The organism is Pseudomonas profundi (genome assembly GCF_008638305.1).
Lineage (GTDB): Bacteria > Pseudomonadota > Gammaproteobacteria > Pseudomonadales > Pseudomonadaceae > Halopseudomonas > Halopseudomonas profundi.
Map to the genome: position 1 here is coordinate 1 of NZ_VTPZ01000006.1, position 57,333 is coordinate 57,333.

Here is a 57,333-nt window from a genome sequence, read left to right on the forward strand (position 1 = left end):
GACTTAAACGAAATGGCCTCCATAAAACCCGGTGTGATTCAGCATGCTCTTAGCGATCGTCTGGAAGACGGACTTCGTTGCCATCCCTGGCCGGGGCAATCGTCGGTAACATTATCCGGCCGATATAAGCATACGCGAACATCCAGTACGGAAATTATTCCATCATCAGTTGCCCAGGCCTTGTTTCAGAAGGCTGAACGACTTTTCGAGCGTGCTGAAGATTGGTTTGATGTTCGCCAGGAAATTTGGAAGATAGCAGAGGAAGGGAAGGGGCAACACCGCGCCACAATTAGTAAGAAACAACAGGAATTGCTTGTCAAAGCTGGGTTGGATCGCGAGTTTAAGCCAGGAGAAATTCTTGACCTTACCGAACTTTCGACCGCTTGTTTTTTCGTTATAGGAATGCTTTCAGGGATGAGGAGCCATGAAATTTCATCTATCGAGGTAGGCGCCTACTATGAGACGCAGGAGAGCGGAGAGGCTTTTGGCTGGGTACGAGGGGAGAGCCATAAAACGTTCGAAAGCTTAACGGAGTGGATGGTGCCGCCAATTGTTGGGCGTGCAGTTTCCATTCAGGAGCGAATTGCCGATCCTGTCCGCAAACTGATGGAAGCTGAGGAAAGAGAAATTGGAGACAAACTCGCGGACGCAGGCTTGTCTGAGAAAGAGCGTAGAACGCTCATGGTTAGGGCTTCACGAATTCATGCGGATAAAAGACGTATCTTCATCGGTAGAAGTTCCTCAAAAAAAGGAGCTTGTCCAATCGATACCTCTTGGCGAACTCGCCTTCTGGCATTCGCTAAAGAATTCTCGTGGCACCTTCATCCTCACCAGTTCAGGCGAACCTTTGCAGTCTTCGTTGCGCAAAATGCTATGGGAGACCTTCGGTACCTCAGGCACCACTACAAGCACTGGACACTTGATATGACCTTGCTGTACGCCCGTAACCAAAAACAGGACCAGGAGCTTTATGAAGAGATGCTCACGCAGGTCAAGGGGCGTAAGGTTTCAACAGTAGAACACTGGCTCGATGATTCGACACCGCTCTCGGGAGGTCGCGCAGCGCAGATTCAGGAGTACCGGCAGCAAAGAGAAGTAAAAATTCTCAAAGATCGTCGTGCGTTAGCTGCCGTATTGTCTGATCAGGTGAGTATTCGTAGTACCGGTCATAGCTGGTGTCTTTCGGACGGTTGGGGCAGCTGCGGCGGGCGAGGATTGTACGAGATGACGCGCTGCGGAGGTTGCAGTGAAGGGCTTGTGGACGGCTCCCAAAAGCTTGTATGGCAAAACCTTCATCGTCAGCAAGGCGAACTGCTAGGTCTCGACGATATTGGTCCTGGTGGGCGGTCGCGGGTTCTGAGGGACATTGAGCGAATAGAAAAGGTTCTGTCTGATCTCGGGTGTGAGTATGAGCCAGTGACCGAGGGTACGTCTGTATGAGTGCAAAAAACTCCACTCGCAAGGAGTTAGAGCTTGCGCTGCAGCGGATCCAGCTGGGCCATGCTCGTATTGTGGAAGATGGTCGTAAATTATCTATCGCAGCGGTAGCGGAGGAGGCTGAGGTTTCTCCTTCGTTGATTCATAACAGCCACCCGGAGTTTGCGAAGATAGTCAGAGAGTTAGTTGGCCGTCCTCGTCGGGTAGCGAAAGATGTCAACCAAGAGAAACTCGTTAAGGCAACGGAGCGGATAGAGGCGTTGACCGCTCGCGTCACGGCTCTAGAAGAGGATCTTAGAAAAATTGCCGTGGAGAATCTTTCGTTGAGCGAAGACAACAAGCGACTGCGTCAGCGTCTGGAAACGCTCGGACGACGACTGCCAGGTACTAAGCGATAGTTTGACTCTAGTGTCTAAGCCTAGTGAGTTTACGGTGAATGTAGAATCCATAACGGTATCGGCTTTGGAGAGGACGACTTATTGAACGGTAGCGTCGCCACGTTCGTCAAGGTCGAGATTTACAACGGTGGTGACATGAATGCTGTGAAGATAGTCAGGAAATTTACTAGGGCGATAGTAAAGGCGCCATCTCCGGCCAACTTGATCCAAGCTTTCGTTGTGAGAAAAAAGTGATCCGTTCGAAGCGCTCACTCAGGACGGGCCGCTTCCGGTTCAGAAGCGGTCAGTCGCCTGGCCTGTTTCCGACCGGTTGGGGCCTCTCACTGCCTTAGGCTAACCGACGGCGTGGCTACAAAAAGGGAAGAAACCGCATAGGCAGACTTCTCAAGTGTTTTTGCTCACGCGCCGCGGGCGCTTGGACAAGGCATCATAGCCCTAAAAAACCATAACAACCACGAAAAAGTCCTGGGTCAGGGGCAGAGCCGGCGATACAGACTCCTTGTTGCTGCAAACTAGTCGTCAGGTATCGGACTAGCGGTGGTGTACCACAGCCTACTTTCAGGCTGGCGTGCTTCGCTCCAAGTTGAGTGCCAGCAGCCGGCGCAGGATCTCTTGGTCGCTCATCTCAGATGAATAGTCCGTCCAGCCGTATGCCTCGGCCACGGCCTTGTCTAGTATCTTGTGGGCGTTATCGAGCCAGGCTGGGCGGATATTGTAAAGGTTGGTCAAAGTGCGCTTTTTCAGGTCGGCAGCGTGCTGTGGCTTCGCAATGATGCGATTCGGGAAGCCCTCCACCACTTCAGCTACGTGTTCCACCCACTCAGTAGGATTCAGCCAATTATCGCGCAAAGTAGTCAGGCGCTGAGCTGTGCTAGCGATATTCACCGCAATCGGCAGATGCTCGACTGTGACAGGCGGCAGTAGCAGGTTTCCTTCAACCACCGGCTGGCCTTTGGTATCGGCCGGCGTCAGGCCTGAAGGAAAGGGAAAGGTTTCAAAAGTGCTGCTGGGTGTGTAACGAGGGTCGTTACCTACGCCAAGGTAACTGCAAAGCCTTAAAGACCAAAGTTCATGGAAGCGTGAGTGTAGGATGCCGAAGGTTGTGTCGTCGGATCTGGCTATAGCAACAACCGCAGAGTCAGGGATGGTTGCTGACGAGAACCAAGCGAATATCCGGTGCTTCGAAACTCGGGGCGACAGGATGCAACGTGTAAGGTTCTTCAGGTTCCGCTTCATTGCGGGGCGAGGATCGCCATGACACCACCAATGAATACGATGCCAATCTCGGCGTAAATGCACCCGTGTCGGCTTTACGTGCTCAAGAACATGCTCAAATGGCTTCTCGTATGACGACGCGTCTTCCTCGGACATCTTATCGAAGTCAACGACCCAGGTATCTGAAAAGCGCCGAGTGATATCCATCCCATTTGCCCAGGGACGAACAACATCACTGTTCGGTCGGCCGTTTGGGTTTGGCTCGGATAGCCAGGCCCGAGCAGTGCTTCCAGGGATATCGAACGGGCCGTTCTTTTGTGTGCCAATGAATGACGTGCGTTCATTCTCTGAAAGACGAGCAGCCTTGGTCAGATCCAGTAGGTCGGCTGCGTCAGTGGTGGCGGTCAGATCTGCATTAATGCGCCCGACCTGTTGTCCGTTCAACCATGCTTCGCCATTGGGCGCTTCGACGGAAAAGGCCACCAGCGAAACGCGCACCGAAGCGCCGTCGTTGACCCAACCCTCGTCGCTCCAGGCGTTGAAAATGATCAAATTTTCTGTAATCGCATCCAGTACTTTGCGGTTGGCACCGCCGCGGATGCTGTTGGTGGAAACCAGTCCGGCTCGCCTGGCCTGGCCTGTGAGGATTTGCTCGCGGGCCCTGTGGAACCAGTAGCAGACTAAATCGGCACCACCTGGAACTTTACCGTCATATAGTTTGCGTAATGTCTTGGTGTAATCTTCTCCAAGCTCGCGAATCATCTTGCGGTCGCCAAGAAAAGGCGGATTCCCAACTATCACGTCAGCGACTGGCCATTGCGCTTCACCGCCGCCTTCGTCGATCAGTGCATCGCAGTTCAGAATACCATCGAGCGAGCGTAGGATAGGGTTGCGTGCGATCGGTTGACCGTTGCGCTGGCTCCACTGGATATCGCCGATCCACACGGTGACGCGAGCCAGTTCTGCAGCGTACTCGTTGATTTCCAGTCCGAAAATATTGGCCGGGCCGCTCTCGATGCCAATCTGTCGACCGAATCCAAAGAGCTCAGCATCAATCTGTGCGGCATGCTCCATATCCTTAAGTGCATGCATTGCTAGGTATAAAAAGTTCCCGGAGCCACAGGCAGGGTCGAGAACTCGGAAATTTCTTAACCGCTCCAGGTAGCTGAGAAAAGCACTCATTGCCGCTTTATGAGCATCTTTGACCGCTTTTGTGAGCTTTTTTCCCTGAGCCTGGAGCGTTTCTGTCCTACGCTGAACATCCTGCAACAGCGGCTTGATCTGCGCCCACTCAGCGGCCAGAGGTTCGACGATCAGAGGGCGAATCAGTTTTTGGATGGTTTCGACGTCGGTATAATGTGCGCCCAGCGGTGCACGTGCCTTAGGGTTCAGTCCGCGTTCGAAAAGGGTTCCGAATATGGTCGGGTCGATGGCACGCCAGTCGAGATTTTCCGCTGCGTCGCGCAGGGTAGCGAGGTCCTCGGAGTGCAGGGACGGTATGTCGATGACTTTGAACAGACCGCCGTTGAACCACGCGATATCGTCGTTTCCATAGGCTCCACCTTGTTGCATGGCGCTGAAAAGGGCGCCGATGCGTTTCCGTGCTCGCTCCGTATCGTCGCGGGCGCTTTTCAAAATGGAAGTAAAAATGCGTGTTTCGTCGCTAGGGCCTTCATGTAGCAGGCTCTCGTCCTCGGCATACATGCAGAAAATACACTGGATGAGAAAATGAGCAACCTGTTGGCTGTCCACACCGCGACTGCGCATATTTTCGGCGACCGCTGCAAACTGGCCGGCCGCTTCAGTAGTAATGGCTGCGTTGGACCTGAGTGGGCGCAGTTTGTGGATGGTTTCGCTGGAAAATAGCCAGCGTAGAGTTTGTAGGTTTTCCGGCTGGCCGATGTCATCTAATCGGATGATGCGTGGTGTGCTCGGATACCCAGTAAAACAGGGATGGATTTCGATTCGTTCACGGTTGCAGACCACCAGCACCGGCGGGTTTTCGAGCGCGCCTGCGTAGTTCTTCAGTTGCATGAGCGCCGGGCCGAGATTCTTGTCTGGTCCCTTGTTTTCCCAAGCAAAGCAGCCTCGCTTCCATACATCGGCAAAGCCTTTGCCGCCGTGCATCTTCTTCAGATCCTGCTCGTAACAATATTCACCATGCAGGCGAGGCGGCTCGACTCCCAGCATGGTGCAGAGGTCTTCGAAATGAGCTTGGGCACCACCCTTTTCGGTCAAAGGGTTGTCTTTCCAGGTGGAGATGAACTGATCGGGCGTCACGGGCGGTACCAGGTGGAATTGCCGAGGTCGAGCGGGGCCAGGCGATTGCGACACATCCCTATGACCCTGGCAGTACGTCTAGGTCGCAATGCCCGGTGATTATCGCCAGTTCTGCCGCACTGCGAAAGGCATATGACAAGTTGTTCTCGGCTCTTGATATCTCTAGATCCACCCATCAAAGAATTGCGGCGTCGGTCCACAAAGCGCTTTAGGCATAACCCTAGACGCATCAGAACGGGTCGACACACGTTCTAGCCGCTATCGATGCACTCTTTAGCGATGATCAGCGTTGTCCGTCAGCCGACAGGGAATGTTGAGCACCGACAACGGCTTGCAGCGTTTTTACATGCGCTGGGTCAGATGCGGATACTTTTTTCACATGTCGAATTCAAGCATCCTTGATTTTCTGGTGGAAGGTACAACTTCTCCAAAATCAACCGGTACTGCGAACGGGAACGGCGACCTTGGTCTCATCAATACTTGACCCTTGAATCCGTCACGCACATTCTATTTGCAGCAGCTTAAAGACTATGCACGTAGCCTAGAGGCGACCGTGCTGTCGGATACGGCAGGTTGACAAAGCACAAGGACGTGAGAAAGATGAATGATGAACTGCGGTTCCAGGTTGATACAAGAATCGCAACCTTGCTGAGTCAGGAATATACGTCGACTGAGAGAGCGCTTAAAGAATTGGTCGACAATGCTTGGGACGCGGACGCAGAGCAGGTCATAGTCACTCTACCGTCGCCCATGAGTGATGACCCCATCATCATTGAGGACGATGGAACTGGCATGATAGCTCAGGAGCTGAGTGGTCATTATCTAAAGATTGCCTCGGATCGTAGAATCAAACGCGGAGAGCGCACAGCTGGAAAGCAACGGCCCATTAAGGGGCGCAAAGGAGTGGGAAAATTCGCAGGCCTGATGGCAGCTTCCATCATGACGCTCGAAACCTATGCCCGCGGAAGCAAGGTTAGCTTTACCGTGAGTCTTGCCGACCTGAAACTGGTAACGGATATCGAGCATGTACCCATCTACCCGACAATAGAGACTTGTCCGTACAACCAGCACGGCACGATCATCACTTTATCGTCCTTGCATCAAGGCCTGTCGTATCCAGACGCAAACAGACTTCGCCAGATCCTGATTCAGGAGTACGGACGGCAGAAGGATTTCACCATCATCATTGATAGGAAACCATTGGCTATTGATGACCTGGACGGGACCTACTCCGAAGAAGCGGCCAACTTACCTGACGCGGGTGATATCGCACTTCGCTTCTCAATCAGCAAGGGCAAAACTGGTCTACGCGAGCCTGGCATAACTCTCATGGTAGATGGAAAATCTGTGGGTAAGCCCAGCTTTTTTGGTCTCGATCTGTGTGAGGATTTTCCACCTAAACTGCTGAGAAAAATGTACGGCGAAATCGAAGCCGACGGTCTAAGCGATTACGTCACCGCAGGTTGGGACTCCGTGGTGGAAAACAGCGAGGGATTCCGACAGGTCACGGAATATGTGCAACAAAGGCTGAGAACCGCATTCGTCGAGACTTATGGTATGGACATCCGTATGGCTCACGCTCGCCTCCATAAGGCAGTTCATGAGCGCTTAGCCGTGATGCCGGAGTTTAAGCGCGACTATGCAGATCGGGCCATAAAAAAAGTTCTCGAAAAGTACTATGACGAGCCGCCCAGCAAAGTCGAACCCATCGTTTTTGTTGTGCTGGAGGCGCTTGAGCGATCCGATTATCGCATCGTTGTAGAGCACCTTGCCGACGCCCAGCGGGGCGATGTAGCAACACTGGCCGAATCACTCAATGAGTTCGGTTTGACCGATATGGCGTTTCTGGTCGAGCAAGCTACTGCTCGCTCCACGTTCCTCGATCACATAGAACACTTAGCCGAAACCTCCGGCACGTTAGAAGCGACGATGCACAGAGCCATCGAGCACAACTTATGGATCTTGGGCTCTGAGTACTCGCTATTCAGCTCAAACCAGACACTGCAAAGGCAAGTTGAGGATTACCTTGCAAAGAAGTATCGAGGCAAGCTAGCCAGCAAACGTCCAGATCTGCTACTGAATGAAAACCTCAACGAAGAGTACCTGCTAATCGAATTCAAGAGACCCTCCCACTCGCTGAATCTCAAGGATTATCAACAGGCTACTGGTTATAGGCATGATTTTTCTAATTATGTCAGCAAGCCAATCAAAGTTTTGCTCGTAGGTGGTAGGCGCTCTGCAGACTATCCCTCGCAAAACTTGGAAGCCAATGTCGCCACTATGCTCTTTGTTGACATCATCTCCACAGCACGTAGGCAGGTACAATGGCAGCTGCGGAAACGTACGATCTGAAGAGGTTGAGCGTCGACGAAACCAGGCTCGGCTAGAACACTGAGAAATTAGGCTCTACCAAACCCTATAGGCTGGCGACTACGAAACAAATACAGCAGTGGCCGCCCGTGAGCACAAACATTTTGGGGCGAGCTCATAGGGTGCTCTAGGAACGTTATCTGTCCTAGCGAAGAATGGTGCTGATTCGGCTTAGATTTGTGTTAAGCTTTGAACGCTTTGGATACAGATCCAAAGGTGCATCACAAGCTGTCAAGCCATAAAGCTGCATCCCCGGTATAACCACTTAAGATGACCAGCAATGCGGCTACCAGCCCTCGGATACTTATCTTCATAGGTACTCCCAGTGTGACGCTGACATGATACGTCGATCCTAGCAATAGCGGCGAAGTCGGGGTGGTCCACACCGATTGGATGATGTGAGGAGCATTTGAGTTTATCCGGCCAGGCGGCTTCGGATTGCCGCCATCCTGTGCCTGGCCGGTTGGCTCGAACAAGGAAGTACATTGATGTCGGAAAATTGGTATAAGTCTCGCAGCTATCTGCACTTTGACCGCCCGATCAACCAAGCTGCTGCGCGAGAGATAGTCTCCAATTGTAAGACTGTTGCCCAGCATGCCTTTTACCCGTTCATTCGATACGTCGCGAAAACACAAAAAGTGTTTTTTGACAAAAGCGTTGGAAGGGTCGTTAGAAAAGACCCCAAGGAACGACCGATCTCCTACGCTGCGCACGTCGACAGCCATATCTATTCGTACTACTGCGAGCGGCTGAACCAAGCCTACGAGGCCCACCTTGCAAAGGCCACCTTTTCCTCTGCCGTTCTAGCGTTTCGGTCTCTTGGCAAAAGCAATATTGAATTCGCGCGGGATGCGTTCCTGGATATCACAGCACGAGAGTCCTGCTGTGTCATCGCTATCGATATCAAGGGCTTCTTTGACAACCTAGACCATGCGCACCTGAAAACTGCCTGGCAGACACTTTTAGGCTCCAGCCGCTTACCCGAAGATCACTACGCGGTGTATCGTTCCCTCACCAAATATTCGTTTGTTTACAGAGAGAAAGTTTATGACATTTTGGGGCTTTCAAAAAACAATCCCAAGCAAGGCCGTAAGCGAATCTGCGAGCCCCATGAATTTCGCGACATGGTCCGTGATGGCGGTCTGATCGAGACCAATAAGGTCAAAAAGGGTATCCCGCAAGGCTCACCCATCAGCGCTCTGCTATCCAATGTGTACATGATGGGTTTCGATGGGCAGATTCACGGCTATGCTCAATCCTGCGGCGGCGCCTACTACCGCTACTGCGACGACGTGCTGCTGATAGTTCCGTTGGCGAAAGAAATAGAGGCAAAAATTCTAATAGAACAGCGCGTCAATGCCATTGGACTGGAGATTCAAGAGGCAAAGACGGAGACATGCAAGTTCACTCGATCGGCCAAGGGGTTAAGCACCGATCGTCCACTTCAATACTTGGGCTTTGTTTTCGACGGGACCAATATCCACCTACGCTCATCGTCACTGGCTCGTTATCAGGATCGTGTAAATAAAGGTGTTCGGCTGGCGGGGAAACGCATGGACAAGGTTAACGCCAAGCGGACAGCCAGAGGGCAATCGCCCCGCCCGATGTTTCTTAAGAAATTATACAAGCGGTACTCGTACCTTGGCCGAAGAAATTTCATCTCGTACGGCTACCGGGCCGCGAAGACCATGAATTCCTCTTCAATCAAGAAGCAGCTCAAGCCCCACTGGGAAAGGCTTCGCGAGCGTATTTGTGAAGTCCAAGGCGAATGACGGACGGCCCGAAAGAGAGCCGCGAGAGCGAGCCATGGCGATGAACCGTGGCCGATAGTTCAACCGACCAGTGCAGCTATTTCGTTTAGCTTCTCATCCGGCGCGAATTGCCCGATGTCTTTTTTTATTCTGGTCCATGGCAGACACCTGCGCCGCTGCCCGAAAATGGTTCGCGGCGCTCGCTCATCCCACTGCAACAATCGAAACGTCACTTCTTCCGAACGGCCTCTCGTTTATGACACAGGTGATAGAGCGCGATTCAAGGGATACTATTTCAGATGAGAGCGAGGCTATGTGGACTCGTTTCGTGAGAGCGACATGTCGTTGGGCGCTGGTCCTCGGTTGATATCCCTTCGTGGTTTTACCCACATTTCGCCGCTCTCTCTCAATGATGCAAAGCGCTATTGAGAGAGAAAACAGCGGAATTTGTGTCATTTTCCGCCTTTGAACAACTATTGGGAGAGTCTTGCCGCTGCTTTGCTCGTATCGTGGTATTACCCACAAACCCGGTTTGGGCACGTGTTGAGCGCAAAAAAGACCCGCAGGAGGCTGCACCAGAGGAAGCTGGGTTCGTACAGCCAACTAGCTTTGATGAGCGTAGCTCGCCCAGGATTCAGCTGTAGTCGACGCTGGAGCTCAAAAAATTTCTTCCGAGCCCGCCATCGTCGCGTTCCTCGGTGCGAGCTGCTCGCCACACTTCGTCGGTAGTTGGATAATGTCTGAGGAGGCGATTCGCCTCATTGCGTATGCTTTCAGACACAGCTTCGTTGCATCGCAACGCTATTAAGAACTCGCGTGTTTGAAGAACCGAGCGAGTACGTTCGCTAGGCATCGTCGTCAGCTACACCAGGTTGGTCATTCATGATGGATGTCCCATTTCGAATGGAAACAGAGGCTCGCATGGTATTACATTCGAAGGTCACGATTCCCCTTTAGAGAGAGTAAGGCTCGTCTTCGAAGCGACCACTGCAGAAGTCTCCGACGCCATCTTTGATGGCGAACTCCGTCTCCAGTGCACGCTTGTGTTCGTAAGGGATGCCGGGTTCCGGATGGTCGCGGCGATTGGTGAAGGGAAACCGAGACAATGCTCATGGTTAGATCTCGTTTATTCGGGTGAGCCGGCGCAGCATACGTTTTAGATTATCGTAACGGTCTCATGCTTAGCTATAAGCGACACGGGACTAAAGGAGGGCGCGAGATGACGGTCACTGCACAAGGCCACTCCAGTCGAAACGCTGTATCGTATTACTTGGGTCCTCACCTTGCGCCACCGCTCTTGCTGTCACCGTCTCAGAGTTGCAGACTGCTAGTCGAAGCTCGAACTGAGGAAGCGGCCCATAAGACCTTCTCCGCGCGATTCTTCTTTTTTCCCGGCGAGTAAAACCTCTTCAGCAGTCGGATAATGCCGTAGTAAGCGATAAGCTTGATCACGTACGCTTTCGGGCAAAGATTTATTTTGATGCAAAGCGATTAGAAACTCTCTGGTTTGAATAATGGAGCGGGTTCGTTCGTCGGGCATCGTCATGTTTTGTCCTCATCGTGGTTGCCGTTCTCAACTATCAAACCCAAGCGGGCGTCTGCGCTAGGGTCGTAGTCATCCTCGAACATGACATGCGAGCGCCGTAGCTGCTTGACATAGCCTAATGTTCCAAAGAAACAGCTTTCGCATAGCCGCACCTCGTATTTTTCGCCGTCATGTTGAGAAGACGGACCCCAATCGGCCTGCAGCGTAGCGAATTCCAGGTGGTCGCCTGCGGTGGAGCCGCAACGGCACGCATCACACCCGCGTTTCGCGGTGGTCGCCCATTTCTGTTCTCGAATCGTTTTCATGTCGAGCAGTCTCGTTCAGTCGGGGGAGCCGGTACGCTAGTGCGACCGACCAGCCTAGATTGCCGCTTCCGTTCCAGAAGGATAGCTGTGAGAGTCCAGTGCTCAAAAGCGTTGTTTTTTAAATATTCAGCAGGCTTGGTACGCAGGGATCTAGCGAGCGTATGAAGCTCAATTCTAACATTTCTTCGATATAACAGTTAGCCGTCTACATAAGTCAGGATCCCTATCACGGCCCGGGCCAGGCGCATGGCCTGTCCTTTTCAGTGCCGCCGGGTATACCCCCACCGCCCTCCTTGAAGAATATCTTCAAGGAGATTGAACGCGACCTTGGGTTGATTCCACCCCGGCATGGTTGTCTGGAAAGCTGGGCCGGACAGGGCGTGCTTCTGCTTAATGCAGTACTGACTGTTGAACACAGCCTGGCCGGCTCGCACGCCAAGCGCGGCTGGGAACGTTTGACGACCCGCATAATCGAAGTGCTTAACGAACAGTGCGAGAATCTGGTATTCATGTTGTGGGGAGCGTATGCGCAGAAGAAGGGCGCGCAGATCGATGCATCCAGACATCTGGTATTGACCTCGGCTCATCCTTCACCCCTGTCTGCGCACCGTGGTTTCATAGGTAACGGTCATTTTTCCGCTGCCAACGGGTATCTGCAGGAACATGGCCGTCATCCCGTTGATTGGACTCTGCCCGACTGCGGGTCGACTCCCTGACAGGTCGTTTTCAGTAGACAGGTGGCCCATGTGCCGGCCCGCCAGAGAGGAGATTGTTATGGAGCACGTACCTCAACCCTACACCGCCTTGGTTCCTCGCACAGACAAGCTGGTCGTGCAGAAAGTCGGGCACACAGCGCTGGTGACCATCGATAACCCGCCTGCCCACACCTGGGATTCAGATACGCTGCACGGCCTCTATGAGCTTGTTGACCATCTCAATCACGATCCTGAAATTTATGCCGTGGTGCTTACCGGGCGGGGCAATCAGTTCTTCTCGGCGGGCGCCGATCTCAAATTGTTTGCCGAGGGTGACAAGGCCAGGGCGAGGATGCTGGCCCGGCTGTTTGGTCAGGCATTCGAAGCGCTACGGGATTTTTCAGGTGTGACCATCGCAGCCATCAATGGTTATGCGCTGGGTGGCGGTTTGGAGTGCGCGCTGGCCTGCGATATTCGTATCGCCGAACGCCAGGCCCAACTCGGCCTGCCGGAAGCCGGGGTCGGCCTGTTGCCCTGTGCGGGTGGTACTCAGGCATTGTCCTGGCTGGTAGGCGAGGGCTGGGCCAAGCGCATGATCCTCTGCGGTGAGCGAGTCGATGGCGTGAAAGCCGAACGGATAGGGCTGGTTGAGGAAGTGGTTGAGGAAGGGCAGGCGGTGACCACTGCGCTGCGGCTGGCGGCTCAGGTTGCGCGGCAAAGTCCGTTGGCGGTGCGACATTGCAAGCAGCTGATCCAGGGCGCACGCCATCGGCCAATGAACAGTATGCTCACAGAGGAGCGTGAGCGCTTTGTTGATCTGTTCGACGCTGAGGATACACTCGAGGGCATCAACGCCTTTCTCGACAAGCGCCCGCCGCAATGGACCAACCGCTAGGTATCGGGACTGGGCCAGCCCCGCTAAACATTGGCAGTCCTCGAACTGCCAATGCCAACCATATCAGGCCAGAAGCTGCATCGCGGCTTCCATCTCCGCGGACAGATCCTCGTCTTCGCCTTCGCTCTGCGTCAGTCCCAGCTTGGTAAAGGAGGGCAGGCTGTTCCAATCCATCTCGGTGAACGGATGGTCTGTCCCGCTCAGGCTTTGCAGCATTGCTACCTGGATGATGTCGGCGTAGTCGGTTGCTTCGGAATCACGCTGAAAATCCAGATGCTGCGAAGGGATGCGGCGCAGCGGCAGGGGAAAGTCCCAGGCGTCGAGAATACGATCGCCGAGCAGAGGATGCAGGCGCTCGATGACCAGATCCAGGCTCGCTGGGTCACGCAGCAGTTCATCATGCTCCTCGGCATAGCTGAGTATGGGCAGCACGCCGATCTGGTGCACCAGTCCGCCGAGTGTTGCCTGGTCGGGTTTGAGCCGCGTGTAATGACGACACAGCACGTGACTGATGCCTGCAACTTCCAGGCTGCGGGTCCAGACCAGCCGCATCTTCTGGTCGATGACATCCGAGGTGGCCTGGAACATTTGCGCCATGGCCAGACCGGTGGCCAGGTTGGCGGTATAGCTGATGCCCATTCGGTTGACGGCCATGGACAGGTCGGTTATTTCCTGTCGAGTGCGCAGCAGTGGACTATTGACCACCTTGATCAGACGCGCACTCAAGGCTGCGTCATTGCTGATTTCCTGCACCAGCGCTGGAATGGATACGTCTGGATCTTCTGCAGCTTCCCGGACGCGCAAGGCAACCTCGGGTAGGGTTGGCAGAACCAGCTGGTCCCTGTCGATAGCGTCCATCAGTTGGGTTTGCACCCGTTCAGCCAGATCTGTCATCACAAAATCCCTTGTCAATTTTCCCTTTCGGCTTCGCTGGCTATCAGTTCGGACTCATAGGGGAGATCCGCCATGGTAAGCAAGGGGCCGCCACTGTCTGCCACGCTCATCGTGGTCAATTGTGCCGCATCCTTCTGCAGGACGGCCAGCATTTCTACAATATGGTTGCTGCGCGCGGCGACGACTACCTCGCCAAGCAGTTTGCCGTTATCCCGGTCGACAATAGGTGTGCCTGGAGGAGGTGGTGCGTCGCCAGCCAGTAGCAGTCGATACATGCGGCGTTTGAGTTTGCCCAGATACTGCATGCGCGCGACGATTTCCTGTCCGGTATAACAGCCCTTGCGGAAGCTGACACCGCCCAGCTGTTGCAAATTGAGCATCTGCGGAATGAAGCTTTCGTAGGTGGATTGGGTTACCTCGCCGATCCCCGCGCGGATCTGGCGCACTTGCCATGCTTCAGTGGCTGCCGGTGTAGCGCTCTGGCACAGGCTGTCCAGGGTCGGCTGAGCTTCAGCGGCGGACAGCCAGATCTCGAAGGCGTCTTCGGCCAGCCGGACCACCAGGGTGCGGCCGGTGTGTGCTACCTCATTGCTGCGGCCGGGCACTGCAAGATTGGCGGTGCGCAGCGCCTCTTGCGCGTCGGGCCCCCATAGGCCAAGGCCAACCCAGTCGGCGGTGGCGTCGGTCAGCGCTGTCTTGAAAAACACCGCGTACTTGCTTAGCTCGCTGACCTGGCTGGACACCAGCTCGCGGTTCATACACAGCAGAAACTCGTCCTCGCCTGAGTTGAGCAGACGAAAGCTTGATTGCATGCGGCCTTTGGGGTTGCAACGCGCGCCAAGCGTACTCACGTCAGCGGTAACCTTGTCGAGGTCGCAGGTCACCTGCCCTTGCAGGAATTTTCTCGGATCAGCGCCGCGGACGCTCATGACGCCCTGGTGCGCAAGCCACGTAACGGTGGTCCCGTCCGATTCGGCGTCTGCCTGCCGAGGAAACCGGTCAGACAGGAAGGAGTGAAGGTCATTTGCCTGGGTCATGGGATTCCAAATGTCGGTGAATTGGCCTGTTACATCATAGGATCAGGCGGGGCTATTTGTCAGTCTGTCGGTGCGACTGCAGATGCGACTTGCGGCTATAATGAACCCGAACCTAAAGAAGCTTTCAAACCTGTTATGGAGATGTCGATGTCGGCCGAAGTGGAATTTAAGCGTTTGTACTGGCACAGCCGCCGCGGCATGCTCGAACTGGATGTACTGCTTCTGCCTTTTCTTGAAGAAGCCTACCGCGATCTGGAAGCCGCGGATAAAGAGCGTTATCGGATGCTGCTCGAATGCGAGGACCAGGATATGTTTGGCTGGTTCATGCAGCGCAGCGAGCCGGAAGACGCGGATCTCAAACGCATCGTGAGGATGATATTGGATCGTGTCCAGCCCAAGTGATTTTCTCATGCTTAAACGTCAGCCCTCCCGTCTTCTCGGTGGGGTGCTCCTGGTCATGTCGCTGTTGGCAGTGATGGCGCTTTATCGCAGCAGTCTCCCGGGGGTGTACGCCGGGCTGTCTGCGGCAGCAGTACTGGCTTACTGCTGGTGGGTGTGGCCGCGCCAGATCAGTTTGCAGCACGCTCATTCGGTGACCGGGCTGCGCTTTGACAGTCATGGCTGGCACGTACTGCGTCGCGACGGTTCGGAGGCTGGCGCAAGCCTGCAACCCGATACCTTTGTCAGCGCTTTTCTGGTGGTGGTGCGGTTGCGCGAGCCGGGTCGATGGTTGCCAGTCTCAGTCATCCTGCCGACTGACTCAGCCCCCGAAGACGCGCTGCGCCGGCTCAGACTGAGGCTGCGTTTCAGTCGTCAACGCTGGGCGGCTGCAGAATAGTGTCCAGAGCTTCCGGAAGCAGGCTGGGGTAGTCCAGCGTGTAGTGCAGGCCACGACTTTCCCTGCGCTCAATGGCAGAGCGGATGATCAGGTCGGCCACCACAGCCAGGTTGCGCAACTCCAGCAGATCCCGGCTGACCCGGTAGTTGCTATAGAACTCGTGTATCTCGGCCAGCAGCATGTCCACGCGGTGCTTGGCCCGCTGCAGGCGTTTCGTCGTACGGACAATGCCCACGTAATCCCACATGAAGCGCCGCAACTCGTCCCAGTTGTGCGAGATGATGACGTCTTCATCAGAGTCGGTGACCTGGCTTTCGTCCCAGGGCGGCAGGCTTTCTGGCATGCGCGTGCTGGCCAGGTTGTCCAGTATGTCCTGCGCGGCGGACCGGCCATACACGATGCATTCAAGCAATGAATTGCTCGCCATCCGGTTTGCGCCATGGAGACCGGTAAAGCTGGCCTCGCCGATAGCATAAAGGTTGTCCCGGTCGGTCCGTCCGGCGTGGTCGACCATCACCCCGCCGCAGGTATAATGCGCGGCGGGAACCACCGGAATGGGCTCGCGGGTAATATCTATGCCGAACTCCAGGCAACGATCATGCACGGTAGGGAAGTGGCTGCGAATGAATTCGGCAGGCTTGTGGCTGATATCCAGATATACGCAATCAACGCCCAGACGTTTCATTTCATGATCAATGGCGCGGGCGACGATATCACGCGGTGCCAGTTCCGCACGCTTGTCAAAGCGCGGCATGAAACGACTGCCGTCGGGAAGCTTGAGAAAGGCTCCTTCGCCACGTAACGCTTCGGTTACCAGAAAGCTTTTCGCCTGTGGATGGTATAAACAGGTCGGATGGAATTGATTGAACTCCATGTTGGCAACGCGGCAACCTGCGCGCCATGCCATGGCGATACCATCCCCTGACGCCGCGTCGGGATTGCTGGAGTAGAGATACACCTTGCTGGCGCCGCCTGTGGCAAGCACGGTGAAGCGCGCATTGAATGTCTCGACCCGGCCGGTCTGGCTATTGAGGATATAGGCCCCCAGGCAACGGTTGCCGGGCCGGTTGATTTTTTCGGAGGTGATGAGATCAACGGCGACGCGATTTTCCAACAGTTCGATGTTGCCGTGCGCCTGAGCCCGGCGGAGCAGGGTGGTGAATATCGCGGCGCCGGTAGCGTCCGCAGCATGGATGATCCGTCGGTGACTATGGCCACCCTCGCGGGTCAGGTGGAAGTCGTCGGTCTCATTGCCGTCTTCACCTCTCTCGCGGGTAAAGGGTACGCCCTGGTCGATCAGCCAGCCGATTGCTTCGCGGCTATGGCCGACGATGTGTCTGACGGCTGCTTCGTGGCACAGCCCGCCTCCTGCATCGAGGGTATCCTGGACATGGGCGTCTACGGTGTCAGTGTCATCCAGTACGCCCGCCACGCCGCCCTGGGCCCAGTAGGTCGAGCCTTCCGAGAGTTGGCCTTTGCTCAATACTGCGACGCGCAGGTGCGCGGCCAGATGCAAGGCGAGGGTCAAGCCGGCGGCGCCGCTGCCGATAACCAGTACATCGTATTTTAGTTCAGGCGTCATCTCGAACTCGTGTCAGATCAGTGTGTCAGAGGGTGCGAAGCACATAACCGGGCCAGTATATAGAAGCTGCCTGCCATGCAATACTTTCCTGTATGGTTGCGCTGCTGGAGAGAAACTGCCAACCAGAGCACTGAACGGAACTTTTTTCCCTCCTATTGTTCCTATTGCTGAACCTGATAAGGGGAGAACTTTTGGCTACATTGCGGGTCTATCACAACAGGGCGCGACAGGTACCTGTTCGCAACGGAGAGCCTGGGAATGGCTGAACAGACAGACCAGCAGTTGGTCGAACGGGTTCAAAAGGGTGATAAACGGGCATTTGATTTGCTGGTACTGAAATATCAGCACAAGATCTTGGCGTTGGTTACTCGGTTTGTTCACGATACGCATGAAGCGCAGGACGTGGCGCAAGAGGCCTTTATCAAGGCTTATCGAGCCTTGGCGAACTTTCGCGGCGATAGCGCGTTCTATACATGGTTATATAGGATCGCAATTAACACTGCGAAGAATTACCTGGTGGCTCGAGGCCGACGTCCGCCTGATTCGGACATCGCAGCCGAGGATGCTGAATACTACGAGGGGGACAGTGCCCTCAAGGATATTCACTCACCGGAGCGGGACCTGCTTCGCAATGAGATTGAACAGGTTGTCAATCGAACGCTGCAGCAGTTGCCGGATGATTTGAGAACAGCTCTGACCCTGCGCGAGTTTGAGGGTTTGAGTTACGAAGATATTGCCGCTGTGATGGAATGCCCGGTTGGTACTGTTAGATCGCGTATTTTCCGGGCACGTGAGGCAATCGACAAAGCCCTCAAGCCCCTGCTTGAAGCATGAAGCAGGTAATAGGGTTAACGCAGCGAGCCCTCTGGGCCTTTAGTAGAGGTACACCAATGAGAAGCGAATCCTTGCAGGAGTCTCTCTCCGCAATCATGGATGGCGAAGCCGGAGAGCTTGAATTACGTCGTGTACTCCAGGCGACAGAGCAGGAGCCTGCTGTGCGCGATACATGGGAGCGCTATCAGATCGCCCGGGCTGCAATGCATAAAGAGCCATGGCAGGGCAAGGTGGATCTGTCCGCCGGTATTGCTGCCGCCCTGGCTAATGAGCCGGCTCCGACTGCGTCTTCCCAGCCCTCCGCCATCTGGCAGAACATGGGTAAGCTGGCTGTTGCCGCATCGGTCACGCTGGCAGTGCTGGTTGGCGTGAAGATGGTCAACCAGGATAATGTGCCTGGCGAGCCGACTATCGTGGCTGAGCGTCCGGCTCAGGAAGCTGCACCGGCTCCTGCTGCTGTCCCGGCGGCCAGACAGTCCGGCAGTGCGGTTCTGGCTGGTTTCCCGGCTTCGTCCGACGCTGCTGCGCCATCCGATTGGCATGAGCAACGGATCAGCAACTATCTTCGCAAACATGCGGAACAAGGCACCCAGGCTGCTACGCCGAGTCCGGTCCCTTATGCCCGCGCGGCGAGCCTGGATGACAAATAGTGTTGTCCAGGGGGAGCGTCCATAGGCGGTCCTGTTGGTTGTTCGTCATGCTCCTCGGAGCACCTGTGGCGATGGCAGGGGAAGCCCAGAACTGGTTGACACGCATGACGGAGGCAGCCGGAAACGAAAGTTTTCACGGCGCCTTCGTTTATGAGCGAACCGGTAGTTTCACCACTCATGAAATCTGGCGTCAGGTCGATGATGAAACCACGACCGAGCGCCTGGTTCAGACTGATGGCGAATACCAGGAGTGGCTGCGTCGGAACGGTAAGCTGATCTGTTCGACCAGTGGCGGCCCGGTTATCGCCAGTCAGGAAGCCTCGCAAACCATCAGGCAGCCAGAACTGCTGGAAGAATGGTACGAGCTGCAGGTGCTTGGCTCGACCCGCGTAGCATCCAGACCAGTGACGGTAGTCGCTGTCAGACCGCGCGATTCGCACCGCTATGCTTATGAATTCTATCTGGATTCGGATACAGGGTTGCTGCTCAAGTCACTGATGGTGAACGAGCGGCAAGCGCTGCTGGAGCGCTTCCAGTTCGCTACCTTCGAGCTTGATCCAGCTGCATCTGGCGAGTTTGCAGCTGGCGATGCGTGTCTGGAACTTGCTGCCACCGAAGCCGAAAGTATGGTTCCGGATAATCAGTGGCAGCCGACATGGTTACCGCCCGGGTTCACCGAAGGCCAGCAAGCGCAGCTGCTGAATGAGGGCGACGGTCAGATTGTCAGTCAGGTCTACACCGATGGCTTGGCACGTTTCACGTTGTTCATCGAATCCTTGAGCGACGAACATCAAGCCGAAGACCTGCGTGCCCAACTCGGACCCACGGTTGCGGTAAGCCGGAAGCTGAATCTCGCTGAAGGTCCTTTTCTGGCGACTGTAGTTGGAGAGATTCCACCCTCGACCGCTGAACGGATTGTAGGCTCGCTAGTGCCCGAGCAGGGTGTGCAGGCACCATGATAGAAGAACAGGGGCGGGTTCTGAGTGTGGAAGACGGCGCCGTATGGGTCGAGACCGTCCGCCGCAGCACTTGTGGCTCCTGTCAGGCTCGGGCCGGTTGCGGGCAGGCGCTATTGCAGCGGCTTGGTTCGGGCGCTCGGCAAGGTTTCATCCGGGTTATTTCTGATCGCGACTATCAGGTAGGCGACGAAATCATCATTGGCATTCCGGAAGATGCTGTGGTGCGCGGCTCCCTATGGGTTTACGTAGTACCCCTGGCTGGTTTGTTCACGTCCGGTTCGCTGGCAAGCGCGCTTAGTGTCAGCGAGCTCTCGACTATTGCCGCTGCGTTCATGGGCCTGGTTGCGGGTTTCGGCGCAGTGCGCTGGCATGCTCGTCGCAGCGTCACTGATCAATCACTGCAGCCCCGCGTTTTAAGACCTCAGCGGTCGACTGTTGCGCAGAGTTGATCCCTTCAGATTTTTCTTGAACAATCTACCGAGTTCTTATTAATGGGAGTTGGTTCATATGTCGATCGCGCAACGCTGGCTACTAGCCGCGGCCGGAACGCTACTGATGTCCTGGCAGTCCACCCTGATGGCGCAGAACTTGCCAGATTTCGCAGACCTGGTTGAAGAAGCCTCACCTGCGGTAGTAAATATCAGTACCCGCCAGACGGCCCCTGCCAGAGCGGCTGGCATGCCGCCCGGCATGCCGGATCTTGAAGGGCTCCCACCACTGTTTCGCGAGTTTTTCGAACGGGGTATCCCTCAGCAAGCACCGCAACAACGCCAGGCGCCCCAATCGCTTGGCTCCGGCTTTATCACTTCAAAAGATGGCTACGTGCTCACCAACAACCATGTGGTTGACGGAGCCGATGAAATTTTTGTGCGGCTATCGGATCGTCGTGAGGTCGAAGCGGAGCTGATTGGTGCCGACCCCCGTTCCGATCTGGCACTGCTCAAAATCGACGCGGGTGAGGATCTCCCTGTGGTGCGGATTGGCAAGTCAGCGGATATCCGCCCAGGTGACTGGGTACTCGCTATCGGTTCTCCCTTTGGTTTCGATTATTCGGTTACCGCTGGCATTGTCAGTGCGAAAGGGCGAAGCCTGCCGAACGAGAGTTATGTTCCGTTCCTGCAGACAGATGTTGCTATCAACCCCGGCAATTCGGGTGGGCCGCTGTTCAATCTCGACGGTGAAGTCGTGGGGATCAACTCTCAGATCTTCACTCGTTCGGGCGGTTTCATGGGGTTGTCCTTTGCCATTCCGATCGACGTAGCGATGGATGTCGCCGAGCAGCTGAAGAACGATGGAACCGTGCGCCGTGGCTGGCTGGGTGTAATCATTCAGGAGGTTAACAAGGACCTCGCCGAATCCTTTGGCTTGCGCAAGCCTGCTGGCGCACTGGTCGCCCAGGTGATGCCGGAAGGCCCCGCAGAAGAGGGCGGGTTACAGGCTGGAGACGTGATACTTGAATTCAATGGCCAGGAAATCATCCTGTCTTCTGATCTGCCGCATGCTGTGGGCAGGGTTCGTCCTGGCGAGCAGGCCGAATTGGTTATCATGCGTGACAAGAAGCGCCAGACGTTGGAGATGACTATCGGGGCATTGCCTGACGACGAAGAGATGGCAGCTGCATCTTCATCCGGTACGCCGGGCGGGGCTGCAACCGCAGCTAACCGACTCGGTTTGATGGTAACTGACCTGACTGAACAGCAGAAGCAGAACACTGGTGTCGAGTCGGGTGTGGTGGTGCGCGAGGTACGCCAGGGGCCGGGTGCGATGGTCGGGCTACGCCCCGGCGATATCATCACCAGTCTCGATAATCAGCCAGTTGATTCGGCTGAAAAGTTCGAGGATCTGGCTGACAAGCTGCCCACCAATCGCTCTGTTTCGATGCGTGTCATTCGTCAGGGACGGGCCAGCTATATCACGTTCCGTCTCTCTGAATAAGGCGGCAGAGACCGCCTGGTCCAGTGTGGCAGTGCCTGACTGGCGCTGCCCGCTAACCCTGCAGCAGCATGGCGCAGGTGCCGCTTATCAGGTACACTCGCGGGCTGTTTTCGGGGAACCTCCCCGCCCATCGCCATGTCTGGCAATCTTGTCTGGAAGATCCTTGCTTTGAGTGACCTGAGCCTAATCCGAAATTTTTCGATCATTGCCCACATTGATCATGGCAAGTCGACCCTGGCCGACCGTTTCATCCAGATCTGTGGAGGGTTGACCGAACGGGAAATGGCCGAGCAGGTACTCGATTCGATGGATCTTGAGCGCGAGCGCGGCATCACCATCAAGGCACACAGCGTCACGCTGTATTACACCGCCCGCGATGGCAAGACCTACCAGCTGAACTTCATTGATACTCCCGGTCACGTCGATTTCCATTATGAGGTCAGCAGATCGTTGGCAGCTTGCGAAGGCGCCTTGCTGGTGGTTGACGCTGCGCAGGGAGTCGAAGCCCAGTCGGTCGCCAACTGCTATACCGCCATCGAGCAAGGGCTGGAAGTGATGCCGGTGCTGAACAAGATCGATCTCCCGCAGGCCGAACCCGACCGGGTGAAAGCTGAAATCGAAAGCGTGATCGGTATCGATGCTACTGATGCGGTGGTTTGCAGCGCCAAGAGTGGTGTGGGTGTAGAAGACGTACTCGAACGCCTTATCGAAGTTATTCCGCCGCCGGTGGGTGAGCTTGAATCTCCGCTGCAGGCATTGATCATCGATTCCTGGTTCGATAACTATCTGGGCGTGGTATCGCTGGTACGCGTCAAGCACGGTCGAATCAAGAAGGGCGACAAGGTTCTGGTCAAATCCACCGGCAAGATCCATCAGGTCGACAGCGTAGGCGTATTCAATCCCAAACACTCCGCCACGGCTGATCTGAAAGCAGGCGAGGTGGGGTTCATTATCGCCGGTATCAAGGATATCCATGGCGCGCCGGTGGGCGATACGCTGACGCTTTCCAGTACGCCTGATGTGGATATGCTACCCGGATTCAAGAAAGTCAAGCCACAGGTCTACGCAGGCCTGTTCCCGGTCAGCTCTGATGATTTCGAAGATTTTCGCGAGGCGCTGTCGAAGCTGACGCTGAATGACGCCTCCCTGCATTTTGAGCCGGAAAGCTCTGATGCGCTCGGGTTCGGGTTCCGCTGTGGTTTCCTCGGCATGTTGCACATGGAGATCATCCAGGAGCGCCTGGAGCGCGAATACAACCTGGATCTGATCACCACCGCCCCGACCGTGGTGTTCGAGGTAGTGAAAAAGGACGGTAGCGTCAGCTACGTTGATAACCCGTCACATTTGCCTGATCCGTCAATGATCGAGGAAATGCGCGAGCCCATTGTGCGCGCGAATATCCTGGTTCCGCAGGATCATCTCGGCGGCGTCATCACGCTCTGCGTCGAGAAGCGTGGGGTGCAACACGACATGCTGTTCCTCGGCACTCAGGTGCAGGTGGTCTATGACCTGCCGATGAATGAAGTGGTGCTGGATTTCTTTGACCGCTTGAAGTCGGTAAGTCGCGGCTATGCCTCGCTGGATTATGCGTTCGATCGGTTCCAGGCCGCCAAGCTGGTACGGCTGGATGTATTGATCAACGCCGAGAAGGTTGACGCGCTCGCCCTGATCGTCCATCGCGACAACGCGGCTTTCAAAGGCCGTCAGCTGGTCGAAAAGATGAAGGAACTGATTCCGCGCCAGATGTTCGATGTGGCTATCCAGGCAGCAATCGGCGGGCAAGTGGTCGCCCGTTCGACAGTCAAGGCTCTGCGTAAGAACGTCATCGCCAAGTGCTACGGCGGAGATGCCAGCCGCAAGAAGAAACTCCTGGAGAAGCAGAAGGCCGGTAAAAAGCGGATGAAGCAGGTTGGCAATGTGGAAATCCCACAGGAAGCCTTCCTGGCCGTCCTGAAAGTCGATAATTAGGAACCTCGGTCCGCTACATGACGCATATCAACTTTCCGCTCTTGCTGGTGATCGCCGTTGCGGTCGCCGGTTTTCTCGCTCTGCTGGACTTTGTCTGGTTCGCGCCGCGACGGCGCCGAGCCGTAGCCGCCTATCGCCAGCAGACGGATAACGTCGATCCGCAGATTGTGCAGGAGCTGGACAAGGAACCGCTGCTGGTTGAATACGGCAAATCGTTTTTTCCTGTGCTAGCGGTGGTGTTGATTCTGCGTTCTTTCCTGGTGGAACCCTTTCAGATTCCCTCGGGCTCGATGAAACCGACGCTGGAAGTCGGCGACTTCATTCTGGTCAACAAATTTGCCTATGGCGTTCGTTTGCCGGTAATCGATACTAAGATCATCGATGTAGGGGATCCGCAGCGTGGGGATGTAATGGTTTTTCGTTACCCCAATGATCCGCGCATCAATTACATCAAGCGTGTCGTAGGCTTGCCCGGCGACCATATCCGTTACGCCGACAAGCAGCTGTTCATCAATGGCGAGGCGGTTGAAACCGAGCTGGTGGAAACCCGTCCAGATGATGAAATCCCGCCAGGACATCCGCTTCAGGCGGTTGCCAAGGTCGAGATATACGAGGAGCAGCTGGGCGATGTGACGCATCAGATACGTCACAAGCGACTGTCACAGCCGCCGGCACCCAAACAATGGACTGTGCCTGACGGTCACTATTTCATGGTTGGCGACAACCGTGACAATTCCAACGATAGCCGTTACTGGAATGCGCCGAACATGCCCCAGGAGTTGTGGGGCATGGTGCCTGACAACTATATTGTCGGTAAGGCCTTTGCTGTCTGGATGCACTGGCCCGAACCCAAGCTCAAGAACCTGCCGAGTTTCTCCAGCGTATCGCTGATCAAATAGGTGCACTCAAGAGCTGGTCAACCGGTTCAGATAGTTGGGCAGTACGTCACAAAGGCTGCGCCCACTAGATCAGGAATGTAGCGCAGCATGGCCTGACACGGTCCGCTCGCGGGCTGGGTCCTGGCATGGCTGGGAACGATAGACAAGATCAAACAACGGACGTTGCGAGGAAATCATGCGCCATTGCCAGAAGGGTATGTCTTTTTTCAGTTGGCTTGCCGTCATCGCGCTGGTTGTATTCGGCATGATGGTGACCGTCAAGCTGGTTCCGATCTACATGGATCATTTCGCGTTGCGCAAGATCGTCACTTCGATCAACGAAGACCCGACGATCAAGATCGGCTCATTGCGCGAGCTCAGCTCTCATATCAACAAGGGCATGCAAATCAACAGTATCAGAGAAGTCAACGCAGCCGAGGCGATCAAGATAAACGCCAGCGGCACCGACACCTACACGGTGCTGATCAAGTATGACGTGCGCGCGCCCATGCTGCAGAACGTGGACCTGCTGGTCCATTTCGATGAATCCCACATTGTCAGACCAATCAAGTGAGCAATAAGTTAGACCGGCTGGAACGCAAAATTGGCTACAGCTTCAAGGACCCCGATCTTCTGGTTCTGGCGCTGACCCATCGTAGTCTAGGGGGGCGCAATAACGAGCGCCTTGAATTTCTCGGTGACTCGATTCTCAACTTCGTTGCTGCGGAAGCGCTGTTCGAGCGGTTCCCGCAGGCCAGGGAAGGACAACTTTCGCGCCTGCGTGCCAGACTGGTAAAAGGGGTAACCCTCGCCGAGCTGGCCAAGGGGTTTGAGTTGGGCGAGTTTCTCCGTCTCGGGTCTGGTGAGCTGAAAAGCGGTGGCTTCCGGCGAGAATCAATTCTCGCCGATACCACAGAGGCGATAATCGGCGCGATCTACCTTGATAGTGGAATGGAGAAGGCGCGGGAACGCACCCTGTTCTGGCTGACCGGACATATCGCCTCGCTGACCCTGGTGGACAATAACAAGGACCCGAAAACGCGGCTGCAGGAGTATCTGCAGTCACGTCAGTGCGAACTCCCTCGTTACGAGGTGATCGAAAGCAGTGGCGAAGCGCATTGCCGCACTTTCAAGGTCGAGTGTCAGGTTGCTCCGTTGGATAAACCGACCTTTGGCGCCGGCAGTAGTCGTCGTTGCGCCGAGCAGGAAGCGGCGGAAAAAGCCCTAATTGCCCTTGGCGTGGAGAAGTTGGATGAGTGAAGTGTCCCGTTGCGGTTACGTAGCCATTGTCGGTCGTCCGAATGTTGGCAAGTCGACGTTGCTCAACCACATTCTCGGTCAGAAGCTGGCGATTACCTCGCGCAAGCCGCAAACCACCCGACACAGCATGCTCGGCATCAAGACCGAGAATGCTGTCCAGGCCATCTACGTAGACACCCCCGGTGTGCATAAAGAAAATGACAAGGCGCTCAACCGGTTCATGAACAAGAGTGCCAGTCAGGCTCTGCGTGACGTTGATGTGGTGCTGTTTGTAGTCGATCGTACGCGCTGGACCGACGAGGACCAGATGGTTCTGGACAAGGTTCGCTACGTGAAATGCCCGGTTCTGCTGGTGGTCAACAAGGTTGATCGCATGGAAGAAAAAAGTGAGATCTTGCCGCACCTGGAATGGCTGACGACCCAGCTGCCAGAGGCGGAGGTCGTGCCGGTATCAGCCTTGCATGGCCGCAACATCGAGCATCTCGAAGAGCTGATCGCCAGTCGTCTTCCGGAGAGCGAGCATTTCTACCCGGACGATCAGCTCACCGACCGCAGCTCAAGATTCCTCGCTGCCGAGCTGGTGCGTGAGAAGGTGATGCGCCAGCTCGGAGCAGAAATCCCTTACCAGGTTGCGGTGGAGATCGAACAGTTCAAGCAGGAAGGCAAGGTTCTGCATATCCATGCATTGATCCTGGTCGAGCGCGAGGGCCAGAAGAAGATCATCATTGGTGACGGCGGAGACCGCATGAAGAAAATCGGTCAGGAAGCACGTATGGACATGCAGAAACTGTTTGGTAGCAAGATCATGCTGAATCTGTGGGTCAAGGTGCGCCGTGGCTGGTCCGATGATGAACGCGCGCTCAGTTCACTGGGCTACCGTTTCGAGCCATAGCGCCGCCGCCCTGCCTGGTTCAGCGTGAGGACGCGCGCTCCCGGGGCGAAATCGACTTTCTCTAATTTCAAGTAGATCCTATGAGCCGTCCTCTCAGCCCTGCCTACGTTCTGCATAGTCGTCCTTATCGCGACACAAGCGCGCTGGTGGATCTGTTTACCCTTCACCAGGGGCTGCAGCGGGCGGTCTGGCGCGGCGCCCGGGGGCAGCGCAGGGGATTGGTGCCACAAGCCTTCATGCCGTTGATGGTGGCTACCACCGGGCGTGGCGAACTCAAAACCCTGACCCAGGCTGAAGCCGCCGGCTCCTATGTTCTGCTCCAGGGCGATGCGCTGTTCAGTGGCATGTACCTCAATGAATTATTGATTCGCCTGGTCTATCCGGGTGATCCCCAGCCCGTACTCTTTGCTGCCTATCAACATGCTCTGGAACAGCTTGCCGCTAATGCGCCGGTCGAGCCGGTGCTGCGTCAATTTGAATGGCAGTTGCTCGACGGCCTCGGCTATGGCTTCAGCTTGACGATTGATGCGAGGGGTCAGCCGGTCGTCGCCGATGCCCGGTATGTATGGCAAGCGGAGCAGGGCCTGGTCGTCCTGGAATCGGGTAATGGCGGCGGAGTGCCTGGCAGCGCACTGCGGGCCATGGCGGCCAACGACTGGAGCGAGCCGCAAACACTGCGGGCGGCGAAGCAACTGATGCGTCAGGCGCTGGCGCCACACCTGGGTGACCGTCCGCTGATAAGCCGTTCGCTCTTTACTCGCCATCCGTTTATTGCCAAAGGAGACTCACAGTGATCAATCCCCAGCGCGTGCTGCTTGGTGTGAATATTGACCATATCGCCACCCTACGTCAGGCGCGCGGTACGCGGTATCCCGATCCGGTCCAGGCGGCTATCGACGCCGAGCAGGCGGGTGCGGATGGCATCACTGTGCACCTGCGTGAGGATCGCCGGCATATCCAGGAACGCGACGTCCGTCTGTTGGCCGAGGTCCTGCAAACCCGCATGAACCTGGAAATGGCGGTGACCGACGAGATGCTCGCTTTTGCCCGTGAAATCCGTCCTGCGCATGTATGTCTGGTGCCTGAGCGCCGCGAAGAGCTGACAACCGAAGGCGGGCTGGAGATTGCCGCGGATCAGGCGCGGATCCAACGTGCGGTAGAGCAGCTGGCCGCGCATGGCGCAGAGGTCTCGTTGTTCATCGATGCCGATCCACGACAGATAGAAGCCGCGCGGCGGGTTGGTGCACCGGTGATTGAGTTGCATACCGGGCATTATGCCGACACCGAGGGTGAGGAGCAGGCCGCTGCACTGAAGCGAATCCGGGAAGGCGTAGCCTACGCACGCAAGCTCGGCCTGGTGGTGAATGCCGGGCACGGGCTGCACTATCACAATGTCGAGCCGATCGCGGCGATTCCCGGCATTAATGAGCTCAACATTGGCCATGCGATTATTGCCCGCGCCCTGTTTTCCGGACTGGCATCTGCAGTCAGAGACATGCGCACACTGATCATGGCGGCCTCTGCCGCCCAATGATTACCGGTATCGGAACGGACATTGTGCTGGTCAGCCGCATCGAAGCGGCGCTGGGTCGTCAGGGCGAGCGTTTCGCCCGGCGCATCCTGACCGACGTGGAGCTTGAACGCTTCAGGACCCATTCGCAGCCTGCGCGCTATCTGGCCAAGCGCTACGCGGCCAAGGAAGCCATTCTCAAGGCGCTGGGTACCGGGCTCGCCAAGGGCATGTCCTGGCATGACATGCAGATCGACAACGACGCATATGGCGCGCCGCAGGTGCTGCTAAGCGGTGTTGCCGCCCAGTGGCTGGCGCAGCGCGGCGGCGGACGCATGCTGCTTTCGCTCAGTGATGAGCGTGAGCAGGCTTTGGCTTTTGCTATCTGGTCGGCGCAGTAAAGGGCGTCGGTTCACCGCGGCCCCTACGAAACGTCCACGGAGCCCAGCGTTGCATAACGGACCTGCAGTCGCCCGGCTGCCTCGAGCAGGGCATCGATCGCCTGCTGGCTGGCCTCTCCTCGCTTGATCAGGGTCTCCGCCCGGTTGCAGCAGTCGCGTAACTCCGGCACACCGCAATAGCGGGTAGCACCATGCAGCCGGTGTACGGCTTCAAGCAATGCCTGCCGATCATTTGCCAGGCTTGCCTGCTCAATCTGTCGGCATTCTTCGGGGAGCCCAGCCAATAGCATGCTGAGCATGTCTTCGGCGAGATCAGCTTTTCCGGCAGCCAGCCGAAGCCCTTCCGCGCGGTCGAGTATTCGGGTGTGGCCATTTCTTGCTTCGACAGGTGATTGCTCAAGCGCAGGAAGTAAGGGGCCATCCAGTGCCAGTAGCTCTACGCCGGTCCATTTCTGAATACAATGGCGTAGCTGCTCGGGGTCGATAGGCTTGCTGATGTAATCGTTCATCCCGCATTTGAGCAGCTGCTGACGCTCGCCCGGTAGCGCATGCGCAGTCAGCGCGATGATCGGTACCGCTGCGCTGCGGGCGCGCGCTTCGCGCTTGCGCAACTCGACAGTGGTCTGCCGTCCATCCATGCCAGGCATCTGCACGTCCATGAAAATCAGCTCGACATCCTGCTCGTCCAGAGCCGCCAGTGCTTCCTCGCCACTCGTGGCCAGCAGCACCCGTGCACCCATATCGGTCAGCAGTGCTTCGACCAGCTTCAGGTTGGCAGGGTTATCGTCTACGCAGAGCACACTCAGCCCAGGCGAGGCAGAGCGTTGCGGCAGCTTCAGGGCGGGCGTGCCAACGGCTGGCTTGAGCAGAAGCTGCGTGGCCGCGCGGAACAGCTTGCGAGTGCACAGCGGCTTGGAAAGCACCTGACACCGAGCGCGGGGCAGCGAATCAAGCTCAGGGTGATGCTCGGTCGTGTCGGTAAACAGGAGCGTTTTGCACCAGCCCTGCTCGGCCCAATAACCGACCATGTCGAAGATGGCCGTGGTTGAACAGGGACTGCTGGCGGTACTCAGCAGCGCCAGGTCGATGCGTTCATGACCCGCCTCCAGAGCGATATGCAGCGCTTCTGGCGTATCGAAAAGCTTTACCAGCAAGCCCATATCTTCAAGGTTATGCATGATGGCCTGACGGCTGAGTATTTGCGGTTCGACCAGTGCCGCACGCATGCCCCGCAGGGGTTTGGAGGGCAGGTCGTCCAGTGCCTGGCTGGATTTGCCGAGGCGCAACGTCAGCCAGAATTCCGAGCCTTCACCCTGCTGGCTGTGCAAGCCGATCTCCCCCTGCATCTGCTCCACCAGCCGCTTGGAAATGACCAGCCCAAGACCGGTGCCGCCGCTTTGGCGTGACAGGGAGTTATCCGCCTGGCTGAACGCCTGGAATAACGACTTCTGTTGAGATGGCGACAGGCCAATCCCGGTATCGGTAACGCTGATTCGCAACAGGGCGAAGGTATCGTCTTCCTGTTCCAGCATGACGCGTACGCTGACCGATCCGCGGTGGGTGAACTTGATGGCATTGCTGACCAGGTTGGCGAGGATCTGCTTGAGGCGTAACGGGTCTCCGCTAAGGCCCAGCGGCGTATCACGATAGATGATACTGACCAGCTCCAGACCTTTCTGGTGGGCTGCTGGCGCGAGCATGGTCAGGGTGTCCTGAATCAGATCGCGCAGGTTGAACGGCAGGTTGTCGAGCACCAGCTTGCCGGCCTCGATCTTGGAAAAGTCCAGAATCTCGTTAATGATCGCCAGCAGGTTGTCGGCTGATTTTTCAATGGTGGTCAGGTATTCCTGCTGTCGACCGCTGAGTTCGGTGCGCTGCAACAGATTGCTGAAGCCGAGGATACCGTTGAGCGGGGTGCGCAGCTCGTGGCTCATGTTGGCCAGGAATTCGGACTTGATACGACTGGCCTCCTGCGCTGTCTTGCGCGCCAGATCCAGCTCGATGTTCTGGATTTCGATGGTTTCGAGCGTCTGCCGCAGATCTTCGGTGGCCTGATCAATATTCTGCTGGAGCTCACCTTGCGCGCTCTGCAGCGTCTGGGCCATGGTATTGATGCCTTCCGCGAGCTCGTTCAGCTCCCGACTGCCCTGCGGTGGCAGGCGAATATCCAGGCGTCCCTCGCTGATGCGGCTGATGGCCTGATTGATCTGGCCAATGGGCCGGGTGATGCGCCGCCCCATCAGACCAACAACGGCACCTGTAACAACAAGCCCGAGCACAATCAGTACCAGTGCGCTGAGGACTGTCTGGTAACGGCGAATGATGGTATTGCCGTGGCTGAGTTCCACTTCAACCCAACCCAGCAGCGCGTCAGGTTCAACCATAGGCGCAGCGCGTAAACCGGTCAGATCGGGACTGGCCAGCAAGGGCAGCTTGAAGCGGCTGCTCGAACTGCTCGCCTGCACTTGCAGGCCCGATCCGGCGCCGAAGTCGCTTTGATGGACACGATCGGGGGTGTGCATCTGAGGGCCGCTGTGCTCCAGGCGCTGCATCTCGGCATCATAGAGGGTGACGGCGCGGACATCTCGATGGTTCAGCGCAACCGACATCATTGGTCTGAGGCGTTCCGGTTGCCCGTCAAGTAGCGCCGCGGCGGCCGGGCTTTGCAGATATTCAGTGGTCAGCAGGCCGCGTTCCAGCAGTTGCCGGTCCAGGTCCTGGACATGTTGCCAGCTGAAATAAACCCCCAGTGAGAGCGCTAGAATGCCAGCCGGAACCAGCGTCATCGCCAGGATCCGGGCCTTGATGCCAATCTCGTTCATTGTGTGTATCCGTCTCTCCGATGCCGGTATCATATGCCGACTGAATCAAAAGCACAGCCTTGCGCACGGCATGACCGGGCAAGGCCGCAAGGGTAGATGATGAACATCGAATTTCCGACCATTGCCGACTTCATCGGTAACACGCCTCTGGTAAGGCTGCAGCGCATGCCAGGCGAGACCAGCAATACCATTCTGGTCAAGCTCGAAGGCAACAATCCTGCCGGTTCAGTCAAGGACCGACCGGCCCTGTCAATGATCCTGCGCGCCGAGCAGCGCGGTGAGATTCAGCCTGGCGATACGCTGATCGAGGCTACCTCGGGCAATACCGGCATCGCGCTGGCGATGGCTGCTGCAATCAAGGGTTACCGGATGATTCTGATCATGCCGGACAACATGAGCCACGAGCGCAAGGCGTCCATGGCGGCTTACGGCGCCGAGCTGGTGCTGGTGTCGCAGCAAGAGGGGATGGAAGGTGCACGCGATCTCGCCGTGCGCATGCAGAACGAAGGTCGTGGCAAGGTCCTCGACCAGTTCGGCAATCAGGACAATCCACAGGCGCATTACGCCACCACAGGGCCGGAGATCTGGCGTGATACCCAGGGCACCATTACGCACCTGGTCAGCTCGATGGGTACGACCGGCACCATCATGGGCTTGTCGCGCTATTTCAAGGAGCAGAATCCCACGGTGCAGATCGTTGGTCTGCAGCCTATGGAGGGCGCCGCCATTCCCGGTATCCGCCGCTGGCCCGACGCCTACCTGCCGAGCATCTTTGATGCGTCGCGGGTTGACCGGGTGATCGATATGGCCCAGGGCGAAGCCGAAACAGCGATGCGCCGGCTGGCGCGCGAGGAAGGCATATTCTGTGGCGTGTCATCGGGTGGTGCGGTGGCTGCCGCGCTGCGCCTGTCCGCCGAAGTCGAAAACGCAGTCATCGTAGCCATTATCTGTGATCGCGGTGACCGCTACCTGTCTACCGGTGTGTTTGACGCACAATCATGAAACGTTCCTACGGACGGGCGCGGCGTACCACTGATGCACCCGCTGCGGTCGGGCAGCGCATAGAACTGCTGCTCGATCGTCTCAGCCATGACGGTCGCGGTATAGGTCGCTGGCAAGGGCGGACTACCTTCGTCGAAGGCGGCTTGCCTGGGGAACGAGTAGTGGGAAGGGTCATCCGTGCGCGCAGCAAGCTTATCGAAGCCCGGGTCGATCAGCTGCTCGAGACGAGTTCGGAACGCCAGGCGCCTCAATGCAGGCACGCTGACATATGTGGCGGCTGCACGCTTCAGCACATCTCCCACGACACTCAGATAGAACTTAAGCAACAAGCTCTGGCCCAGCAATTGCAACATTTCGCCGGTATAACACCGGAGCACTGGATGCCGCCACTGCTTGGCCCGTCCTATGGTTACCGCCAGCGCACCCGCTTATCGGTGCGTTGGGACCAACGGACAGGGCGGTTGCAGACAGGCTACCGGCAAAGCGCCAGCAGTGAGCTGGTGGAAATCAGGGAATGTCCTATCCTCATTCCAGTACTCGAGGCGCTAGTGAAGGAACTGCCGGAAGTCTTGCAGCAACTCAAGGCATGCACTGGATTGGGGCACGTGGAGCTGATCGGCGGGGACGCACCGGCTATGGTGGTGCGGCATATCCGGCCGTTGGCTGAAACCGACGTGGCGCTTCTGGAACAACTGGCGAGCCGCCATGACGTTGACCTGTGGCTACAGGGCGAGACGGATGCGATACGCTGCGCTGAAGAGGGGGCGGCCGCATCAGAGCTGGCTTATCAGCTCGATGACCAGAACCTGCGGTTCACCTTTGCACCGGGCGATTTCACACAGGTCAATGCAGTGATGAACCAGAAAATGGTCAATCAGGCGATGGACTGGCTGGACGCAGAAGCCAGACAGAAGGTACTGGATCTTTTCTGTGGAGTGGGTAACTTTGCCCTCCCGCTGGCACAGCGGGGGGCGGAAGTGACAGGTGTGGAGGGCGACGCCAGGATGGTCGAACGGGCCATTTTGAACGCGCAGAATAATCGCCTCGATGGGGTGCACTTTTGCCAGGCGGACTTGTCGAAGCCGTTCACAAACGAAACGCTGGATCAGCAATACCAGGCGGCCCTTCTGGATCCGCCGCGCGACGGGGCCGAAGCACTGGTGGCCGCGTTGGCCGAGCGAGGCATTGGCAGGATTCTGTACGTATCCTGTAACCCCGCCACGCTGGCCCGCGACGCGGGTATTCTGGCAAGCAAGGGTTATCGGCTGGTTCAGGCGGGCGTCATGGACATGTTCCCGCAAACTGCCCATGTGGAAGCCATGGCACTGTTCGTGTCTGGCAAGGAAAAAAACCGAAATGGTACAAGTCAGAGCTGATTATCCGGTCAACCGCGATGGAACTGTTGACCTTGATGCCTGGATGGCTCGGATAGAAAAGCGCGTCCCTCTGGCGCAACCTGAGCGCCTGCGCGAATCATGTGTCTGGGCGAAGGAGTTGGAACAGGCGGCCATTGCCGCTGAACACATCTGGGGTAACGGCAACAGCAGCTACCAGACTGGTCTGGACATGGCGGACATCCTGGCCGACCTCAGGCTGGACCAGGATTCACTGGTGGCGGCAGTGATCTATCGCGCTGTGCGCGAGAACAAGACCGATCTGGCCGAAGTCGAGCGTCGTTTGGGCCCCAGCGTTGCCGGTCTGGTGGACGGCGTGCAGCGCATGGCTGCGATCAGCGTCTCGCAGAATCCGGGCAAGGCCAGCGCATTTGGCACTCAGGCGCAGGTAGAGAATCTGCGCAAGATGTTGATCACCATGGTCGATGATGTCCGGGTAGCGCTGATCAAGCTCGCCGAGCGCACCTGCGCCATCCGCGCAGCCAAGGACAGCTCCGAAGAGAAACGTTATCGCGTCGCACGCGAAATTTTCGATATTTACGCCCCGCTGGCCCATCGTCTGGGCATCGGCCATATCAAGTGGGAGCTCGAGGATCTGTCTTTCCGCTACCTCGAGCCGGTGCAATACAAACAGATCGCCAAATTGCTCGACGAGCGTCGTCTCGATCGCCAGGAATACATCGATGGCGTGATGGCGCGGCTGCGTACCGAGATGGATGAGGCGAAGATCCACGGCGACATTACCGGTCGGGCCAAGCATATCTATTCGATCTGGCGGAAGATGACCCGCAAGGGCATCGACTTCAGCCAGGTATATGATGTGCGTGCCGTACGTATTCTGGTGCCGCAGGTGCGTGACTGCTACACCGCGCTGGGAATCGTGCACAGCCTGTGGAGACATATTCCCAACGAATTCGATGACTACATCGCCAATCCCAAGGAAAACGGTTACCGCTCCCTGCACACGGCAGTGGTCGGTCCCGAGGGGAAAGTGCTCGAGGTGCAGATACGGACCCATGCGATGCATGAGGAGGCCGAGCTCGGCGTCTGTGCGCATTGGCGTTACAAGGGCACCGATCTCAAACAGACATCCGACGCCTATGAAGACAAGATCGCCTGGCTGCGTCAGGTGCTCGAATGGCATGAAGAAATGGGCGATATCGGTGGGCTCGCTGAGCAGCTGCGCGTCGATTTCGAGCCGGACCGGATCTACCTGTTCACTCCGGATGGTCACGTCCTGGACGTGCCCAAGGGTGCTACGCCGCTGGACTTTGCCTACCGGGTGCACACCGAGATCGGCCATAGCTGCCGCGGCGCCAAGGTCAACGGTCGTATCGTGCCGCTGAACTATGTGCTGCAGACCGGCGAGCAGGTGGAAATCATCACCGGTAAACAGAGCAGTCCGAGTCGGGACTGGCTGAACTCCAATCTGGGCTACGTGAACACTTCCCGCGCCCGGGCGAAAATCCAGCACTGGTTCAAGCAGCAGGCGCGGGAGCAGAACGTGGTCGCCGGCAAGCTGATGCTCGAACGCGAGTTGACCCGACTTGCGCTCAACGGTGCGGACTATGCGCAGTTGATCGATCGCCTGGGGATCAACAGCCAGGAGGATCTGTTTGCCGCAGTGGGCTCTGGCGATGAGCGTCTTGCGCACGTGGTCAATGTCGCGCAGCAACTGGTCGAGCCGGATCGCAACACTGACCAGCTGACCCTGGTTCCACGCCGGGCGAACAAGAATGGCCGGCGTGGTGATGTCTATATCCAGGGCGTAGGTAACCTGCTCACTCAATTGGCGGGCTGCTGTCAGCCCGTGCCGGGTGATCCGATTGTCGGCTACATCACGCTGGGCCGTGGGGTGACTGTGCATCGCGCTGACTGTGCGACGGCCATGCAGCTGCAAGACCGCGTATCCGAACGTCTGATTGAGGTCAGCTGGGGTGGCAAGCCGGTGCAGACCTATCCGGTCGAGATCTATATCAAGGCCTATGATCGGGCCGGTCTGCTGCGGGATGTATCGCAACTGTTGGCCAATGAGAAGATCAATGTGCTGGAGGTCAGTACGCGGACCAACAAGGAAGACAACTGTGCGGCCATGTTGCTGACCGTTGAGATCCCCAACCTCAGCCTGCTGGGTCGGCTGCTGGGACGCATCAGTCAACTGCCGAACGTGATCGAGGCCTGGCGCAACCGTCAGCAGAACCGGGCGTGAGCCGCACGCAACAGACCCTCGACGACCTGCTGTACCTGATGCAGCGGCTGCGAGATCCCGCGCACGGCTGTCCGTGGGATCTCGAACAGTCATTCGAGACCATCGTGCCGCACACCCTTGAAGAGGCTTACGAGGTGGCCGATGCGATTGCCCAGGGCGACTTTGATCAGCTGGCTGGAGAGCTGGGCGATCTGTTGTTTCAGGTGGTGTATTACGCCCAGCTGGGACGAGAGGCCGGACACTTCGACTGGAATGCCATCGTCGATGGCATTACCCGCAAGCTGATACGTCGACATCCCCATGTGTTTCCTGACGGCAACCTGCGCACACCACCCGGTACGCGCAGCCTGAATGCCGATCAGATCAAACACCGTTGGGAGGAAATCAAGGCTGAAGAGCGCGCCGCGAAGGCGAGCACGCCGCAGCAGCTCTCACTGCTCGATGATGTTCCGCATGCGTTACCTGCCCTGAGCCGCGCACAGAAGCTGCAAAAGCGCGCCAGCCGGGCCGGTTTCGACTGGTCCGAGACAGCGCCCGTCATCGACAAGGTGCAGGAAGAGCTCGACGAAATACGCCAGGCTGTTGCGGTGGGAGACCAGCAGGCTGTGGCAGAGGAAGTGGGCGACCTGTTGTTCTGTATGGTCAATCTGGCGCGCCATCTTCAGGTCGATGCCGAATCCGCGTTGCGTGCCGGGAATGCCAAGTTTGAGCGGCGATTCCGCTATATCGAAGCGCAGCTGGCTGCAACGGGCGCAACGGTTGAGCAAGCGACGCTTGGACAACTGGATGGCTTGTGGGACGAGGCCAAAGGTAACGGCCTGTAGCGGAATCGGCGTTTCGTCATACCGGCGAAACGCCGCTCTGTCTAATGTTCGGTTTCCTGCTGTTGGGCTGACAGTTCCGCCAGGTGTTTGCGGCTGAGCGTCAGAAATCTCGGTGTAGGGCCGGTATCGCCATACAATGGATCGCCCATCTCGTCTTCAGCGACCACTTCGTCTCCCGGCTCATAGGGTAACGAAGCCTCGAATTCCTCCAGTGCCGCCGACAGCAGATCAGTGATCAGCTCCTCGACGCAGCGTTTAGGATACATTTCCTGCAGCGCAGCCAGACGGGCTGCGTCTTCCAACGGCAATTTCACCTGGTAGGTGTTCTGCGTAACGCGGCCTTTGGCGGTGCGTTCCCATTCCTCGGTAAGTTCACGGATTTTCATGCTTCCCCCTTTCGAATAAGTATCGCTTGTGGCGATATTTTCAGCGTAGCCTAGATTTGTGCGTTTGACTGACACTTGCCACCGTGGGTTCAGCCACCCATGCTGTGCTAGATGAACTGACAGGAGCTGAGCATGACCGAGATTGATGCCCGTCTGCGCGAGGAAGTACATGAACTGGGCGAGTTGCTGGGACAGACCATCCAGACGCAGCTGGGCGTGGATTTTCTCGAGCGTATCGAGCGTATTCGACTCGGCGCCAAGCAGGGTCGTCAGACCAATCAGGCTGAGTACGACGCCCTGTTGAGCGCCATGCACGACCTCCCGGACGACCAGCTGCTGCCGGTGTGCCGTGCTTTCAACCAGTTCCTGAACCTGGCCAATATTGCCGAACAGTACCATCGCATTCGTCGCCGCCGCGATGATGAAAACCCCCTGTTTGAGGACCGCTGTCTCACTGATCTGCTTCAACGATTGCGCGACTCAGGCATGGATGGCGATAAACTGCGCGAGCATGTCGCGGCGCTGGATATCGAGCTGGTCCTGACCGCACACCCCACCGAAGTGGCGCGCCGGACACTGATTCAAAAGTACGATGCCATCGCCGCTGCGCTGGAACGCGGTGATCACGACGACCTGTCGGCCAGCGAAACCGCGCAGGTTCGCAGCGATCTGGCGCGGTTGATCAGCGAGGCCTGGCATACCGACGAGATCCGCCGCAACCGGCCAACACCGGTGGACGAGGCCAAGTGGGGCTTTGCGGTTATCGAGAATTCTTTATGGCAGGCGCTACCGCAATTCCTTCGCCAGCTGGATCAAGAGCTGCACAGTGCCACCGGGCACCGTCTGGACAGACGTGCGGCGCCGGTGCGCATCGCCTCATGGATGGGTGGCGACCGGGACGGTAACCCGAATGTCACCGCTGAGGTCACCACTGAAGTGTTGTTGTTAGGGCGCTGGATGGCTGCGGATCTGTATCTGCGCGACATCAGTGCCCTCAGCACTGAACTGTCGATGCAGGCGGCCAGTGAGCAGCTCATGCAACGCGCTGGTGGCGCGGACGAACCCTATCGCGCGGTGATGAAAAAGCTGCGAGAGCGTCTGCTGGCGACGCGTCGTTGGGCGCAGGCAGCATTAGCCGGCGAACAGCTTGATTCGGCCGAGGTGATGCACCACGTCGACGAGCTTCGCGAGCCGCTCGAGCTATGCTATCAGTCCTTGTTGGACCAGGGGATGGAGCTGATTGCCGATGGCCCCTTGCTCGATACGCTGCGTAGGGTCAACGCCTTTGGTCTGGCGCTGGTGCGGCTCGACATTCGTCAGGAAGCGGGTCGACATAGCGATGCGCTGACCGAATTGACCGAATATCTCGGGCTCGGCAGTTACCAGGAATGGGACGAAGAGCAGCGCTGCGAATTTCTGCTGACCGAGTTGCATAACAGGCGGCCGTTGCTGCCACCGCAATGGAAGCCGTCGGATGAGGCGGCCGAGGTGCTGGCGACCTGTCGGGTGGTAGCAACGCAATCCGCCGACCTGTTCGCATCCTATGTGATTTCGATGGCGTCGTGCGCCTCGGATGTATTGGCCGTCAAGTTGTTGCTGAAAAGCGCCGGCGTCGCCTGGCCCATGCGTGTCGTGCCGTTATTCGAGACACTGGATGATCTGGACAATGCTGCGCCGGCGATCAGGCAGTTGCTGGAGCTCGACGGCTACCGCAGCCTGATCGGCGATGAGCAGGAGGTGATGATCGGCTATTCCGATTCGGCCAAGGATGCCGGCGCGCTCGCCGCGGGTTGGGCGCAGTATCGAGCCCAGGAAGCACTGGTTGAGGTTTGTCGCGAGCTGAACGTACGTTTGCGTTTGTTCCACGGTCGCGGTGGCACGGTCGGACGGGGCGGCGCGCCGGCTCACATGGCGATCCTCTCGCAGCCGCCCGGGTCAGTGAACGGTCAGCTGCGGGTGACCGAGCAGGGCGAGATGATTCGCTTCAAGTTCGGTCTGCCGGGCATTGCGCTGCAAAGCCTGAACCTGTATTCCAGCGCGGTGCTGGAAGCGACACTGCTGCCACCTCCGGCGCCGCAACCGCAGTGGCGCGAGAAAATGCAGGGCTTGGCCGACCGGTCAGTCGATATCTACCGGGGCGTGGTGCGCGACGAGCCGCAATTCGTCGAGTATTTCCGCCAGGCCACCCCGGAGCAGGAGCTGGGGCGCTTGCCACTGGGTAGTCGGCCTGCCAAACGACGTAGTCAGGGTGGCATCGAAACGCTAAGGGCTATTCCGTGGATATTCGCCTGGTCGCAGACTCGCCTGATGCTGCCGGCGTGGCTCGGTGCAGGCCAGGCGCTGGCCGAATCGATCGAGCAGGGCGGGGAACCGCTTCTGCGCGACATGATGTCACAGTGGCCATTCTTCCGGGCGAGGATCGAGATGCTGGAGATGGTTCTGTCCAAAGCGGACGGCAATATCGCCCGCTTTTATGAGCAACGCCTGGCGGAACCTGATTTATGGCGCCTGGGTGAAACCCTGCGTACTGCATTGCAGCGGGCCACCGATACCGTGTTGCGATTGCGCGACGCTGACCAGCTTCTGGCGCATGATCCCGTCCTGGCTGAGTCGGTGGCGGTGCGTAACCCCTACATCGATCCGCTGCATCTGTTACAGGCAGAACTGCTGGCGCGTACCCGCAATCAGGCGGGCGAACGTGACGAGGACCTCGAACGGGCTTTGCTGGTGACTGTTGCAGGGATCGCTGCGGGCTTGCGCAATACGGGATGAGGCCGCTGCGGGTGTCGCTTCGGTCTGATAACCGGGACTATCGTCTGGCTTGTGTGTGCTGATTTGTAAGTGTATGTTGAACGCCCTTTTCGCACTGCACCTGCCGTGCGCGAATCTTGCGCGCCAGCCCCCGGCTGGTGTCCGCCAGCCTTCGGTCATGCACCCCAGGCGGCCCCCGGTTATCAGTTAGAACGAGGAGTTCAGCAATGCGTGTAATCCTATTGGGCGCTCCAGGCGCGGGCAAGGGCACTCAGGCCCAGTTCATATGCAAGCGTTTCGGCATTCCCCAGATCTCCACAGGCGACATGTTGCGCGCAGCGGTCAAGGCTGGCAGTGAGATGGGCCTGTTGGTCAAGGAAGTTATGGATAGCGGCGGGCTGGTCTCGGATGACCTGATTATTGGACTTATCAAGGAGCGCATCACGCAGGACGACTGCACCAACGGTTTTCTGTTTGACGGCTTCCCTCGCACTATTCCTCAAGCCGAAGCGCTGGTCGACGCGGGCATCACCATCGACCACGTGCTCGAAATCGCTGTTGAAGACGAAGAAATCGTTCAGCGTCTCTCTGGCCGCCGGGTTCATGCCGGCTCTGGTCGTATCTATCACATCGATCACAATCCGCCGAAGGCTGTCGGGGTCGACGATCTGACCGGTGAAGTACTGATTCAGCGCGATGATGACAAGGAAGAAACCATCCGCAAGCGTCTGGAAATCTATCACACCCAGACCCAGCCGCTGGTCGAGTTCTATCGTCAGTTGAGCGAAACGCAGGGCACGCCCAAGTGTTCGCGGGTCGAAGGTGTCGGTACTGTGGATGAGATAACATCCAAAGTTCTCGATGCTCTGACCTGAGTAGTGCTGTGTACAAAAGGCCCGTGTGACAGCAGTCGCACGGGCCTTTTCGTTTGGGTACAATTTCGGCCCCTCCGACCGGACGACACATCACGCATGGCCACTTTGCTAGCACTGGATACCGCCACCGAAGCCTGTTCCGCCGCGCTGCTGCACGACGGTAAGGTCTATGCCCGCCATGAGGTCATACCGCGGCAGCATGCCAAGCGATTGTTGCCAATGATCGACGAGCTGCTGCAGGAAAGCGGCGTGAGCTTGATGCAGCTCGATGCGCTGGTGTTTGGCCGGGGGCCCGGGGCCTTTACCGGCGTGCGTATTGCGACCGGCATGGTTCAGGGACTCGCCTTTGCGGCAGACAAACCGGTCATTGATATATCCAATCTGGCGGCGCTGGCTCAGCGTGCCTGGCGCGAACACGGCGCCGAGCAGGTCTGTGCGGCAATCGATGCACGCATGGATGAGGTGTACTGGGGGTGCTACCAGGTGAAGGATGACGTCATGCAGTTGGTCGGCACGGAGTTGGTCAGCGCGCCGGAAGCGGTGAGCCTGCCGGACGGCATGAGCAGCCAGGTTGGTGCCGGTACGGGCTGGCAGTACGCTGACCGACTGGCGGTTAAAGTTGATCAGGCATGGCCTGAATTATTGCCTGATGCGCGTGACCTGCTCAGTCTGGCGCTGCCGCGTTGGCAATCGCGTGATTTGCTGGATGCGGCAGATGCACAGCCCGTTTATCTGCGTGACCAGGTCGCGACGCCGAAGCAGCCGCCCAGGTAAAACAGTCCAGCAAGGGGGGTCCGTATCTGTGGCAGAATGCACGCCACGAGGATATTTGCTGTTGATCCGCTGTCACAGGTTGGCAACCCTCTCTGAGTCCAGGCTCATACAGAGGTCGCCCGCATTTTCATTCACCCGGAGTCCTTATGCGTCTGGATGGTTACAACCCGTTCAATACGTTACCAAGCCGCGGGATACGGCCGGTCTCACCGGCTCCGGGGAGCGAAGTGGCGCGCGTGGATCAATCCGGCTCGTCAGCCAGGATTGAGATTTCGCGCAATGCGGATGCCCGCCATGTCAGTGCTTCTACCGCAGTTGCCGAATATATTCCGGCTCGCCGGGACAGTGCCGAGCCTGTCCACAGCCGTGCCAGTCAGGCATTGGCCAGCTACCACACGACGGCCAGCATGACGACGCACGACGAGGTCGAAGGCGTGTTCGGCATTGATCTGTACGCTTGATGGACTCCTACGTTTACCCGCCCATGTCTGCTGCGCCCGCCGTTGCCACCGCCTCTCTGGGCGTCACCTGGCTGGCGCCTGAATACGAGGCGCGCGCCGCTGAGCTTGCGATACGTCTCGGTTATGCCTGTATTGGAAGCGACGATCCGCTTCCCGAAATGATGCTGCAGGTGGGCGCCGATGGACTGAGCCTGCGATTGAGTGGTCCGGACGCACCGGGCCCGGTGCGCGTCGATTTTGTGGAAGGTGCGCTGGCGCACCGTCGGCTATTCGGTGGCGGCGCCGGGCAAATGGTGGCACGTGCGGTCGGTGTCAGGGGCTCGATTCGTCCCAATTTACTTGACGCAACAGCGGGCCTCGGACGCGATGCCTTCGTGCTGGCCGCGCTCGGTTGTGACGTCATCATGCTGGAACGTCAGCCGGTCATCGCGGCGCTGCTGGCCGATGGTCTGGAACGCGCCCGGCAGAGCGGCGGCAAGGTCGCCGACATTGCTGGGCGCATGCGCCTGATTCAGGCCGATGCCATCCAGACCATGCGGGATTGGGAAGGGCCTGTCCCCCAGGTTATTCACCTGGATCCGATGTTTCCACATCGCGACAAGTCGGCGCTGGTAAAGAAGGAGATGCGTCTGTTCCGGCCGCTGGCGGGCGATGATACGGACGCGCCGGCGCTACTCGAAGCGGCGCTGCAGCTGGCCAGCCACCGTGTGGCGGTGAAGCGCGCGCGCAAGGCGCCGGCCATTGAAGGCCAGGCACCGAGTGCGCAGCTTACCGGGCAATCCAGCCGCTACGATATTTACGGCAAGCGGAAGCTGGAAGGCTGAGAGCTGGCGCGGTGGCGTTACGTCTGCTCCCCTACCTCTGCCTGCGTCCGCGCTACCTGCTTGATCGATAATCTGATCTCCGCGCTCAATACACGTTTAGCCGCATTCTCGGCGATATCTTCCAGCTCCGGTTGATAGTGCAGTTGCCCCTGCGAATCTGCTTGCAGCACCTCCATCTCGATCAGCCGCTGAATAAACTGACGGAACAGCGTCTTGTCGAAGGACTCAGGCGCATTCAACCCGTGCAGTATCGAGAGTCGCTGGGCCATGACCGTACAGAGCGCTTCGAGTGATTCTGCACTCAGGCTGCCGTTCGGGTTGTTCAGCAGCAGGGCTGCGGCCATGTAGAACCGCTCAAGCATCTGCAGAATGCTGCGTGCCAGCAGGCTGAGCAGGACGAACTCGGCAGAACTGGGGTCCGGCCGGTGAATTTGCTGGTTCTCCTCATGCAGCAGGTTCTGGTCGATCAGGCCGTCAATCCAGTCGTTGATGACGTCCGGTAATTGTTCTTCGCGCCAGTGCATGAACAGTTCGCCCTGCAGGTAGGGATATAGCGCCATGACCAGGCGCCGGATCTGTTCACGGGTCATGCGTGAGTTGTTGAGGAACAGGCAGGCAATCAGCGCAGGCAGTGCCACCAGGTGCAGCACATTGTTGCGGTAATAGGTCATCAAGACTGCCTGGGGTTCATCCAGGTAGAGGATCTCGCCCAGCGCATCGGATTGGCGGCCGATCAGCTCCATCGCCTCGACGTAGCGGATGATCTCCTGCCCGCCCATTTCAGGGAGGGTAATGCTGCGGCTATAGGGCACCCGACGCAGCAGCGTCAGGTAGGCGCCCAGCAGGCGCACCAACCCCCGTTCATCCAGTGCCAGCCGGGGTGTGGACAGCATGATCAGGGATACCAGGTTGACCGGGTTAACGTCAGCGGCGGCGTTAATCGAAGCCGCCAGAGTGTGCGCGAGCCGGTTGGTGGTGTCTGGCAGCCAGGCGGGCTTGAAGTCGCTGCCATGGTCCATCTTGCGCCAGTCCGGTTGTTGCTCATCGAGGAAAGCAGAGAGCGATACCGGCTCGCCAAAGTTCACCGCGACCTGACCGAAGCGCTGCTTCAGTGCGGAAAGCACGCGGAAGATATCGAAAAAGGATTCCTTCTTCTTCTCCTGTCCACGCAGCTCGCCCAGATAGGTGCGACCTTCGAGCACCCGTTCATAACCGATATACACCGGCACAAAGACAATCGGCCGGCGTGATGAACGCAGGAAACTACGCAGAGTAATGGCGAGCATCCCGGTCTTGGGATTCAGGGTGCGACCGGTACGGGACCGACCGCCCTCGATGAAATATTCCACCGGGAAGCCGCGGCTGAACAGCATGTGCAGGTATTCATTGAACACGGCAGTGTACAACGCGTTGCCACGAAAGGTGCGGCGCATGAAAAACGCGCCACCACGACGGAGGATGCCGCCAATGACTGGCATGTTGAGGTTGATGCCGGCAGCAATATGCGGCGGGGTCAGGCTGTGTTGCAGCAAGGTGTAAGACAGCAAAAGGTAATCGATATGACTACGGTGGCAGGGGACATAGACGATCTCATTGCCCCGCGCGATCTCCTGAACCCGCTCGATATGGTTTACCCGGACGCCTTCGTATAGCTTGTTCCAGAACCAGGACAGCACCACTTCCATGAAGCGGATGATGGTGTAGGTAAAATCCGAGGCAATTTCATTGGCGTAACGGGTCGCTTCATGCTTTGCCTTGGCCTGGTGTTCTCCGCTTTCAAGCGCTTCGCGTTCAATGGCCTGGCGCACCGTCGGCGCATGCAACAGGCCCTTCAATAACGAACGGCGGTGGGAGAGGTCGGGACCGACCACGGCGCCGCGCTGCTGGCGGAAATGTACGCGCAGCAAACGGTTGATACGCCGCAAACTGCGCTCATTGCCAATCTGCTGATCACTCAGCTCACGTAACGAAATTGCCGCACCGAAGCGGACCCTGATCTTGCGACCGTGCAGCACAATGGCGAGCAATTTGCGCAAACGTCCGCTAACTGTCCAGTTATAGGCAAACAGCAGCTTGATCGGCGAGGACTCGACGTCAGGGGATTGGCCCCAGAAGACGCTGACCGGCACCAGCTGGACGTCCAGCTGGGGGTTGTTATCCACCGTGGCCAGTACCCGTTGCAAGCGGGGTGACTGGCGGCGCGGATCGGGGCGGGCTGTCCAGGCATGTTCATGGCTGAGGAACACGTGCGCCTCTTCCTCATCCAGCGTCTCGATGCTGCGAACCGGACGCGGCAGGCCGGCGCGGTCGCACTCATGATCCAGCACCAGCAAGTCAGAGAGAGAGCGGTAGGGCAGCGCATAGACGATGGGCAGCTGCGGGTCGAGTTGGTCGTTGAATGCTGCATCACCGATGCTTGTCGAGCGAGACCATAGATACAGCAGCCGGCGCAGCAAACCAAAACGCAGGCGGCCGAAGAAATAGGAATAAACAGCTGACATAATGCTTCCTGCAAAGTCTGGGACAGTTTCCATCAGCCGCATGCGGCGGCCCGGCTGGAAACAGGCGAAACCGAATTCTAGCCGGTTTGCTCCAGTGTGACAGCGTGCATTGCAGGGCCGTTACGCAAACCTTGAAATCGATGCCTGATGCCCGCATATTTCACGTCGTGCTCGGCTACGTTCATGCCGGGCCGCAGAGTCTGCAGGATGCGGCTCAGCGTGTATTCCCTGTTTTATCACGTTCGCGTCCCCGTTTTCGTCTATCACCCTGCGGTTCGGCAATCCATGTATCCTTGCGCTTTGCGATAGCCGCGTGCCTGCGGCATGCCAATCTCGGGGGAGATGGAAAAGAGGCCATGATAAAGATAAACAGCCTGACCAAACGATTTGGCGACCATGTCGCCGTGGACAATTTGTCCTTCGACGTACAACCGGGGGAAGTACTGGGGTTTCTCGGGCCTAACGGCGCTGGCAAGTCCACCACCATGAAAATGCTCACCGGGTTCCTCACGCCTGATGGCGGTTCAGCCTCGGTCTGCGGATACGATATCCAGACGCAGATCCTGCAGGCGCAGCAACAGATGGGTTATCTGCCGGAGGGTGCGCCTTGTTATGGCGACATGCGGGTAAAGCGATTCCTCGAGTTTATCGCCGAAGTGCGCGGCTTCTCGGGCGCCGAGAAGCACAAGCGCGTTGCGCTCGCGGCCGAGCAGCTGGAACTCAATGGCGTGCTCGGTCAGAGCATCGAGACGCTGTCCAAGGGCTTCAAGCGCCGCGTAGGCCTGGCCCAGGCCATCCTGCACGATCCGCAGGTGCTTATTCTCGACGAGCCTACCGACGGGCTTGACCCGAACCAGAAGCACCAGGTGCGCAACCTGATCCAGCAACTGGCCAGCGGCAGCAACAAGATCGTGGTGATTTCCACGCATATTCTCGAAGAAGTCAGCGCTGTGTGTACCCGCGCTGTGGTCATCGGTCGTGGCCGCCTGTTGGCGGACGGTACGCCGGACGAGCTCGAAGCCCGCTCCCGCTATCACCAGGCGGTGACTGTCGATCTCGAACATGCCGTCGATAGCGCTCCATTATTGGCGCTGCCCGGTGTGCTCGATGTTGAACGTCAGCGCGATGGTCAATTGCTCACCGTCGTCGCCAAACCCGGCGAAGTGGTTTTTCCGGCGGTGGGCCAGTACGCCCGCGAGCAAAATTGGCCGGTCAAGGAATTGTCCGTCGAGCGGGGACGCCTGGATGAAGTCTTCCGTCGCCTGACCGCAGGGGAGGCAGCATGAAAAATCTGGGTGTGATATTCAAGCGCGAACTGGGCAGCTACTTCGCTACGCCCCTGGCGTTCATTTTCATCGTTATCTTTCTCGTCCTGGCGGCGGTTTTCACCTTCTACCTTGGCAGCTTCTATGAAAGCGGCCAGGCCGACCTGAACGCCTTTTTCAACTTCCACCCCTGGTTGTACCTGTTCCTGGTACCGGCGGTGGCAATGCGGTTGTGGGCTGAGGAGCGCAAGTCCGGAACCATCGAGCTGCTGATGACGCTGCCGGTATCGCGTACCGACATGGTGCTGGGCAAGTTTCTGGCGGCCTGGGTGTTTGTCGGCATCGCCTTGCTGCTGACCTTTCCCATAGTGATCACCGTGAATTACCTGGGCAATCCGGATAACGGCGCAATCATCACCGGATATATCGGAAGCTGGCTGCTGGCTGGCGGATATCTGGCGATTGGTTCATGCATGTCGGCGCTGACCAAGAACCAGGTCATCGCGTTTATCGTCAGCGTGGTCGCCTGTTTCATATTTATCGTCAGCGGTCTGCCGCTGGTACTGGATCTGTTCAGCGGTTGGGCTCCCCAATGGCTGGTCGATGCCATCGCCTCGCTCAGTTTCCTGATTCGCTTCGACGCCATCAGCAAGGGCGTCCTGGATCTGCGAGATCTGTTGTATTTCATATCGCTCATGGCCGCCTGGTTATGTGCCACAGCGATTGTCATCGACCTTAAAAAGGCCGATTGAGGCGAGGAGACCGAACAATGAAACGTTTAATGTATTCAGGTGCCGGCCTGCTGGTACTGCTGCTGGCCTTCATCGCATTCAATATGGCTTCCAGCGTGCTGCTGTCAGGCGCACGGCTTGATCTCACCGATCAGAAACTGTTCACCATCTCCGATGGCACCCGGCAGATTCTTGAAGATCTGGAAGAGCCGATCACGCTCAATTTCTTTTTCTCCGACCGCGCCAGCCAGGACATGGTGATGCTGCGCAACTACGCGCGCCGCGTCGAGGAAATGCTCAAGGAATATGAGCGTGTAGCCGACGGCAAGCTGGACCTGCGGATCATCGATCCGCAACCGTTCTCGGAAGCAGAGGACCGCGCCGCCGAGTTCGGCCTGCAGGCTGTTCCGCTGTCGCAGTCGGGTGAGCAGCTGTATTTCGGTCTCGCCGGCACCAACTCGCTGGCCCAGCGCGAAGTGATCCCGTTCTTTGCCATGGAGCAGGAGGGTTTGCTGGAGTACGAACTGAGCCGTCTGATCAATAGTCTGGCTCAGCCCGAAAAATCCGAAATCGGGGTTATCTCCGGTCTGCCGATGTCCGGTGGCATGAACCCCATGACCGGCCAGGCCAGTCCGCCATGGATTGCCTTTGAGCAAGTGCAACAGATGTTTGATATCCGCGAACTCGATCATGATGTCGATGCAATACCCGAGGAGCTTGAAGTGCTGTGGTTGGTGCATCCCAAGGCGCTGAGCGAGTCCGCGCTGTATGCGATCGATCAGTTCGTCCTGCGGGGCGGTCGCTTGCTGGCATTCATCGACCCGCTAGCCGAGGCCGACCAGAGCCAGGAGGCGATGCTGGATATGATGGCCGACGGCAAGGCGTCGGATCTCGGGCCGCTACTGAAAAGCTGGGGTGTGCGCTACGATCCCAGCCAGGTAGTAGTCGATGCACGCCTGGGCATGTCGGTCGGCCGTGGACAGGGTCAGTTGCCTGCCCGGCATATTGGCTGGCTCGAGCTGGAACCGGCACAGCTGAACGAGGACGACACCGTCACCGCTCCATTGAGCCTGCTGACAGTTGGCACGGGCGGCGCTCTGATTCCGCAAGAGGGCAGCGAGACCGTCTTTACACCTCTGTTCTCCAGCACCACCAATAGCGCTCTGGTATCCAGCGAACGCTTCACCGCGATGCGCGACCCCGAGGTGTTGCTTGACGGCTTCAAGGCAGACGAGCAGACCTACCATTTCGCTGCGCGACTGCAGGGGCCGGCGAAAACGGCGTACCCGGATGGCCTTGCCGAGCGCGAGCCTGGTTTGACCGAAGCGGACAATATCAATGTCATGGTGGTTGCTGATACCGACATGCTGACTGATCGCATGTGGGTGCAGGTGCAGGATTTCTTTGGCGAGCGGGTACCGCAGCCCTGGGCGGACAACGGCGGGTTGCTGTTCAACGCGCTGGATAACCTGTCCGGTTCCGAGGCGCTGATCAGCGTACGGTCACGTGGCGATTTCAGCCGGCCCTTCACCGTGGTCGAAGAGCTTCAGCGTAACGCGGAGCAGCGCTTCCGTGCCAGCGAACAGCGATTGCAGCAGCAGCTGGCTGAAACCGAGCAGCGCCTGGCGCAGATGCAGCAGAGCCAGGACCCGTCGCAGCTGAGTGAACTCTCGGCCGAACAGGAGCAGGAAATTCAGCGGTATCTGGACCAGAAACTGCAGATCCGCAAGCAATTGCGCGATGTGCGCTTCCAGCTGAACAAGGATATCGAGCAACTCGGCACTCAGCTGAAGGTGATTAATATCGCGCTGGTACCGGCGTTAATCACCCTGGGCGTGCTGTTGTGGCTGTTGTGGCTGTTGGTTGGCCGCCTGCGCCGGCGGTCCGCCTGAGGAGATTCTGCAATGAAAAAGCTGATCGCAGCGCTGGCGCTGCTCACCGTGGCTCTGGTTGTGATTGCCCTGCGTATGCAGGACAGTGACCGGGTTGCTGATCTGGAAAGCCGCCCGTTGCTGAACGAGGCGCAACTCGCCCAGCTTGCCGAGGTGGAACGCATCACGCTATCGCGTGGTGATGCGTCTGTTGAACTGGTGCGTACGGACAAGGACTGGGGCGTTGCTGAACACCACCTGTTCCCGGCGCAGCGTGAGCGCTTGGCGGCCTTGCTGCACGCCCTGCGAGGCGCGCGCATTCTCGAGGACCAGACAGCCAATCCTGACCATCACGCCCGGCTTGGGCTGGATCCGGATGCAGAGGGAGCGGAGACCCTGGCTGTGAACCTGAAGGGCGATGCCGAAATCACCCTGCTGTACGGCAATACAGTCGGCAGTGGCCAGTTGGTGCGCTTTGCCGACGATGATCAGGTATGGCTGGTCAATCGTCCGCTGAGCATGACGGTGAACAGCAGCGAGTGGTTGGCTCTGGACGTCATTGACATCCCTATGGAGCAGTTGTCATCGGCGCGTTGGGAGCATGCCGATGGCGAGGTCCTGCAGCTCGACAAGGCCGAGGAAGGGGATTACAACTTCCGTCTCGCCGGGCTGGAACCGGCGCTTCAGGCAGGCAATGAGCGCTGGGTCAACAGCATGGTACTGGCGCTGGCCAACCTGCGTGCCCAAAGTGTCGCGCTACGCGAAGATCTGCAGCTGCAGGAGCCGCTACTGCGCATGCAGATGCAAACCTGGCAGGACGCGGAGCTGCATGCCGATCTGCACGATATCGATGGGCGCTACTGGCTGGTTATTGATCGCTTCGTCAGCCCGGAGGATGTCGAGCTGGAGGTGAATGCGGATGAACGCTGGGCCTATCAGTTGGCGATCGGTCAGGTCGAGCAGCTGGTCAAGCGTCACGCGGATATCGTGCGTAACCAGCCGGAGCAGGCAGGGCAGGAGTAAGCATCAGGAAAGATTGCCGGCGCCACCCGGCAGATCACGCGGGTCAGCCGGGCTGCGGTCAGCCGAGTTGCTGGTTGACCCATTGCTTGAACTGGGCCGCAGGCAGTGCTCCGGCCATGCGGGTAACTTCTTTCCCTCCACGAATCAGCATCAGGGTCGGAATGCTGCGAATACCGTACTGGCCAGCCAGCGCCTGCTCGTCTTCGGTATTGATCTTGACCAGCCTGGCACGTGGTTCGATGGAGGCCGCAGCCTGCTCGAATACGGGAGCGAACTGCAGGCAGGGTCCGCACCAGGGCGCCCAGAAATCCACAATCAGCGGCAGGTCGGCGGAGGCATGGGTGCGAAACTGCGCTGCGTTCAGCGGCACCGGCTGGCCGGTGAACAGCGCCTGCTTGCACACGCCGCAACGGGGATCAGAATCCAGGCGGCTGATATCGAGGCGATTTTTACGGTGGCAATGGCCACAGGCAACGATCATGGGTTGGTTCATTATGTGCTCCCACGGCTAGGGTCTGTTGTCATTTCATCGAGGCCGCGATGAAACGACAACAGACCCTGTTCAGGGCTTCTGCGCCCAGATGAATTCTGTTTCGCCTTCCTCGTTCACTTTCATCCAGCGGTCAGCATCCGCATCCCCCTGTTCCTCGGACCAGCCACCCACCGAGCAGCGAACCTCGTGGCCAGTGGCTGCCTGAATGGCGCGCGCACAGTCGAGATCGGTGTCCCAGGGGGTGGCGTCGCTGTCGAACCAGACGCTGGCCCATTTACCCGCCGCTTTGCGCACGATCATCAATGGAATCGCCTGACCGTCCAGCCTCAGGGTGCCATGCCGGGTAAGGCCGTTCCATGCCTTGAGCTCCAGACCTTCGAAGGTCTGTTCCAGCCAGCTGGTCAGTGCGTCGAGATGATCTTCACGCAGGTAAATCTCTACATCGGGTTGTCGCACGGATATTCCTCTCAGCAACGTTGCAGCAGAACCATACGCATGGCCACCTCGAGCCCCGGCAGTCCCGAATCCAGCAGGGCCTGCTGGCGCTCGGGGCGGCTGCGGAAGCCATGTGGTGTCATACCGATCAGGCTGGCCAGATCAGCTGGCTCCAGATCAAGAGCATAGCGCAGGACCTCATCATTGACGATGCGCAGGCCTTCGGGCAGTTGTTTTATCAGTTCGGGCGTGGGGTGAACGCTGTCGTAGAGTTTCTCGCGCAAGCTCAACAGGTGATCGGCATGCGGTCCTACCAGCAGGATATGTCCGCCGGGCCGGACGCAGCGCAGACATTCTTCCCAGGACCACGGGCTGAATACACAGAGCGCGGCGTCAAGGCTGGCATCGGAGACCGGCAGGCGCGCGCTGGAGGCTACCATCCACTGGATCGAGCGGCTGCGGCGGCAGGCCTTGATTACAGCGTCCTTGCTGATGTCCAGGCCGCCCATTGCAGTATCGGGCAGGGCCGCGGCCAGACGTTGTGTGTAATAGCCTTCGCCGCAGCCCATATCCAGCAGCGTGCCTGGCACCAACCCGGCAAACAGCCGATTGATCGCGTCACTCACCGGTTGGTAATACCCTGCGTCCAGGAATGCATGGCGGCAAGCCAGCATGGTGGGCGTGTCACCCGGTCGGCGGCTGTTCTTGTGTTGAACAAGCAGGAGGTTCAGGTAGCCCTGCCGGGCCTGGTCATAGCTGTGGCCGTTGATACAACGCCAGTTGCGCTCAATGGCGGTCAAAGGCTCGCGGCAGTGTGGACAGATCAGCTCAAGCATCAGCACAGCAACTGTTCAAGGGTGGCCTGATAGATATCGGTCAGCGTGTCCAGGTCAGCAGCGGACACGTGCTCGTCGAGCTGGTGAATGGTTGCGTTGATCGGACCGAGCTCGACCACCTGGGTGCCCATGGTGGCAATGAAGCGGCCATCGGAGGTGCCGCCGGAAGTCGACGGCTGGCTATCGCGACCGGTCACCTGACGGATTGCCGCGGAAACGCCATTGAGCAGGGCACCGGCTTCAGTGAGAAAAGGCAGGCCGGAGACCGTCCATTCCAGGTCATAGTCCAGGCCGTGTTGGTCGAGGATATCGGTTACCCGGAGCTGCAAGCCTTCGACCGTGGATTCGGTGGAAAAGCGGAAGTTGATCAGCGCTTCGAGCTCGCCGGGCACCACGTTGGTCGCGCCCGTGCCTGCATTGATATTGGAAATCTGGAAGCTGGTAGGCGGAAAGAACTCATTACCCGCGTCCCAGGTCTCGTGCGCGAGAGCCGCCAGTGCCGGCGCGGCAAGGTGAATCGGGTTGCGTGCCAGGTGTGGATAAGCCACATGGCCCTGCTTGCCCTTGATTACCAGTCGGGCATTCAGCGAACCGCGCCGGCCATTCTTGACGATATCGCCGACCGCCTCGGTGCTGGAGGGCTCGCCAACAATGCACCAATCGACTTTCTCGCCGCGCTTGACCAGTGTTTCGACCACCTTGACCGTGCCCTCGGTAGCTGGGCCTTCTTCGTCACTGGTGATCAGGAAGGCGATTGAGCCCTTGTGATCAGGGTGTGCTGCTACAAAGCGCTCAACCGCGACAACCATCGCCGCAAGGCTGCCCTTCATATCCGCAGCGCCGCGTCCCCAGAGCATGCCGTCACGTATCACCGGCTCGAAGGGAGGCTGGGTCCAGCGCTCCATAGGCCCCGTCGGCACGACATCGGTGTGCCCGGCAAAACACAGCACGGGTCCTTCAGTGCCCCGCCGCGCCCACAGGTTGTCCACCTCGCCGAAGCGCATGGACTCCAGCCTGAAGCCGGCCGCTGCCAGACGTTCGCCCATGAGGGATTGGCAGCCGGCATCCTCCGGCGTGGTCGAATCGCGGGAGATCAGGTCGCAGGCCAGAGAAAGGGTAGGGGAGAGGTCGGTCATGGGCTCGGTTCGCAGGTCGTTGAAATTCCGCGCCATGATACCAGACTAGCTCCAGCGCGCCTTGCGCCAGGCGCGGCGTTGTTTCTTGTCGAGAAAGGTCCAGGCCAGCATCCGGCTGTGCTTGAGGCCTTGCGTCATAGGCACCACGCGTGTGTCACGCGCGCCCAGTTCGCGTAATTGCTGCTGCAGTTCGTCCAGGTTGGCGCCCTTGGACACCAGGCTGCTGAACCAGAAGACCGAGGTGGCGAATGCGCTGCTCTCTTTCACCAGACGGACGAGGAAGCCTATCTCGCCCCCGCTGCAATACAGTTCGTTGGCTTGGCCCCCAAAGCTTTGATGCGGCGACAGCTGCTTGCCATGCTGTTCTTCCAGATTGCGCCATTTGCGTTTGTTGGCCTGACGGGCTGCCTCGGCGTCGGTATAAAAAGGAGGATTGCACAGGGTGAAATCGAAGCGCTCCCCGGTGCCGACAATGTTGTGCAAAAGCTTTTCGTTATCTCGCTGCAGGCGCAGCTCTATCTGCTCCGCCAGTGACGGATTGGCGGCTACAATGCGCCGGGCGTTGCTCAGGGCCGGTGCGTCGATATCGGTGCCAACAAAGCGCCAACCGTAATCACGGTTACCGATCAACGGATAGATCAGGTTGGCGCCGGTACCAATGTCCAGTCCGACCAGCTTCGGGCCACGTGGAATCTGCCCGTCATGGCTCTCTCCGATCAGATCGGCCAGTGCATGCACGTAATCGGCCCGACCGGGTACAGGCGGGCACAAATAACCGGCGGGAATGTCCCAGTCCTGGACGCCGTAGTGGTGTTGCAGCAGCGCTCGATTAAGTGCTTTGACGGCTGCGGGGTTGGTGAAATCCAGGGTGAGATTGTGGTCCTTGCCCGGTATCAGGTATTCGAGTAGCTCGGGTCGCAACTTGCCCAGCGTCTTGAAGTCGTAGCGGCCCTGGTGACGGTTGCGCGGATGCAGGGTGGCTGCGGGTTTACGGGGTGCAGACTTGCTGGACATGGGAAACTCTCGGAAAAGAACGACAGGATACAGGACGTCGAGTGCAAAGCAGAATCGGCGTTATGGCAGTGTAGCGAGCTTTGTCGAACAAGCGGCTACAGCACCTGTATCTGCATGCAGGCTGATGCCATGTCCTGGCAGCCAGGTCGCTGCGTTATACTTCGCGAAGTTGATGATGAGGTGTGCATGAGTACAGATGATCCCCGTTTCGGTGGTATTGCCCGGCTTTATGGTAACGAGGGCCTGGCGCGTCTGCGTGACAGCCATGTGGCTATCGTGGGCATCGGGGGCGTGGGCTCCTGGGCAGCCGAAGCGTTAGCCCGCACAGGTATCGGACGGATCACGCTGATTGATCTCGATGAGGTGTGCCAGACCAATACCAACCGGCAATTGCCGGCCCTGGAAGGACAGATCGGCCGTCCCAAGGTTGATGTAATGGCCGAACGTTTGCGCGCGATCAATCCCGATTGTCAGGTCAGCGCGATCATGGATTTTGTGACTGAAAGCACCTTGCCGCAGTACATCACCGACGAGCTGGATGCGGTGGCCGATTGCATTGATAGCGTCAACTCCAAGGTGGCGCTGATTGCCTGGTGTCGACGCAGGCGCATTCCTATCGTCACGGCCGGCGGGGCAGCCGGGCAAATCGACCCGACCCAGATCAAGGTGGCGGATCTGTCAAAAACCACCAATGACCCGCTCGCTGCCAAGGCGCGCTCGCAGTTGCGGCGCAACCATAATTTCCCCAGGGCTGACAGCAAACGCAGCTTTGGCGTGCCCTGTGTCTATTCAACCGAACAGTTGCGCTATCCCTCGTCTGACGGCGGGGTATGCAGGCAGAAAACCTTCAACGGGGAGACGGTCAAGCTCGATTGCGAGGGGGGGATAGGTGCTGTCTCGATGGTCACCGGGGCCTTCGGCTTGAACGTTTCGGCAAAAATCGTCGAGAGGTTACTGCGCGGCGTCAAGCTGGACGTATAGCGGGGAGCGAAGGTAGCAGCGACGCTCAAGAAATGACCAGACGCCCGGCTCGACAGAGCGTCTGGCTTTCAGGCTCAGTTATGCGCGTGCAGCATATCGTTGAGCTGGATGGCGCTCTTGTTGGTTTTGCATTCAATGGCACCGGTCTGCGAGTTGCGACGGAACAGCAGATCCGTCTGGTTCGCCAGGTCACGGGCCTTGACGGTTTCCACCAGATTGTCCGCATCGTCCAGCAAAGCGACCTTGATGCCCGCAGTGATGTACAGGCCTGCCTCGACGGTGCAGCGATCGCCCAGCGGAATACCGATACCGGCATTGGCGCCGATCAGGCAGCCTTCGCCAACAGAGATCACGATGTTGCCGCCACCGGACAGGGTGCCCATGGTGGAGCAACCGCCGCCCAGGTCCGAACCCTTGCCAACGAACACGCCAGCGGAGATTCGTCCTTCGACCATGCTGGTGCCGGCTGTCCCACCGTTGAAGTTGATGAAGCCTTCATGCATGACCGTGGTGCCTTCGCCGACATAGGCGCCCAGGCGCACCCGTGCGGTATCGGCAATGCGAACTCCGCTGGGCACGACGTACTCGGTCATCGACGGGAACTTGTCGATGCTGTGTACATTCAGGGTTTCACCTTTCAAACGGGCTGCGAGCTGCCGCTGGGGCAGTTCATTGACATCAATGGCGCCCTGGTTGGTCCAGGCCACGTTGGGCAGCAGCGGGAAGATGCCCGCCAACACTACACCGTGCGGCTTGACCAGACGGTGCGAGAGCAGATGCAGCTTCAGGTACGCCTCAGGCGTTGAAGAGGGCGCTTCGTCAGTTGCCAGGATGGTTGCTACCAACGGCTTGTTGCTGCTGGTCAACTGAGCGACAAGGGCGCCCGTTTCGGCGAAGCCGGCGGCTTCAATGGCTTTGCCCAGCGTTTCGCACTGGCTCGGAGAAACGGCTATCGCCTGATTGCCGCCTTCGTAGCCGAGCTGCTCAGCCCATACCTTCAGCAGCGCGCTGTCGGGATTGAGCAGGGGCTGGGGGTAGAACACTTCCAGCCAGTCACCTGCGCTGTTCTGGGTTCCAATGCCGAAGGCCAGGCTGAAACATTCGCTCATGGGGGGTATTCCTTTGCATGGTTCGTGGAGATCAATCGAAAGCGCGTGCGTAGAGCTCGGGCTTGAAGCCCACCAGGCGTTTCGAGCCGATATCGAGTACCGGTCTCTTGATCATTGAAGGGTTGGCCTGCATCAGAGCAACAGCCTTATGGGTATCTATGTCCTGCTTGTCTGCGTCGGCAAGCTTGCGGAAGGTGGTGCCTTGACGATTGAGAATCTTTTCCCAGCCATGCTCGCTGCACCAGGCCTCAAGTCGCCCGGCGTCGATGCCTTCCTTCTTGTAGTCATGGAAGCGGTAAGCAATGCCCTGCTCGTCGAGCCAGGTACGGGCTTTCTTCATGGTGTCGCAAGCCTTGATGCCGTACAGGCAAACCGGGCTGGCGTCACTGCTGGATAGTTCGTCAGACACGGGCGTCTCCATAAAGGCCGGGGCCAAAAAACGAGGGCCGGATTATGCCACGTCGGTGCTGCGGCTGTCAGGCGGCGCGCAACTCAGAGACTCTCAACGAAGCGCCGGATGCGTTGCGCAGCCTCGATGCAGTCGGCCAGCGGTGCGACCAGGGCCATGCGTACGCGTCCGGCACCAGGGTTATACCCGTCCACATCACGTGACAGATAGCGGCCCGGTACCACCGATACGTTTTGCTCGGCGAGCAAGCGGCGGGTGAAGCTTTCATCATCCATCGGTGTCTTCGGCCAGAGATAGAAACCCGCGTCCGGGCGTTGTATCTCGAGCACGTCGCCGAGAATATCCAGCACCGCGTCGAACTTGGCCTGGTATTGCTCGCGGTTGTCCTGCACGTGCTGCTCGTCTTGCCAGGCGGCAATGCTCGCCAGCTGCGTTTGCACCGGCATGGCGCAGCCATGATAAGTCCGGTAGGTCAGGTAGGGCTTGAGCAAGCCTGCATCCCCGGCAACGAAGCCCGAACGCAGGCCAGGCAGGTTGGAGCGTTTGGACAGACTGTGGAATACCACGCAGCGGGCGAAGTCATCCCGGCCCATCTCGGCGCAGGCCTGGAGCAGGCCGACCGGAGCCGGCTGGCCGGGTGCGTAGATTTCGCTGTAGCACTCATCCGACGCGATGAT

General features: G+C 58.1%; 52 protein-coding genes and 1 pseudogene (1 of these 53 only partly in view). 35 read left to right on the plus strand and 18 right to left on the minus strand.

Features of this window, described 5'->3' with window-relative positions:
* On the plus strand, positions 1-1,440 hold a 1,440-nt coding region (locus tag FZE95_RS19600), incomplete at its 5' end, for a site-specific integrase (protein ID WP_190324538.1).
* A complete protein-coding gene (locus FZE95_RS09430; RefSeq protein WP_150300634.1) occupies positions 1,437-1,835 on the plus strand; it encodes a TetR family transcriptional regulator in 399 nt (132 codons plus the stop codon). The genes FZE95_RS19600 and FZE95_RS09430, both read left to right, overlap by 4 nt.
* 558 nt (positions 1,836-2,393) lie before the next feature.
* On the opposite strand, the gene FZE95_RS09435 is transcribed toward FZE95_RS09430, so the two are convergent.
* Positions 2,394-5,330, minus strand: coding sequence for a class I SAM-dependent DNA methyltransferase (locus FZE95_RS09435; RefSeq protein WP_150300635.1), 2,937 nt, complete (start codon positions 5,328-5,330; stop codon positions 2,394-2,396).
* Between the two features lie 600 nt (positions 5,331-5,930).
* Here FZE95_RS09435 and FZE95_RS09440 point away from each other — a divergent pair.
* Together FZE95_RS09440 and drt2 are read left to right on the plus strand one after the other, a co-directional pair.
* Entirely contained in the window at positions 5,931-7,682 is a 1,752-nt protein-coding gene (locus FZE95_RS09440) for an ATP-binding protein (protein WP_150300636.1), read from the plus strand.
* 506 nt (positions 7,683-8,188) lie between these two features.
* Complete coding sequence (gene drt2, locus FZE95_RS09445; protein WP_150300637.1) at positions 8,189-9,472, plus strand: antiviral reverse transcriptase Drt2; 1,284 nt, start codon at positions 8,189-8,191, stop codon at positions 9,470-9,472.
* 613 nt (positions 9,473-10,085) lie between these two features.
* Here the strand turns inward: drt2 and FZE95_RS19965 are convergent.
* From FZE95_RS19965 to FZE95_RS09460, 3 genes are all read right to left on the minus strand, one after another.
* A complete protein-coding gene (locus FZE95_RS19965; protein WP_150300638.1) occupies positions 10,086-10,304 on the minus strand; it encodes a BPSL0761 family protein in 219 nt (72 codons plus the stop codon).
* Positions 10,305-10,778: 474 nt separating this feature from the next.
* On the minus strand, positions 10,779-10,997 hold the full coding sequence (locus FZE95_RS09455; RefSeq protein ID WP_150300639.1) for a BPSL0761 family protein: 219 nt from the start codon (positions 10,995-10,997) through the stop codon (positions 10,779-10,781).
* Complete coding sequence (locus FZE95_RS09460) at positions 10,994-11,302, minus strand: hypothetical protein (protein WP_150300640.1); 309 nt, start codon at positions 11,300-11,302, stop codon at positions 10,994-10,996. The genes FZE95_RS09455 and FZE95_RS09460 overlap by 4 nt, the downstream gene beginning before the upstream one ends.
* 203 nt (positions 11,303-11,505) lie before the next feature.
* Between FZE95_RS09460 and ung the strand changes: the two are divergent.
* Positions 11,506-12,018, plus strand: a pseudogene (gene ung / locus FZE95_RS09465) (uracil-DNA glycosylase); the annotation flags it as partial.
* Positions 12,019-12,076: 58 nt separating this feature from the next.
* Positions 12,077-12,892, plus strand: a complete 816-nt coding sequence (locus tag FZE95_RS09470) for an enoyl-CoA hydratase (RefSeq protein ID WP_150300642.1) — start codon at positions 12,077-12,079, stop codon at positions 12,890-12,892.
* Between the two features lie 63 nt (positions 12,893-12,955).
* Here FZE95_RS09470 and FZE95_RS09475 read toward each other — a convergent pair whose 3' ends face one another.
* Positions 12,956-13,786 (minus strand): HDOD domain-containing protein, encoded by an 831-nt coding sequence (locus FZE95_RS09475; RefSeq protein WP_150300643.1) that lies wholly within the window; start codon positions 13,784-13,786, stop codon positions 12,956-12,958.
* Between the two features lie 14 nt (positions 13,787-13,800).
* Positions 13,801-14,823 carry a CAF17-like 4Fe-4S cluster assembly/insertion protein YgfZ gene (ygfZ, locus tag FZE95_RS09480; RefSeq protein ID WP_150300644.1) on the minus strand — a complete coding sequence of 341 codons (1,023 nt, stop codon included), beginning with the start codon at positions 14,821-14,823 and terminating at the stop codon, positions 13,801-13,803.
* Positions 14,824-14,970: 147 nt separating this feature from the next.
* Between ygfZ and FZE95_RS09485 the strand changes: the two genes are divergently transcribed.
* Both FZE95_RS09485 and FZE95_RS09490 read left to right on the plus strand, forming a co-directional pair.
* Entirely contained in the window at positions 14,971-15,225 is a 255-nt protein-coding gene (locus tag FZE95_RS09485) for an FAD assembly factor SdhE (protein ID WP_150300645.1), read from the plus strand.
* Between the two features lie 7 nt (positions 15,226-15,232).
* A complete protein-coding gene (locus tag FZE95_RS09490; protein ID WP_150300646.1) occupies positions 15,233-15,661 on the plus strand; it encodes a hypothetical protein in 429 nt (142 codons plus the stop codon).
* Here FZE95_RS09490 and nadB read toward each other — a convergent pair.
* On the minus strand, positions 15,630-17,243 hold the full coding sequence (gene nadB / locus FZE95_RS09495; protein WP_150300647.1) for an L-aspartate oxidase: 1,614 nt from the start codon (positions 17,241-17,243) through the stop codon (positions 15,630-15,632). The two genes, FZE95_RS09490 and nadB, sit on opposite strands and share 32 nt — an antisense overlap.
* A gap of 258 nt (positions 17,244-17,501) precedes the next feature.
* Here nadB and rpoE point away from each other — a divergent pair, with 258 nt between their 5' ends.
* From rpoE to acpS, 13 genes are all read left to right on the plus strand, one after another.
* Positions 17,502-18,077, plus strand: a complete 576-nt coding sequence (gene rpoE, locus FZE95_RS09500; protein WP_150300648.1) for an RNA polymerase sigma factor RpoE — start codon at positions 17,502-17,504, stop codon at positions 18,075-18,077.
* A gap of 56 nt (positions 18,078-18,133) precedes the next feature.
* Positions 18,134-18,727 carry a sigma-E factor negative regulatory protein gene (locus FZE95_RS09505; RefSeq protein ID WP_150300649.1) on the plus strand — a complete coding sequence of 198 codons (594 nt, stop codon included), beginning with the start codon at positions 18,134-18,136 and terminating at the stop codon, positions 18,725-18,727.
* A 71-nt stretch (positions 18,728-18,798) separates the two neighbouring features.
* Positions 18,799-19,686, plus strand: coding sequence for a MucB/RseB C-terminal domain-containing protein (locus tag FZE95_RS09510; RefSeq protein WP_190324539.1), 888 nt, complete (start codon positions 18,799-18,801; stop codon positions 19,684-19,686).
* Entirely contained in the window at positions 19,683-20,135 is a 453-nt protein-coding gene (locus FZE95_RS09515) for a SoxR reducing system RseC family protein (RefSeq protein WP_150300651.1), read from the plus strand. The genes FZE95_RS09510 and FZE95_RS09515 overlap by 4 nt, the downstream gene beginning before the upstream one ends.
* Before the next feature lie 58 nt (positions 20,136-20,193).
* Complete coding sequence (locus tag FZE95_RS09520; protein WP_150300652.1) at positions 20,194-21,621, plus strand: DegQ family serine endoprotease; 1,428 nt, start codon at positions 20,194-20,196, stop codon at positions 21,619-21,621.
* 168 nt (positions 21,622-21,789) lie between these two features.
* Positions 21,790-23,589 carry a translation elongation factor 4 gene (gene lepA, locus FZE95_RS09525; RefSeq protein WP_150300653.1) on the plus strand — a complete coding sequence of 600 codons (1,800 nt, stop codon included), beginning with the start codon at positions 21,790-21,792 and terminating at the stop codon, positions 23,587-23,589.
* Between the two features lie 17 nt (positions 23,590-23,606).
* Positions 23,607-24,488 carry a signal peptidase I gene (gene lepB, locus FZE95_RS09530; protein ID WP_150300654.1) on the plus strand — a complete coding sequence of 294 codons (882 nt, stop codon included), beginning with the start codon at positions 23,607-23,609 and terminating at the stop codon, positions 24,486-24,488.
* Between the two features lie 196 nt (positions 24,489-24,684).
* Positions 24,685-25,041 (plus strand): DUF4845 domain-containing protein, encoded by a 357-nt coding sequence (locus FZE95_RS09535; RefSeq protein WP_190324540.1) that lies wholly within the window; start codon positions 24,685-24,687, stop codon positions 25,039-25,041.
* Positions 25,038-25,727, plus strand: a complete 690-nt coding sequence (rnc, locus tag FZE95_RS09540) for a ribonuclease III (RefSeq protein WP_150300656.1) — start codon at positions 25,038-25,040, stop codon at positions 25,725-25,727. The genes FZE95_RS09535 and rnc overlap by 4 nt, the downstream gene beginning before the upstream one ends.
* Positions 25,720-26,619: a GTPase Era gene (era, locus tag FZE95_RS09545; protein ID WP_150300657.1), complete on the plus strand. Its 900-nt coding sequence runs from the start codon at positions 25,720-25,722 to the stop codon at positions 26,617-26,619. Before rnc ends, era begins: the two co-directional genes overlap by 8 nt.
* 80 nt (positions 26,620-26,699) lie before the next feature.
* Positions 26,700-27,413 carry a DNA repair protein RecO gene (recO, locus tag FZE95_RS09550; protein ID WP_150300658.1) on the plus strand — a complete coding sequence of 238 codons (714 nt, stop codon included), beginning with the start codon at positions 26,700-26,702 and terminating at the stop codon, positions 27,411-27,413.
* Positions 27,410-28,153 carry a pyridoxine 5'-phosphate synthase gene (pdxJ, locus tag FZE95_RS09555; RefSeq protein WP_150300659.1) on the plus strand — a complete coding sequence of 248 codons (744 nt, stop codon included), beginning with the start codon at positions 27,410-27,412 and terminating at the stop codon, positions 28,151-28,153. Before recO ends, pdxJ begins: the two co-directional genes overlap by 4 nt.
* Positions 28,150-28,530, plus strand: a complete 381-nt coding sequence (gene acpS / locus FZE95_RS09560) for a holo-ACP synthase (protein WP_150300660.1) — start codon at positions 28,150-28,152, stop codon at positions 28,528-28,530. The genes pdxJ and acpS overlap by 4 nt, the downstream gene beginning before the upstream one ends.
* 23 nt (positions 28,531-28,553) lie before the next feature.
* Here the strand turns inward: acpS and FZE95_RS09565 are convergent, their stop codons facing one another.
* Positions 28,554-31,352 carry a response regulator gene (locus tag FZE95_RS09565; RefSeq protein WP_150300661.1) on the minus strand — a complete coding sequence of 933 codons (2,799 nt, stop codon included), beginning with the start codon at positions 31,350-31,352 and terminating at the stop codon, positions 28,554-28,556.
* A 99-nt stretch (positions 31,353-31,451) separates the two neighbouring features.
* Here FZE95_RS09565 and cysM point away from each other — a divergent pair, with 99 nt between their 5' ends.
* Genes cysM through mazG form a run of 4 tightly spaced genes read left to right on the plus strand, consistent with a single transcriptional unit; the run spans position 31,452 to position 36,781 of the window.
* Positions 31,452-32,354 (plus strand): cysteine synthase CysM, encoded by a 903-nt coding sequence (gene cysM, locus FZE95_RS09570; protein WP_150300662.1) that lies wholly within the window; start codon positions 31,452-31,454, stop codon positions 32,352-32,354.
* Entirely contained in the window at positions 32,351-33,730 is a 1,380-nt protein-coding gene (gene rlmD, locus FZE95_RS09575) for a 23S rRNA (uracil(1939)-C(5))-methyltransferase RlmD (RefSeq protein ID WP_150300663.1), read from the plus strand. Before cysM ends, rlmD begins: the two co-directional genes overlap by 4 nt.
* Positions 33,711-35,957: a GTP diphosphokinase gene (relA, locus tag FZE95_RS09580; protein ID WP_150300664.1), complete on the plus strand. Its 2,247-nt coding sequence runs from the start codon at positions 33,711-33,713 to the stop codon at positions 35,955-35,957. The genes rlmD and relA overlap by 20 nt, the downstream gene beginning before the upstream one ends.
* Positions 35,954-36,781, plus strand: coding sequence for a nucleoside triphosphate pyrophosphohydrolase (gene mazG / locus FZE95_RS09585; RefSeq protein WP_223825020.1), 828 nt, complete (start codon positions 35,954-35,956; stop codon positions 36,779-36,781). Before relA ends, mazG begins: the two co-directional genes overlap by 4 nt.
* A gap of 41 nt (positions 36,782-36,822) precedes the next feature.
* Here the strand turns inward: mazG and FZE95_RS09590 are convergent, their stop codons facing one another.
* Positions 36,823-37,167, minus strand: coding sequence for a pilin assembly protein (locus FZE95_RS09590; RefSeq protein WP_150300665.1), 345 nt, complete (start codon positions 37,165-37,167; stop codon positions 36,823-36,825).
* 132 nt (positions 37,168-37,299) lie between these two features.
* On the opposite strand from FZE95_RS09590, the gene ppc reads away from it, so the two are divergent.
* The 5 genes from ppc (at position 37,300) to FZE95_RS09615 (ending at position 42,852) form a co-directional block, all read left to right on the plus strand.
* Positions 37,300-39,939 carry a phosphoenolpyruvate carboxylase gene (gene ppc, locus FZE95_RS09595; protein WP_150300666.1) on the plus strand — a complete coding sequence of 880 codons (2,640 nt, stop codon included), beginning with the start codon at positions 37,300-37,302 and terminating at the stop codon, positions 39,937-39,939.
* Between the two features lie 206 nt (positions 39,940-40,145).
* Entirely contained in the window at positions 40,146-40,793 is a 648-nt protein-coding gene (gene adk / locus FZE95_RS09600; protein WP_150300667.1) for an adenylate kinase, read from the plus strand.
* Positions 40,794-40,889: 96 nt separating this feature from the next.
* On the plus strand, positions 40,890-41,567 hold the full coding sequence (tsaB, locus tag FZE95_RS09605; protein ID WP_150300668.1) for a tRNA (adenosine(37)-N6)-threonylcarbamoyltransferase complex dimerization subunit type 1 TsaB: 678 nt from the start codon (positions 40,890-40,892) through the stop codon (positions 41,565-41,567).
* 146 nt (positions 41,568-41,713) lie between these two features.
* A complete protein-coding gene (locus FZE95_RS09610; RefSeq protein WP_150300669.1) occupies positions 41,714-42,028 on the plus strand; it encodes a hypothetical protein in 315 nt (104 codons plus the stop codon).
* Positions 42,029-42,051: 23 nt separating this feature from the next.
* A complete protein-coding gene (locus tag FZE95_RS09615; RefSeq protein WP_150300850.1) occupies positions 42,052-42,852 on the plus strand; it encodes a class I SAM-dependent methyltransferase in 801 nt (266 codons plus the stop codon).
* A 17-nt stretch (positions 42,853-42,869) separates the two neighbouring features.
* Here FZE95_RS09615 and plsB read toward each other — a convergent pair whose 3' ends face one another.
* A complete protein-coding gene (plsB, locus tag FZE95_RS09620; RefSeq protein WP_150300670.1) occupies positions 42,870-45,353 on the minus strand; it encodes a glycerol-3-phosphate 1-O-acyltransferase PlsB in 2,484 nt (827 codons plus the stop codon).
* Between the two features lie 356 nt (positions 45,354-45,709).
* On the opposite strand from plsB, the gene FZE95_RS09625 reads away from it, so the two are divergent.
* From FZE95_RS09625 to FZE95_RS09640, 4 genes are read left to right on the plus strand one after another with little or no spacing between them, the layout of a single operon-like run.
* Positions 45,710-46,639 carry an ABC transporter ATP-binding protein gene (locus FZE95_RS09625; RefSeq protein ID WP_150300671.1) on the plus strand — a complete coding sequence of 310 codons (930 nt, stop codon included), beginning with the start codon at positions 45,710-45,712 and terminating at the stop codon, positions 46,637-46,639.
* A complete protein-coding gene (locus FZE95_RS09630) occupies positions 46,636-47,370 on the plus strand; it encodes an ABC transporter permease (RefSeq protein ID WP_150300672.1) in 735 nt (244 codons plus the stop codon). Before FZE95_RS09625 ends, FZE95_RS09630 begins: the two co-directional genes overlap by 4 nt.
* 17 nt (positions 47,371-47,387) lie before the next feature.
* A complete protein-coding gene (locus FZE95_RS09635; RefSeq protein ID WP_150300673.1) occupies positions 47,388-49,241 on the plus strand; it encodes a GldG family protein in 1,854 nt (617 codons plus the stop codon).
* Between the two features lie 12 nt (positions 49,242-49,253).
* Positions 49,254-50,243, plus strand: a complete 990-nt coding sequence (locus FZE95_RS09640; RefSeq protein WP_150300674.1) for a DUF4340 domain-containing protein — start codon at positions 49,254-49,256, stop codon at positions 50,241-50,243.
* Positions 50,244-50,301: 58 nt separating this feature from the next.
* Here the strand turns inward: FZE95_RS09640 and trxC are convergent, their stop codons facing one another.
* From trxC to rlmF, 5 genes are all read right to left on the minus strand, one after another.
* Positions 50,302-50,736, minus strand: coding sequence for a thioredoxin TrxC (trxC, locus tag FZE95_RS09645; RefSeq protein ID WP_178100959.1), 435 nt, complete (start codon positions 50,734-50,736; stop codon positions 50,302-50,304).
* 69 nt (positions 50,737-50,805) lie between these two features.
* Positions 50,806-51,192 (minus strand): hypothetical protein, encoded by a 387-nt coding sequence (locus FZE95_RS09650; RefSeq protein ID WP_150300675.1) that lies wholly within the window; start codon positions 51,190-51,192, stop codon positions 50,806-50,808.
* 11 nt (positions 51,193-51,203) lie between these two features.
* Entirely contained in the window at positions 51,204-52,007 is an 804-nt protein-coding gene (locus tag FZE95_RS09655; RefSeq protein ID WP_150300676.1) for a putative RNA methyltransferase, read from the minus strand.
* The gene (gene dapE / locus FZE95_RS09660) at positions 52,007-53,143 is read right to left on the minus strand and encodes a succinyl-diaminopimelate desuccinylase (RefSeq protein WP_150300852.1); all 1,137 of its coding nucleotides are present in this window, start codon (positions 53,141-53,143) and stop codon (positions 52,007-52,009) included. The genes FZE95_RS09655 and dapE overlap by 1 nt, the downstream gene beginning before the upstream one ends.
* Before the next feature lie 45 nt (positions 53,144-53,188).
* Positions 53,189-54,157 carry a 23S rRNA (adenine(1618)-N(6))-methyltransferase RlmF gene (rlmF, locus tag FZE95_RS09665; protein WP_150300677.1) on the minus strand — a complete coding sequence of 323 codons (969 nt, stop codon included), beginning with the start codon at positions 54,155-54,157 and terminating at the stop codon, positions 53,189-53,191.
* A gap of 186 nt (positions 54,158-54,343) precedes the next feature.
* Between rlmF and tcdA the strand changes: the two genes are divergently transcribed.
* The gene (gene tcdA / locus FZE95_RS09670; RefSeq protein WP_150300678.1) at positions 54,344-55,138 is read left to right on the plus strand and encodes a tRNA cyclic N6-threonylcarbamoyladenosine(37) synthase TcdA; all 795 of its coding nucleotides are present in this window, start codon (positions 54,344-54,346) and stop codon (positions 55,136-55,138) included.
* A gap of 74 nt (positions 55,139-55,212) precedes the next feature.
* Here the strand turns inward: tcdA and dapD are convergent, their stop codons facing one another.
* The 3 genes from dapD to dapC form a co-directional block, all read right to left on the minus strand.
* Entirely contained in the window at positions 55,213-56,247 is a 1,035-nt protein-coding gene (dapD, locus tag FZE95_RS09675; RefSeq protein ID WP_150300679.1) for a 2,3,4,5-tetrahydropyridine-2,6-dicarboxylate N-succinyltransferase, read from the minus strand.
* Between the two features lie 31 nt (positions 56,248-56,278).
* A complete protein-coding gene (locus tag FZE95_RS09680; RefSeq protein ID WP_223825021.1) occupies positions 56,279-56,656 on the minus strand; it encodes an ArsC family reductase in 378 nt (125 codons plus the stop codon).
* A gap of 83 nt (positions 56,657-56,739) precedes the next feature.
* Positions 56,740-57,333, minus strand: the end of a protein-coding gene (dapC, locus tag FZE95_RS09685; RefSeq protein ID WP_150300681.1) for a succinyldiaminopimelate transaminase. The gene runs 603 nt beyond the window's last position; the window shows 594 of its 1,197 coding nt (coding positions 604-1,197); its start codon lies beyond the right edge, outside the window; it ends in the stop codon at positions 56,740-56,742.

Excerpts from the sequence above, each read along its gene's own strand:
- FZE95_RS09430 (WP_150300634.1), top strand. The coding sequence starts at position 1,437 with ATGAGTGCAAAAAACTCCACTCGCAAGGAGTTAGAGCTTGCGCTGCAG.
- FZE95_RS09440 (WP_150300636.1), top strand. The coding sequence starts at position 5,931 with ATGAATGATGAACTGCGGTTCCAGGTTGATACAAGAATCGCAACCTTG.
- drt2 (WP_150300637.1), top strand. The coding sequence starts at position 8,189 with ATGTCGGAAAATTGGTATAAGTCTCGCAGCTATCTGCACTTTGACCGC.
- FZE95_RS19965 (WP_150300638.1), bottom strand. The coding sequence starts at position 10,304 with ATGCCTAGCGAACGTACTCGCTCGGTTCTTCAAACACGCGAGTTCTTA.
- FZE95_RS09455 (WP_150300639.1), bottom strand. The coding sequence starts at position 10,997 with ATGACGATGCCCGACGAACGAACCCGCTCCATTATTCAAACCAGAGAG.
- FZE95_RS09460 (WP_150300640.1), bottom strand. The coding sequence starts at position 11,302 with ATGAAAACGATTCGAGAACAGAAATGGGCGACCACCGCGAAACGCGGG.
- FZE95_RS09470 (WP_150300642.1), top strand. The coding sequence starts at position 12,077 with ATGGAGCACGTACCTCAACCCTACACCGCCTTGGTTCCTCGCACAGAC.
- FZE95_RS09475 (WP_150300643.1), bottom strand. The coding sequence starts at position 13,786 with ATGACAGATCTGGCTGAACGGGTGCAAACCCAACTGATGGACGCTATC.
- ygfZ (WP_150300644.1), bottom strand. The coding sequence starts at position 14,823 with ATGACCCAGGCAAATGACCTTCACTCCTTCCTGTCTGACCGGTTTCCT.
- FZE95_RS09485 (WP_150300645.1), top strand. The coding sequence starts at position 14,971 with ATGTCGGCCGAAGTGGAATTTAAGCGTTTGTACTGGCACAGCCGCCGC.
- FZE95_RS09490 (WP_150300646.1), top strand. The coding sequence starts at position 15,233 with ATGCTTAAACGTCAGCCCTCCCGTCTTCTCGGTGGGGTGCTCCTGGTC.
- nadB (WP_150300647.1), bottom strand. The coding sequence starts at position 17,243 with ATGACGCCTGAACTAAAATACGATGTACTGGTTATCGGCAGCGGCGCC.
- rpoE (WP_150300648.1), top strand. The coding sequence starts at position 17,502 with ATGGCTGAACAGACAGACCAGCAGTTGGTCGAACGGGTTCAAAAGGGT.
- FZE95_RS09505 (WP_150300649.1), top strand. The coding sequence starts at position 18,134 with ATGAGAAGCGAATCCTTGCAGGAGTCTCTCTCCGCAATCATGGATGGC.
- FZE95_RS09510 (WP_190324539.1), top strand. The coding sequence starts at position 18,799 with ATGGCAGGGGAAGCCCAGAACTGGTTGACACGCATGACGGAGGCAGCC.
- FZE95_RS09515 (WP_150300651.1), top strand. The coding sequence starts at position 19,683 with ATGATAGAAGAACAGGGGCGGGTTCTGAGTGTGGAAGACGGCGCCGTA.
- FZE95_RS09520 (WP_150300652.1), top strand. The coding sequence starts at position 20,194 with ATGTCGATCGCGCAACGCTGGCTACTAGCCGCGGCCGGAACGCTACTG.
- lepB (WP_150300654.1), top strand. The coding sequence starts at position 23,607 with ATGACGCATATCAACTTTCCGCTCTTGCTGGTGATCGCCGTTGCGGTC.
- FZE95_RS09535 (WP_190324540.1), top strand. The coding sequence starts at position 24,685 with ATGTCTTTTTTCAGTTGGCTTGCCGTCATCGCGCTGGTTGTATTCGGC.
- era (WP_150300657.1), top strand. The coding sequence starts at position 25,720 with ATGAGTGAAGTGTCCCGTTGCGGTTACGTAGCCATTGTCGGTCGTCCG.
- recO (WP_150300658.1), top strand. The coding sequence starts at position 26,700 with ATGAGCCGTCCTCTCAGCCCTGCCTACGTTCTGCATAGTCGTCCTTAT.
- acpS (WP_150300660.1), top strand. The coding sequence starts at position 28,150 with ATGATTACCGGTATCGGAACGGACATTGTGCTGGTCAGCCGCATCGAA.
- FZE95_RS09565 (WP_150300661.1), bottom strand. The coding sequence starts at position 31,352 with ATGAACGAGATTGGCATCAAGGCCCGGATCCTGGCGATGACGCTGGTT.
- cysM (WP_150300662.1), top strand. The coding sequence starts at position 31,452 with ATGAACATCGAATTTCCGACCATTGCCGACTTCATCGGTAACACGCCT.
- rlmD (WP_150300663.1), top strand. The coding sequence starts at position 32,351 with ATGAAACGTTCCTACGGACGGGCGCGGCGTACCACTGATGCACCCGCT.
- relA (WP_150300664.1), top strand. The coding sequence starts at position 33,711 with ATGGTACAAGTCAGAGCTGATTATCCGGTCAACCGCGATGGAACTGTT.
- FZE95_RS09590 (WP_150300665.1), bottom strand. The coding sequence starts at position 37,167 with ATGAAAATCCGTGAACTTACCGAGGAATGGGAACGCACCGCCAAAGGC.
- ppc (WP_150300666.1), top strand. The coding sequence starts at position 37,300 with ATGACCGAGATTGATGCCCGTCTGCGCGAGGAAGTACATGAACTGGGC.
- adk (WP_150300667.1), top strand. The coding sequence starts at position 40,146 with ATGCGTGTAATCCTATTGGGCGCTCCAGGCGCGGGCAAGGGCACTCAG.
- tsaB (WP_150300668.1), top strand. The coding sequence starts at position 40,890 with ATGGCCACTTTGCTAGCACTGGATACCGCCACCGAAGCCTGTTCCGCC.
- FZE95_RS09610 (WP_150300669.1), top strand. The coding sequence starts at position 41,714 with ATGCGTCTGGATGGTTACAACCCGTTCAATACGTTACCAAGCCGCGGG.
- FZE95_RS09615 (WP_150300850.1), top strand. The coding sequence starts at position 42,052 with ATGTCTGCTGCGCCCGCCGTTGCCACCGCCTCTCTGGGCGTCACCTGG.
- plsB (WP_150300670.1), bottom strand. The coding sequence starts at position 45,353 with ATGTCAGCTGTTTATTCCTATTTCTTCGGCCGCCTGCGTTTTGGTTTG.
- FZE95_RS09625 (WP_150300671.1), top strand. The coding sequence starts at position 45,710 with ATGATAAAGATAAACAGCCTGACCAAACGATTTGGCGACCATGTCGCC.
- FZE95_RS09630 (WP_150300672.1), top strand. The coding sequence starts at position 46,636 with ATGAAAAATCTGGGTGTGATATTCAAGCGCGAACTGGGCAGCTACTTC.
- FZE95_RS09635 (WP_150300673.1), top strand. The coding sequence starts at position 47,388 with ATGAAACGTTTAATGTATTCAGGTGCCGGCCTGCTGGTACTGCTGCTG.
- FZE95_RS09640 (WP_150300674.1), top strand. The coding sequence starts at position 49,254 with ATGAAAAAGCTGATCGCAGCGCTGGCGCTGCTCACCGTGGCTCTGGTT.
- trxC (WP_178100959.1), bottom strand. The coding sequence starts at position 50,736 with ATGAACCAACCCATGATCGTTGCCTGTGGCCATTGCCACCGTAAAAAT.
- FZE95_RS09655 (WP_150300676.1), bottom strand. The coding sequence starts at position 52,007 with ATGCTTGAGCTGATCTGTCCACACTGCCGCGAGCCTTTGACCGCCATT.
- dapE (WP_150300852.1), bottom strand. The coding sequence starts at position 53,143 with ATGACCGACCTCTCCCCTACCCTTTCTCTGGCCTGCGACCTGATCTCC.
- rlmF (WP_150300677.1), bottom strand. The coding sequence starts at position 54,157 with ATGTCCAGCAAGTCTGCACCCCGTAAACCCGCAGCCACCCTGCATCCG.
- tcdA (WP_150300678.1), top strand. The coding sequence starts at position 54,344 with ATGAGTACAGATGATCCCCGTTTCGGTGGTATTGCCCGGCTTTATGGT.
- dapD (WP_150300679.1), bottom strand. The coding sequence starts at position 56,247 with ATGAGCGAATGTTTCAGCCTGGCCTTCGGCATTGGAACCCAGAACAGC.